General features: G+C 64.1%; 50 protein-coding genes and 1 other RNA gene (2 of these 51 cut by a window edge). 33 read left to right on the forward strand and 18 right to left on the reverse strand.

The genetic code is table 11. From position 1 onward, the window contains the following. From mraY to ligA, 14 genes are all read left to right on the forward strand, one after another. Positions 1-873 carry the 3' portion of a phospho-N-acetylmuramoyl-pentapeptide-transferase gene (gene mraY / locus EO094_RS07125; RefSeq protein ID WP_128291529.1) on the forward strand. Its footprint begins 210 nt before the window's first position, so only the last 873 of its 1083 coding nucleotides appear in the window; its start codon lies beyond the left edge, outside the window; the stop codon is at positions 871-873. Positions 874-880: 7 nt separating this feature from the next. Beyond that, entirely contained in the window at positions 881-2326 is a 1446-nt protein-coding gene (gene murD / locus EO094_RS07130) for a UDP-N-acetylmuramoyl-L-alanine--D-glutamate ligase (protein ID WP_128291530.1), read from the forward strand. After that, on the forward strand, positions 2323-3471 hold the full coding sequence (ftsW, locus tag EO094_RS07135; RefSeq protein ID WP_128291531.1) for a putative lipid II flippase FtsW: 1149 nt from the start codon (positions 2323-2325) through the stop codon (positions 3469-3471). Before murD ends, ftsW begins: the two co-directional genes overlap by 4 nt. Further along, positions 3468-4586, forward strand: coding sequence for an undecaprenyldiphospho-muramoylpentapeptide beta-N-acetylglucosaminyltransferase (gene murG, locus EO094_RS07140; protein ID WP_128291532.1), 1119 nt, complete (start codon positions 3468-3470; stop codon positions 4584-4586). The genes ftsW and murG overlap by 4 nt, the downstream gene beginning before the upstream one ends. Further along, positions 4583-5995: a UDP-N-acetylmuramate--L-alanine ligase gene (gene murC, locus EO094_RS07145; RefSeq protein WP_128291533.1), complete on the forward strand. Its 1413-nt coding sequence runs from the start codon at positions 4583-4585 to the stop codon at positions 5993-5995. Before murG ends, murC begins: the two co-directional genes overlap by 4 nt. A 28-nt stretch (positions 5996-6023) precedes the next feature. After that, on the forward strand, positions 6024-6965 hold the full coding sequence (gene murB / locus EO094_RS07150) for a UDP-N-acetylmuramate dehydrogenase (RefSeq protein WP_128291534.1): 942 nt from the start codon (positions 6024-6026) through the stop codon (positions 6963-6965). Positions 6966-7099: 134 nt separating this feature from the next. Beyond that, entirely contained in the window at positions 7100-8032 is a 933-nt protein-coding gene (locus EO094_RS07155; RefSeq protein WP_281275235.1) for a D-alanine--D-alanine ligase, read from the forward strand. After that, positions 8020-8934: a cell division protein FtsQ/DivIB gene (locus tag EO094_RS07160; protein ID WP_128291535.1), complete on the forward strand. Its 915-nt coding sequence runs from the start codon at positions 8020-8022 to the stop codon at positions 8932-8934. The genes EO094_RS07155 and EO094_RS07160 overlap by 13 nt, the downstream gene beginning before the upstream one ends. Further along, positions 8931-10256 (forward strand): cell division protein FtsA, encoded by a 1326-nt coding sequence (gene ftsA, locus EO094_RS07165; RefSeq protein ID WP_425455848.1) that lies wholly within the window; start codon positions 8931-8933, stop codon positions 10254-10256. Before EO094_RS07160 ends, ftsA begins: the two co-directional genes overlap by 4 nt. 86 nt (positions 10257-10342) lie before the next feature. Next, complete coding sequence (gene ftsZ / locus EO094_RS07170) at positions 10343-12106, forward strand: cell division protein FtsZ (RefSeq protein ID WP_128291536.1); 1764 nt, start codon at positions 10343-10345, stop codon at positions 12104-12106. Positions 12107-12350: 244 nt separating this feature from the next. Continuing rightward, complete coding sequence (gene lpxC / locus EO094_RS07175; protein WP_128291537.1) at positions 12351-13307, forward strand: UDP-3-O-acyl-N-acetylglucosamine deacetylase; 957 nt, start codon at positions 12351-12353, stop codon at positions 13305-13307. 160 nt (positions 13308-13467) lie between these two features. Next, complete coding sequence (locus tag EO094_RS07180; protein ID WP_128291538.1) at positions 13468-14316, forward strand: outer membrane protein assembly factor BamD; 849 nt, start codon at positions 13468-13470, stop codon at positions 14314-14316. A 15-nt stretch (positions 14317-14331) separates the two neighbouring features. Further along, on the forward strand, positions 14332-16011 hold the full coding sequence (gene recN, locus EO094_RS07185) for a DNA repair protein RecN (RefSeq protein WP_128291539.1): 1680 nt from the start codon (positions 14332-14334) through the stop codon (positions 16009-16011). A 30-nt stretch (positions 16012-16041) separates the two neighbouring features. After that, a complete protein-coding gene (gene ligA, locus EO094_RS07190) occupies positions 16042-18216 on the forward strand; it encodes an NAD-dependent DNA ligase LigA (RefSeq protein ID WP_128291540.1) in 2175 nt (724 codons plus the stop codon). A gap of 93 nt (positions 18217-18309) precedes the next feature. Here the strand turns inward: ligA and EO094_RS07195 are convergent, their stop codons facing one another. Then, complete coding sequence (locus tag EO094_RS07195) at positions 18310-18567, reverse strand: DUF1127 domain-containing protein (RefSeq protein WP_128291541.1); 258 nt, start codon at positions 18565-18567, stop codon at positions 18310-18312. Between the two features lie 135 nt (positions 18568-18702). Between EO094_RS07195 and EO094_RS07200 the strand changes: the two genes are divergently transcribed. After that, positions 18703-19629, forward strand: coding sequence for a LysR substrate-binding domain-containing protein (locus EO094_RS07200; protein ID WP_128291542.1), 927 nt, complete (start codon positions 18703-18705; stop codon positions 19627-19629). Here EO094_RS07200 and EO094_RS07205 read toward each other — a convergent pair. Beyond that, positions 19626-21473, reverse strand: coding sequence for an aminopeptidase P family protein (locus EO094_RS07205; protein ID WP_128291543.1), 1848 nt, complete (start codon positions 21471-21473; stop codon positions 19626-19628). The two genes, EO094_RS07200 and EO094_RS07205, sit on opposite strands and share 4 nt — an antisense overlap. A gap of 144 nt (positions 21474-21617) precedes the next feature. Between EO094_RS07205 and EO094_RS07210 the strand changes: the two genes are divergently transcribed. Then, a complete protein-coding gene (locus EO094_RS07210; protein ID WP_128291544.1) occupies positions 21618-21833 on the forward strand; it encodes a hypothetical protein in 216 nt (71 codons plus the stop codon). Positions 21834-21864: 31 nt separating this feature from the next. Here EO094_RS07210 and EO094_RS07215 read toward each other — a convergent pair whose 3' ends face one another. The 3 genes from EO094_RS07215 to EO094_RS07225 all read right to left on the reverse strand — a co-directional run bounded on the left by EO094_RS07215 (position 21865) and on the right by EO094_RS07225 (position 27123). Continuing rightward, positions 21865-22728, reverse strand: a complete 864-nt coding sequence (locus EO094_RS07215) for a 50S ribosomal protein L11 methyltransferase (protein ID WP_128291545.1) — start codon at positions 22726-22728, stop codon at positions 21865-21867. Then, the gene (locus tag EO094_RS07220; protein ID WP_128291546.1) at positions 22725-24590 is read right to left on the reverse strand and encodes a cation:proton antiporter; all 1866 of its coding nucleotides are present in this window, start codon (positions 24588-24590) and stop codon (positions 22725-22727) included. The genes EO094_RS07215 and EO094_RS07220 overlap by 4 nt, the downstream gene beginning before the upstream one ends. A gap of 124 nt (positions 24591-24714) precedes the next feature. Beyond that, a complete protein-coding gene (locus EO094_RS07225) occupies positions 24715-27123 on the reverse strand; it encodes an ATP-dependent helicase (protein WP_128291547.1) in 2409 nt (802 codons plus the stop codon). 259 nt (positions 27124-27382) lie between these two features. Between EO094_RS07225 and EO094_RS07230 the strand changes: the two genes are divergently transcribed. Together EO094_RS07230 and EO094_RS07235 are read left to right on the forward strand one after the other, a co-directional pair. Next, positions 27383-27856 (forward strand): GFA family protein, encoded by a 474-nt coding sequence (locus tag EO094_RS07230; protein WP_128291548.1) that lies wholly within the window; start codon positions 27383-27385, stop codon positions 27854-27856. A 58-nt stretch (positions 27857-27914) separates the two neighbouring features. Beyond that, on the forward strand, positions 27915-28574 hold the full coding sequence (locus tag EO094_RS07235) for a cupin domain-containing protein (RefSeq protein WP_128291549.1): 660 nt from the start codon (positions 27915-27917) through the stop codon (positions 28572-28574). A gap of 119 nt (positions 28575-28693) precedes the next feature. On the opposite strand, the gene EO094_RS07240 is transcribed toward EO094_RS07235, so the two are convergent. Then, positions 28694-29326, reverse strand: a complete 633-nt coding sequence (locus tag EO094_RS07240) for a PRC-barrel domain-containing protein (protein WP_128291550.1) — start codon at positions 29324-29326, stop codon at positions 28694-28696. Positions 29327-29747: 421 nt separating this feature from the next. Here EO094_RS07240 and EO094_RS07245 point away from each other — a divergent pair, with 421 nt between their 5' ends. Further along, positions 29748-31583 (forward strand): chloride channel protein, encoded by a 1836-nt coding sequence (locus EO094_RS07245; RefSeq protein ID WP_246008382.1) that lies wholly within the window; start codon positions 29748-29750, stop codon positions 31581-31583. Between the two features lie 118 nt (positions 31584-31701). Continuing rightward, a complete protein-coding gene (locus EO094_RS07250) occupies positions 31702-32115 on the forward strand; it encodes a VOC family protein (RefSeq protein WP_128291552.1) in 414 nt (137 codons plus the stop codon). Here the strand turns inward: EO094_RS07250 and EO094_RS07255 are convergent. Then, a complete protein-coding gene (locus EO094_RS07255; RefSeq protein ID WP_128291553.1) occupies positions 32096-32584 on the reverse strand; it encodes a thioesterase family protein in 489 nt (162 codons plus the stop codon). The two genes, EO094_RS07250 and EO094_RS07255, sit on opposite strands and share 20 nt — an antisense overlap. Before the next feature lie 112 nt (positions 32585-32696). Here EO094_RS07255 and EO094_RS07260 point away from each other — a divergent pair, with 112 nt between their 5' ends. Then, positions 32697-34100, forward strand: coding sequence for an FAD-binding oxidoreductase (locus EO094_RS07260; protein WP_128291554.1), 1404 nt, complete (start codon positions 32697-32699; stop codon positions 34098-34100). Positions 34101-34167: 67 nt separating this feature from the next. Further along, positions 34168-37932, forward strand: a complete 3765-nt coding sequence (locus EO094_RS07265; RefSeq protein WP_281275242.1) for an AsmA family protein — start codon at positions 34168-34170, stop codon at positions 37930-37932. 3 nt (positions 37933-37935) lie between these two features. On the opposite strand, the gene EO094_RS07270 is transcribed toward EO094_RS07265, so the two are convergent. The 8 genes from EO094_RS07270 to EO094_RS07305 all read right to left on the reverse strand — a co-directional run bounded on the left by EO094_RS07270 (position 37936) and on the right by EO094_RS07305 (position 44581). Continuing rightward, a complete protein-coding gene (locus EO094_RS07270) occupies positions 37936-38154 on the reverse strand; it encodes a ribbon-helix-helix domain-containing protein (RefSeq protein ID WP_128291556.1) in 219 nt (72 codons plus the stop codon). A 30-nt stretch (positions 38155-38184) separates the two neighbouring features. Further along, positions 38185-38967 carry a hypothetical protein gene (locus EO094_RS07275; protein ID WP_128291557.1) on the reverse strand — a complete coding sequence of 261 codons (783 nt, stop codon included), beginning with the start codon at positions 38965-38967 and terminating at the stop codon, positions 38185-38187. 7 nt (positions 38968-38974) lie between these two features. Then, entirely contained in the window at positions 38975-39175 is a 201-nt protein-coding gene (locus EO094_RS07280) for a DUF4169 family protein (RefSeq protein WP_128291558.1), read from the reverse strand. A gap of 10 nt (positions 39176-39185) precedes the next feature. Beyond that, positions 39186-40580 carry a class II fumarate hydratase gene (gene fumC / locus EO094_RS07285; protein WP_128291559.1) on the reverse strand — a complete coding sequence of 465 codons (1395 nt, stop codon included), beginning with the start codon at positions 40578-40580 and terminating at the stop codon, positions 39186-39188. Between the two features lie 111 nt (positions 40581-40691). Beyond that, positions 40692-41270, reverse strand: coding sequence for an SspB family protein (locus EO094_RS07290; protein WP_128291560.1), 579 nt, complete (start codon positions 41268-41270; stop codon positions 40692-40694). 92 nt (positions 41271-41362) lie between these two features. Continuing rightward, positions 41363-41754, reverse strand: a transfer-messenger RNA (tmRNA) gene (ssrA, locus tag EO094_RS07295). 68 nt (positions 41755-41822) lie between these two features. Continuing rightward, positions 41823-42464, reverse strand: coding sequence for a rhombosortase (rrtA, locus tag EO094_RS07300; RefSeq protein ID WP_128291561.1), 642 nt, complete (start codon positions 42462-42464; stop codon positions 41823-41825). Further along, positions 42464-44581 (reverse strand): VIT and vWA domain-containing protein, encoded by a 2118-nt coding sequence (locus tag EO094_RS07305; protein ID WP_128291562.1) that lies wholly within the window; start codon positions 44579-44581, stop codon positions 42464-42466. The genes rrtA and EO094_RS07305 overlap by 1 nt, the downstream gene beginning before the upstream one ends. Before the next feature lie 177 nt (positions 44582-44758). On the opposite strand from EO094_RS07305, the gene EO094_RS07310 reads away from it, so the two are divergent. The 7 genes from EO094_RS07310 to EO094_RS07340 all read left to right on the forward strand — a co-directional run bounded on the left by EO094_RS07310 (position 44759) and on the right by EO094_RS07340 (position 51053). Next, positions 44759-45352, forward strand: coding sequence for a TetR/AcrR family transcriptional regulator (locus EO094_RS07310; protein ID WP_164879578.1), 594 nt, complete (start codon positions 44759-44761; stop codon positions 45350-45352). Between the two features lie 88 nt (positions 45353-45440). Then, positions 45441-46235 (forward strand): thymidylate synthase, encoded by a 795-nt coding sequence (locus tag EO094_RS07315; protein ID WP_128291564.1) that lies wholly within the window; start codon positions 45441-45443, stop codon positions 46233-46235. After that, the gene (locus EO094_RS07320; RefSeq protein ID WP_128291565.1) at positions 46232-46744 is read left to right on the forward strand and encodes a dihydrofolate reductase; all 513 of its coding nucleotides are present in this window, start codon (positions 46232-46234) and stop codon (positions 46742-46744) included. Before EO094_RS07315 ends, EO094_RS07320 begins: the two co-directional genes overlap by 4 nt. Before the next feature lie 223 nt (positions 46745-46967). Then, the gene (hflK, locus tag EO094_RS07325; protein WP_128291566.1) at positions 46968-48110 is read left to right on the forward strand and encodes an FtsH protease activity modulator HflK; all 1143 of its coding nucleotides are present in this window, start codon (positions 46968-46970) and stop codon (positions 48108-48110) included. Next, positions 48107-49306, forward strand: a complete 1200-nt coding sequence (hflC, locus tag EO094_RS07330; RefSeq protein WP_128291567.1) for a protease modulator HflC — start codon at positions 48107-48109, stop codon at positions 49304-49306. Before hflK ends, hflC begins: the two co-directional genes overlap by 4 nt. Further along, positions 49303-49488 (forward strand): DUF2065 domain-containing protein, encoded by a 186-nt coding sequence (locus EO094_RS07335; RefSeq protein ID WP_092811084.1) that lies wholly within the window; start codon positions 49303-49305, stop codon positions 49486-49488. The genes hflC and EO094_RS07335 overlap by 4 nt, the downstream gene beginning before the upstream one ends. A gap of 44 nt (positions 49489-49532) precedes the next feature. Next, the gene (locus tag EO094_RS07340) at positions 49533-51053 is read left to right on the forward strand and encodes a DegQ family serine endoprotease (protein WP_128291568.1); all 1521 of its coding nucleotides are present in this window, start codon (positions 49533-49535) and stop codon (positions 51051-51053) included. A gap of 2 nt (positions 51054-51055) precedes the next feature. Here EO094_RS07340 and EO094_RS07345 read toward each other — a convergent pair whose 3' ends face one another. Together EO094_RS07345 and serB are read right to left on the reverse strand one after the other, a co-directional pair. Continuing rightward, entirely contained in the window at positions 51056-51622 is a 567-nt protein-coding gene (locus EO094_RS07345) for a GNAT family N-acetyltransferase (protein ID WP_128291569.1), read from the reverse strand. After that, positions 51619-52533, reverse strand: coding sequence for a phosphoserine phosphatase SerB (gene serB / locus EO094_RS07350; protein WP_128291570.1), 915 nt, complete (start codon positions 52531-52533; stop codon positions 51619-51621). Before serB ends, EO094_RS07345 begins: the two co-directional genes overlap by 4 nt. Between serB and miaA the strand changes: the two genes are divergently transcribed. Next, entirely contained in the window at positions 52532-53446 is a 915-nt protein-coding gene (gene miaA / locus EO094_RS07355; protein WP_128291571.1) for a tRNA (adenosine(37)-N6)-dimethylallyltransferase MiaA, read from the forward strand. The genes serB and miaA overlap by 2 nt on opposite strands. A 27-nt stretch (positions 53447-53473) precedes the next feature. Here the strand turns inward: miaA and EO094_RS07360 are convergent, their stop codons facing one another. Continuing rightward, positions 53474-54874: a sensor histidine kinase gene (locus EO094_RS07360; RefSeq protein WP_164879579.1), complete on the reverse strand. Its 1401-nt coding sequence runs from the start codon at positions 54872-54874 to the stop codon at positions 53474-53476. A gap of 161 nt (positions 54875-55035) precedes the next feature. Here EO094_RS07360 and EO094_RS07365 point away from each other — a divergent pair, with 161 nt between their 5' ends. The 3 genes from EO094_RS07365 to ilvN all read left to right on the forward strand — a co-directional run. Beyond that, complete coding sequence (locus EO094_RS07365) at positions 55036-55437, forward strand: response regulator (protein ID WP_128291573.1); 402 nt, start codon at positions 55036-55038, stop codon at positions 55435-55437. Positions 55438-55644: 207 nt separating this feature from the next. Further along, entirely contained in the window at positions 55645-57402 is a 1758-nt protein-coding gene (locus EO094_RS07370; RefSeq protein WP_128291574.1) for an acetolactate synthase 3 large subunit, read from the forward strand. Positions 57403-57580: 178 nt separating this feature from the next. Then, a protein-coding gene (gene ilvN / locus EO094_RS07375; protein WP_092811391.1) for an acetolactate synthase small subunit crosses the window boundary here: on the forward strand, positions 57581-57671 show its beginning. The gene runs 470 nt beyond the window's last position; 91 of the gene's 561 nt are visible here — the first part of the coding sequence; it begins with the start codon at positions 57581-57583; its stop codon lies beyond the right edge, outside the window.

Genomic DNA, 57671 nt, shown 5'->3' on the forward strand with positions numbered 1-57671 from the left:
ACCCCCACGATGGGCGGGCTGATGATCCTGACGGGCGTCGTCGTCTCGGCGCTCCTGTGGTCGGATCTTTCCTCGCCGTATGTCTGGTGCGTGCTTCTGGTGACGCTCGGTTTCGGTTCGATCGGCTTCTACGACGATTATCTCAAGGTGAAGGGCGCGTCTTCGAAAGGCTTTTCGGGACGGGCGCGGCTCGGCTTCGAGGCATTGATCGCCGGCGCCGCTGTCTACGTGATGATGCGGGCGGGCGAGGGCGCAAGCGCGACGGCGCTGACGTTGCCGTTCTTGAAGGAGACCTTCATCCAGCTCGGGATCTTCTTCGTCGTCTTCGGCGCCTTCGTGATCGTGGGGGCGGGCAATGCCGTGAACCTGACCGACGGTCTCGACGGGCTCGCCATCGTCCCGGTGATGATCGCTGCCGCCTCCTTCGGGCTGATCGCCTATCTCGCCGGCAATATCCGCTTCGCCGATTATCTCCAGATCCATTACGTCGCCGGAACCGGCGAGCTTGCCGTTCTCTGCGGCGCGATGATCGGCGCCGGTCTCGGTTTTCTCTGGTTCAACGCCCCGCCTGCCGCAATCTTCATGGGCGACACTGGCTCGCTGGCGCTCGGCGGCATGATCGGCGCGGTCGCGGTCGCCACCAAGCACGAGGTCGTGCTCGCCATCATCGGCGGCATCTTCGTCATGGAAGCACTGTCGGTGATCATCCAGGTCACCTCTTACAAGCTCACGGGCAAGCGCGTCTTCAAGATGGCGCCCATTCATCATCATTTCGAGCAGATCGGCTGGACCGAACCGCAAGTCGTGATCCGGTTTTGGATCGTCGCCGTGGTTCTTGCCCTGATCGGCCTCTCCACGCTGAAACTCCGCTAGGCCGGCGATGTCGATCCCTCTGTCCCATCTCAAAGGAAAAAGTCTCGGGGTTTTCGGGCTCGCCCGCAGCGGGCTTGCGACGGTCAAGGCCGCTGTCAGCGGTGGGGCGCGCGTCTATGCCTGGGACAACCGGGAAGATGCGCGGGCAAAAGCGGCGGGCGAGGGCGTCACGCTGCAAGAGCCGGGGGAATGGCCGTGGGAAGAGCTTGCCGCTCTGGCGCTCGCCCCGGGCGTGCCCCTCACGCATCCCGAGCCGCATCCGATCGTCGGCATGGCCCAGGGGGCAGGCGTCGAAATCCTGTGCGATGCGGAGCTTCTTTTCCGCGAGCTCGAAGGCAAGGCCCGGTTCGTCGCCATCACCGGCACGAACGGCAAGTCTACGACGACGGCGCTCATCGGCCATCTCCTCGGCGAGGCCGGAATTGCGGTCGAGGTGGGGGGCAATATCGGGCGTTCCGCGCTTGATCTCGCAGCGCCTTCAGCGAGCGAGCCTGTCTCAGGGAGTTTCCCCGAGCAAATCTATGTGCTCGAGCTCTCGTCCTATCAGCTCGATCTCTGCCACCGTCTTCGGCCCAACGTTGCGGTCTGGCTCAATCTGACGCCGGATCACCTTGACCGCCATGGCGATATGGCCGGCTATCGTCTCGCCAAGGAGCGGATCTTTGCGAAGATGGGCGGCGACGATCTTGCGGTTCTCGGTATCGACGAGACCGATATGGAAGAGGTTGCCGGCGCGCTTTCCGAACGAGCCCAGGCGCCCCGGCTTGCCCGCGTCACCGTGCGCGAGCGGGACGCGGCCGACATTCGCGTCGACGAAGCCGGGCAGATGACGGATGCGCGCAACGGCGAGGGGCTCGATCTTTCGGCGTTCCCATCGCTGCGCGGACGTCACAATTGGCAGAACGCTGCCTGCGCCTATGCGGCCGTGCGAGAGCTTGGCGTGCCGGTCTCTCAGATCACCGCTGGGATGGCGAGTTTTCCGGGGCTCGAACACCGCATGCAGATCGTCGGACGACACGGCAAGGTGCTTTTCGTCGACGATTCCAAAGCGACCAACGCCGATGCGGCCGCGCCCGCTCTGGCAACCTTTCAGCCCGTCTACTGGATCGTCGGCGGACGCCCGAAGGCGGGCGGCATTCACGGCTTGTCCGGTTTCTTCCCGCGCGTTGCGAAAGCCTATCTGATCGGCGAGGCGGCGGATGAATTCTCCGCCACGCTTGCCGCGCGAGTCCCGCATGTCATCGCCGGAGAGCTCGCACGCGCCGTCAGGATGGCGGCGGAGGATGCGGCGCTCGATCCGGAGGACGAGCCTGTCGTCCTCCTGTCGCCGGCGGCGGCTTCCTTCGATCAGTTTCCCGATTTCGAGGCGCGCGGACGAGCCTTCGTCGCCGCCGTCAACGCCCTGGACGATGCATCCGCGCAGCAGGCTGCGCTCTCGGAGACCGCGTCATGATCAGTCGTCGCGACCGTTCCCTGATTGCCGAATGGTGGTGGACCGTCGATCGCACGACGCTCTTCCTGGTGCTTCTTCTGCTCGCCGCCGGCGTCGTCCTGTCCTTTGCGGCGAGCCCGCCGGTTGCCGAACGTATTGGCCTCTCGACCTATCATTTCGCGATCAGGCAGGCGATGTACGCGCCGACCGCGACGGCGATCATTCTCAGCATCTCGCTGCTCACGCCCCGCCAGGTGCGTCGGCTCGCGCTTCTCATCCTCCTCGTGTCTCTGTCGATGATGGTCGCAGTGCTCTTCATCGGCGACGAAGTGAAGGGCTCGCGGCGCTGGGTCTATATCGCTGGCATGTCGTTGCAGCCGTCGGAGTTCCTGAAGCCCGCCTTCATCGTCATCGTGTCGTGGCTGTTCGCGGAAGGCTCCAAACATCCGGAAGTGCCGGGCAAGCTTCTCGCCGTCATTCTGCTCATCATCACCGCGGCGCTGCTCGTGGCCGAGCCTGATCTCGGCCAGACCATCCTGATCTTCTCCGTTTGGGGTGCCGTCTTCTTCCTGGCTGGCGTGTCGCTGCCTCTGGTCGGCGGGCTCGCGGGCACGGCCGTGGCCGGGCTCTTTGCGGCCTATTTCATGTTTCCGCACTTCACCTCGCGCATCGACCGGTTCCTCGATCCGGAAGGCGGCGACACCTATCAGGTCGATATTGCCATGCGTTCCTTCGAGCGCGGCGGTTGGTCTGGATCGGGACCGGGCGAGGGCGTGATGAAGCGGATCCTGCCGGATTCGCATACCGACTTCGTCTTCGCGGTGATTGCCGAGGAATTCGGAATCGTCCTGTGCCTCGCTCTCATCTGCATCTTCGGCTTCATCGTCATGCGCGGGCTCATGCATGCGCTGCGGCGCAAGCAGCCGTTCGAGCGCATGGCGATCGCCGGCCTCTCTACCCAGATCGGCCTGCAGGCCTTCATCAATATGGGCGTGAACCTGCAGCTTCTGCCCGCCAAGGGCATGACCTTGCCGTTCATTTCGTATGGCGGCTCGGCGTTGCTTTCGAGCGCCGTCGTCATGGGCTTCATCCTCGCCCTGTCGCGCGAGCGTGCGGAGCGGAAGGTGACCGTCATGCCGCATTCGAGCTTTGCTGAGCAATTATGAGCGAAAAGACCAGGCCGTTGGCCTTGCTGGCCGCCGGGGGAACCGGCGGGCATCTCTTCCCGGCAATCTCTTTGCGGGCCGAGCTGAAAAAGCGCGGCTATGACGTCGCGATCGTCACCGACAAAAGGGCGGGGCAATACGCGGGCAATCTGCCCGCCGACGAACTCCACGCCATCGATGCGGCGACGCTTTCCGCCGGCAATCCGGTGCGGGCGGTTTCCTCGATGTGGAAACTCTCGCGCGGCGTCCTGCAATCGCGAAAACTGCTGCGGCAGCTCGGCGCGGATATCTGCGTCGGTTTCGGCGGCTACCCGACCGTGCCGCCGCTCCTTGCCGCGCGTATGGCGCGTGTGCCCGCCCTCGTGCATGAGCAGAACGCGGTTCTTGGCCGTGCCAACAGGCTGCTGGTGAAGGCCGGCGCGGCACTTGCCACCGGGTTTCCCGATCCGAAAGGTGCGGCTTCTGCGAAGCGCCTTGCTTTCACGGGAAATCCCGTCCGCGAAAGCGTCATCGACGCCGGCAAGACCGCTTATGAGCCTGCCGGCGAGGAGGACAGCTTTCGCCTTCTTGTCTTCGGCGGCAGTCAAGGTGCGCGCGCGCTGTCGTCACTGGTGCCGGAGGCGGTCGCGCTTCTGCCACGTGCGCTGCGCGCAAGGCTTCAGATCGTGCAGCAATGCCGGCCGGAGGATCTCGACACGGTGCGGCTTCTCTACGGCCGTCTCGATGTCTCGGCGGAACTTGCCTCCTTCTTTCAGGATCTGCCGGCGAAGATCGGCGCAAGCCATCTCGTCATCAGCCGCGCAGGGGCGTCGACGGTGTCTGAACTCGCCGTTATCGGCCGTCCGGCCATCCTCATCCCTTTCCCGCACGCGATCGACCAAGATCAGGCGGAGAATGCCCGCCTTCTCGCCGATGTCGGCGGCGGCTGGATGATGGAAGAAGGCTCTTTGACCGCGGAAGGCCTTGCCTCGCGGTTGAAGGAGCTGATAGCGCATCCCGACGAACTGGCCGCAGCGGCCGCCGCCGCGAAAAAGGCCGGCCGGCCGGACGCGGCCGAAAGGCTCGCCGATCAGGTCGACGAGCTCGTCAGCCTGACGCGAGGACATCGCCAATGAAAATGCCTTACAACATCGGCCCGATCCATTTCGTGGGGATCGGCGGCATCGGCATGAGCGGCATCGCTGAGGTGCTGATCAATCAGGGTTGCCAGGTCCAGGGGTCCGATGTCTCCGACAGCCCGAATGTCGCCCGCCTGCGCGCCAAGGGAGCTGAGGTGATGATCGGGCACGCGGCGGAAAATCTTCGCAACGCGGCGGTGGTCGTTGTCTCTTCGGCCATCAAGCGCGACAACCCGGAACTCCAAGCAGCGCGGACGCAAGGTCTGCCCGTGGTCCGGCGGGCGGAGATGCTGGCGGAGCTCATGCGACTCAAATCCGCGGTTGCGATCGGCGGCACGCACGGCAAGACCACGACCACGTCCATGGTGGCGGCTCTGCTCGACGCTGGAGGGCTCGACCCGACCGTCATCAATGGCGGCATCATCAACGCCTACGGCACCAATGCCCGCATGGGCGACGGCGAATGGATGGTGGTGGAGGCGGACGAGAGCGACGGCACCTTCGTCAAGCTGCCGGCCGACGTCGCCGTCGTGACGAATATCGATCCGGAACATCTCGACCATTACGGCTCCTTCGAAAAGGTGCGCGAAGCCTTCATGGCCTTCGTGGAGAACGTGCCCTTCTACGGCTTTGCCGTGATGTGCCTCGATCATCCCGAGGTGCAGGCGCTGGTGAAGCGCATCGAAGACCGGCGCATCATCACCTACGGCTCCAATCTCCAGGCTGAGGTTCGGTTTCACTCGGTGAGCTTCGTGCCGGGTGAATCGCATTTCTCGATCGAGCGGCGCGACCGGCTGACTGGCGAAACGGAGACGCTTTCCGACCTCGTTCTGCCGATGCCGGGCATCCACAACGTCTCGAACGCGACGGCTGCGATCGCAGTCGCCCGGGCGCTCGGCGTATCGGAAGCGGATGTGCGCAAGGGGCTCGCCTCGTTCGGCGGTGTCAAACGCCGCTTCACGCTGACGGGCACCTGGAACGGCGTCGCCATCTATGACGATTACGGCCACCATCCGGTGGAGATTTCGGCCGTCTTGAAGGCCGCCCGCGCGAGCTGCCGCGGCCGCGTCATCGCTGTCGTGCAGCCGCACCGCTACAGCCGCCTCCACAATCTCTTCGATCAGTTCTGCGCCTGCTTCAACGATGCCGATACCGTCATCGTGGCGGACGTTTATTCGGCGGGCGAAGACCCGATCGAAGGGGCCGATCGCGACAGTCTCGTCGATGGGTTGCGCGCCGGCGGACATCGCGACGTGCGACCGCTTCCGAGCGAAGCCGAGCTTGCCCGCATGATCGCCGATGTCGCGAAGCCGGACGACATGGTCTTGTGCCTCGGCGCGGGCTCTATCTCGAAATGGGCCAATGCTCTGCCGGGTGAGCTCGATGCGCGAGACGAGGCCGCGTGAGCCTCAAGCTCGATCGGCAGGGATTGTGATGCGCGCTCAGGAACTCGAGGGCCTGCTCGACGGCTTCCGCGGCAGGCTGAAGGCGAACGAGCCGCTCGCGCCGATCGTCTGGCTGCGGGCCGGCGGGCCGGCGGATCTTCTCGCCATGCCGGCCGATGTCGATGATCTCGCCTTTCTTCTGAAAGCTCTGCCCGAAGAGGTGCCGGTGACCGTAATCGGTCTCGGCTCCAATCTCCTCATCCGTGATGGCGGGATCGAAGGCGTGGTTATACGCCTCTCAGGCAAAGGACTGGGTAAGATCGAGGTCGATGGTGATCTCATTCGCGTCGGCACCGCGCTTCCCGACAAGCTTTTTGCGAAGGCGGCGCTCGATGCGGGCCTCGGCGGCTTCGCGTTTTATCATGGGATACCGGGCGGGCTCGGCGGGGCGCTCAGGATGAATGCGGGCGCCAATGGCGGTGAAACCTGTGATCGGCTGATCGAGGTCGTGGCGCTCGACCGTCAGGGCAACCGCCATGTGCTGACGCAGGCGGAGATGGGCTATTCCTACCGCCACAGCGACGCGCCCAAGGATCTCATCTTCGTCGAAGCGCTCTTTAGGGGCGAGAAACGGCCCGAGGACGAAATCCGAGCCGAGATGGATGCGGTGCAAAAACACCGGGAAGAGGCGCAACCGATCAAGACCCGCACCGGCGGTTCGACCTTCAAGAATCCCCTCGGCCAGCGTGCCTGGGAGCTGATCGATGCCGCCGGCTGCCGGGGGCTCAGGATTGGCGGGGCGCGCGTTTCCGAGATGCATTGCAACTTCCTCATCAACGAGGATGACGCCAGCGCCTACGACCTTGAATTGTTGGGCGAGACGGTGAGGGCGCGGGTTCTCGCCCATTCCGGCGTGCGGCTCGACTGGGAGGTCCGGCGCCTCGGCCGGTTCGGCGAGACGGGCGAGGTCGAGCCGTTCCTGGGTGCGTGAGTGGGCGCTTTTCAAAGAATCGCCGATCCACCTCTTAGTTAACGATTTCTAACCCTTTCGGGTCGAGATTGCGGCTTCGTTCGAATGCGGACCGAGCGCCAGGCGCGTCGGTTGGAGCAGAGGGAGGCGCTGCCGTGACCCGCAACACCCATATTGCCGTCTTGATGGGAGGCTGGTCGTCGGAGCGATCGGTGAGCCTTTCCTCCGGCAAATCCTGTGCCGATGCCCTCGAAGAGCGGGGGTATCGGGTGACGCGCGTCGATGTCGGGCGCGATATCGCAAACGTTCTCAGCGATCTGCGTCCGGACGTTGCCTTCAACGCTCTGCACGGGCCTTTCGGCGAAGACGGCAAGATCCAGGGCCTCCTGGAAATCCTCGAGATTCCCTACACGCATTCCGGCGTGCTCGCCTCCGCGCTCGCCATGCACAAGGTCAAGGCGAAGGCCGTCGTGGCGAATGTCGGCGTGCCGGTCGCGGAACAGCGTGTCGTGACTCGGGAGGAAACGGCGCGCGAACACGTCATGGCGCCACCCTATGTCGTGAAGCCGATCAACGAAGGCTCGTCCTTCGGCGTGACGATCGTACCTGAGGATCAGGCGCATCCGCCGCAATCGCTTCTGGGCGATGCCTGGACCTATGGCGAGGAGGTGCTGGTCGAGCACTATGTCGCCGGCAAGGAGCTCACCTGTGCCGTTATGGGACGGCCGGGCGAGGAGGAGGCCTTCGACGTCATCGACATCGTTCCCGTGGGCCACGGCTTCTATGACTTTGATGCAAAATATCTTCAGGGGGGCTCTAAGCACATTCTCCCGGCCAATCTTAAACCATTTGTTTACCAAAATATCCGCAGGTTCGCTTTGGAGGCGCATCGTGCCATCGGGTGTCGCGGAGTGTCTCGCAGCGACTTCAGGTACTGCGAGGAAAGCGATGAGCTCATCTGGCTGGAAGTGAACACACAGCCAGGCATGACGCCGACCTCCCTGGTCCCGGACATGGCGGCCCATGCAGGCCGCAGTTTCGGGGATCTGGTGACTTGGCTTGTGGAGGATGCATCGTGCCGACGATAGGGACGTGGCTGGCAGATCAGGGGGCTCGGGTCGACGCGTTGAGCGACGGTCTCGGCCATACCCTGAATCGCGCCGTGCCGCCGCGCCTGCGTCGCATCGTGGAAAAGATGCAGACCGGCCGGCAGCACCATTACGGCCAGGTCGCCGCGATCGGTTTCCTGGGCGCCACCATTCTTTACGGTCTGATCGCCGGCGGTCACATGCTGACGCTGCTCGACCGCACCGTTGCCGCCGCCTTTTTCGGCATTCAGGAGATCCGCATCGGCGGCGAGATCGAAACGCCCGAATCTGCGGTCGTCGATCAGCTCGACATTCGTGGCGGCTCGCTGCTCGGATTTGACGCGAGCGACGCGCGCGAGCGCCTCATCGCGCTGCCCTGGGTCAAAGACGCCGACATCCGCAAATTCTATCCGAACCGGCTCGACATCACGCTCACCGAGCGCACGCCCTTCGCGCTCTGGCAGAACGACGAGGTGATCTCGATCATCGACCGCACCGGTGTGGTCATCGGGCGGTACAAGGATGTGCGCTTCGCCGGACTTCCCTTCGTGGTCGGCAAGGGCGCGGACAGCCGCGCCGACGGATTCATGACCATGGTGCAGCGGCACCCGTTCCTGGCGGAGCGCATGCGCACGGCCGTGCTCGTCTCGGAGCGCCGCTGGGATCTCGTGACGAAGAACGGCATCACCGTTCAGCTGCCCGAGAACGGGGTCGACGAGGCGATCGATCGCCTGAAGGCCCTGCAGGACAAGGACGACGTCCTGTCGCGCGAGATCGTCACCATCGATCTGCGCCTCAAGGACCGCATCCGCATCGGCCTTGCGGACAATATGGCCGAAACCGTCATCAAGGAGAATGAATCGGTGATCCGTCGCCTCGCCAAAGCTGGAGGCGAGATTTGAACGCCATCACTGAAAATGCCGGCTCCCGCATCAAGCCGCTGTCGCCGCGCCGCACCGCCGTGGTGAGCGTGCTCGACGTCGGCTCGTCGAAGACCACCTGCCTCATTGCGCGCCTGAAGCCGCTCGAGGGCGATCATCATGCGGGCCGCACGCACCATGCTGAGGTGATTGGTTTTGGGCTGACGCGCTCGCGCGGTATCAAATCGGGTGCCGTCGTCGATCTGGAAGAGGCGGAAAAGTCGATCCGGATCGCTGTCGATCAGGCCGAGCGGATGGCCGACATGACGATCGGCTCCGTCATCGTCAACGTGTCGAGCGGACGTCTGAAGAGCGATACGTTTTCTGCCACGGTCGAATTGTCCAGTTCGGGCGTGTCGGAGGTCGATATTCAGCGCGTCCTCGGCGCGGGCTGCGCCAACTCCATCGCCGACGGGCGCGTCGTCGTCCATTCCCTGCCGATCGGCTATGCGCTCGATGGACACAGGGGAATTGCCGATCCACGCGGCATGCTCGGCAGCGAGCTCGGGGTGGACATGCATGTCGTCACCGCCGACGAAGCGCCGCTGACGAACCTCGAACTCGCCGTGAACCGCTGCCACCTCGAAGTGGAGACCGTGGTTGCGACGCCTTATGCGTCGGCGCTTTCGGTCCTCGTCGAGGACGAGGTGCAGCTCGGCGTCGCCTGCCTCGATTTCGGTGGCGGCACCACCAGCCTGTCGATCTTCTACGAAGGCCAGTTCATTCACGCGGCCAGCGTGCCGGTCGGCGGCAACCACGTCACCATGGATATCGCACGCGGCCTCTCGACCCGGCTTGCCGATGCGGAGCGCCTGAAGGCGCGCCACGGTTCGGCGCTGCCTTCGATCTCCGACGAGAAAGACATTTTGACGATCCCGCCTGTCGGCGAGGACGAGCGAGATGCGCCGAATGCGGTGCCGCGCTCGACGCTGACGCGCATCATCCGGCCGCGCATCGAGGAAACCCTCGAAATGGCGCGCACGATGATCGACGAATCGGGATTTGCCGAGATTGTCGGCAAACGCGTCGTTCTGACCGGCGGGGCGAGCCAGCTCACCGGACTGACGGAAACGGCGCGGCGGATGCTTGGACGCAATGTGCGTCTCGGCCGCCCGCAGCAGGGTGCGAATGCTTTGCCCGAGGCGGTCAAGGGACCGGCCTTCTCGGCGGCGCTCGGCCTTATCACCTATCCCCAGGTCGCCCGCATCGAGCAGTTCCGGACGAGACGTCCGAGCCAGTTTGCGATGACCGGGACGGATGGATACTTCGCCCGCATGGGGCGATGGATCAGGGAGAGTTTCTGACGCGCGGCGCGGGGCCGAGCGGCAATTGAGAATAGGCGCGGGCAAGGCAGATGCCCGACGCGAGGACAGCGGCGAAAGGACAACAGATGGCCATCAACTTGCATATGCCGGACCTTACCGAATTGAAGCCCCGGATCACCGTCTTCGGTGTCGGCGGGGCGGGCTGCAACGCGGTCAACAACATGATCGAAGCAGGCCTGCAGGGCGTCGACTTCGTCGTCGCCAACACCGACGCCCAGGCGCTGACGATGTCACGCGCCGACCGCGTGGTGCAGATGGGTGTGGCGGTGACGGAAGGCCTCGGCGCCGGATCGCAGCCGGAGATCGGGCGGGCCGCTGCCGAAGAAACGATCGATGAGATCAACGACCATCTGACCGGCGCGCACATGGTCTTCATCACCGCCGGCATGGGCGGTGGCACCGGCACCGGCGCCGCACCGGTGGTGGCGCGCGCTGCACGCGATGCCGGTATACTGACCGTCGGTGTTGTCACGAAGCCGTTCCAGTTCGAGGGCCAGCGCCGCATGCGCCTCGCCGAGGCCGGCATCAACGAGCTGACGCAGCATGTCGATACGCTGATCGTCATCCCGAACCAGAATCTGTTCCGCATCGCCAACGAGAAGACGACCTTCGCGGACGCCTTCGCCATGGCCGACGAAGTCCTTTATTCCGGTGTCGCCTGCATCACCGACCTGATGGTCAAGGACGGGCTCATCAACCTCGACTTCGCCGACGTCCGCTCCGTCATGCGCGAGATGGGCAAGGCGATGATGGGCACCGGCGAGGCCTCCGGCGACAAGCGCGCTGTGGAAGCCGCCGAGAAGGCGATTTCCAACCCGCTCCTCGACGAGGTCTCCATGCGCGGTGCGCAGGGCCTGCTGATCTCGATCACCGGCGGCAAGGACATGACGCTGTTTGAGGTCGACGAGGCGGCGAGCCGCGTTCGCGAAGAGGTCGACGGTGATGCCAACATCATCTTCGGCGCGACCTTCGACGAAAGCCTGGAAGGCGTCATACGCGTTTCGGTCGTCGCCACCGGCATCGACCAGGAACAGCGCCAGTCGGAGAACACCGAGCAGCGCATGCAGGAGTTAAAGCAGCGCCTGAAGAGCGTCGGCGGTCCGGCAGGTCATGCCCGTCAGGCTCCTGAGCAGGTGGCGGCGAAGGCCCCTTCTTTCGAGGAGGCGATGGCTGAGGATCTGGAGCGTGAGCTCGCTGCTCCGCGCCAGCAGCAGGTCGAGCGCCAGGTCGCGGCCGCAGCCGCCGCCGTGCCGCACACGAACCAGCAGCCGCGTGCCGAAGTTCGCCAGGAGAAAGGCATCAAAATCGGCCCGTTTCGCCCCGAACCGTCCCTGATCGCGCCGCGTGATGCGCATGACGAGATGGAGACGCGCGAAGCCCCGGTGCGCCGTCAGGAGGCTTTCGTTCCTCAGGCTGCGGAGCGGCCGGAGAGCGTGCAGCCGCGTATGCCGAAGGTGGAGGATTTTCCGGCCATCGCACAGCGGCAGATTCACGCCAGCCGGGGTGCCGCCAATGAGGAAGAAGAGCGCCGTCCGCGGTCCCTCCTGCAGCGTCTGACGCATGGTCTTGCCAAGCACGGCGAGGGCGAGGAAGGCCAGGCTCCGCGTCAGGCTCGCGACATGGAAATCGAGCCGCGGATCGCTGCCGCCCCCGAGCGGGCGCCGGCCCGTCCGTCGGCCGCCGAGACCTTCGGCCGGCCGCAGCAGCGGCGTGCTGTTGATCAGGCGGCACGCGGCGGTCTCGATCCGCATGGCCGTCCGGCAGCGGCTGGGCACAGCGAGGACGACCAGCTCGAGATTCCGGCATTCCTGCGGCGCCAGACCAGCTGATGGGCGCTCACAGCCTGTAACGCTCTTGCGGCCCCGGCGTTTTTCGCTGGGGCCGCGTCATTTTTAAGCTACTGTTTTCATGGGGAAAAATCGGGTCCAGGCCAGATCTCAAGTCGGTAACAAAAGGTAAGAAAGCTTGATTGGCGAAACTGTGACCGCTGCTGCTAGCTTCCGGCGCGTCGGGTGAGAGCCGGTCCGCTCCGATTCGCGATGCCACCGGCACGACAACATGAAAGATGGCTTGATGACACAGACCGCTCAGAGCGCCCAAAAGACGCTCCGCAGGGATGCGACACTTACGGGCATCGGCACGCATAGCGGCAAGCCGGTGACGTTGCGGCTGTCTCCTGCCGACCCGGATACGGGTATCGTCTTCGTTCGCCGCAACGAGGCCGGCGAAGACGTTTTCATTCCCGCGCGCTCTTCCTCCGTCGTCGGCACGCAGATGTGCACGATCCTGGGTGATGGCGCCGGACTTTCGGTCGCCACCGTCGAGCATCTTCTGGCTGCGACTTCCGCTCTTTCCATCGACAATCTTGTGATCGAGGTCGATGGCGCCGAAATCCCGATGATGGACGGAAGTGCCTCGGCCTTCGTGGAGGCGATCGACGAGGCCGGTATCGTGGCGCAGCCTGCACGGGCGCGCGCGATCAAGGTTTTGAAGCCGGTACGCCTCGAGGTCGGATCGTCCTGGGCCGAATTTCTGCCCTATAACGGGCGTCGCTTCACCGTCGAGATCGATTTCGACTGCCCGGTCATCGGCCGGCAGAAGCATGCGGCCAACATCACCGCGAACAGCTTCCGCCGCGACATCTCGCGGGCGCGGACCTTTGGTTACATGAAGGACGTCGAGGCCTTGTGGGCCAAGGGGCTTGCTCTCGGCTCTTCCCTCGACAACGCCGTGGTGATTGCCGACGACAAGGTCGTCAATCCGGAAGGCCTGCGCTACCCGGACGAATTCGTTCGCCATAAGCTGCTCGACGCGGTCGGCGATCTCGCTCTCGCCGGGGCGCCGATCATCGGCCATTATCGTTCCTATCGCGGCGGCCACAAGGTCAATGCCATGGCGCTTGCGGCGCTTCTGGAAGATCGCTCCGCGTGGAGCTGGCTCGTTTCCTCCGATCCCGCGCCGCGTCGCAGCGAGCAGGCGGAAGGCCTGCCCGGCTATTTCGCCCCCGCCTTCGCTCCCGACCGTTCGTAGCCATCACAGATGATGGCGCCATCACCATATGGCAGCCATTTTTGCGTGCTGTGCCCATCGCAGCCGGCCGACATTTGCGATTGCGGTGTGCATGCGGCTTTGCAGTCGGCCTGATCTTCGATAAGGAGGCAGCCCGTGCCCTTTTGCTCCGTGTGGATGCATGACTTTCTCTGACGCTACCAAGCCCGGGCTGCGCATCGTCGCCGCCAGTCTCCTCGTTGCCTCGATCGGCGCCTGCTCGAATTTCGGCAATCGTACGAAAATCATCGAGGAGGAACCGACCGTTCCTGCCGACGTCCTCTACAACGAGGGCCTCGCAGCGATGAAGGAAGGGGAGACGACCAAGGCGAAGGAGAAGTTCGCCGAGATCGACAAGCAGCATCCCTATTCGGATTATGCGCGCCGTTCGATGATCCTGTCGGCCTACCTCAACTACAAGCGCGGCAATTACACGGATGCGGTGACCGAGGCGAAACGCTTCGTGACATTGTTCCCGGCCAGCGATGATGCGGCCTATGCCCAGTACATCATCGCCGAATCATATTACCGGCAGATCCCCGACGTGACGCGCGATCAGGAAATGACGCAGCGCGCGATCCTCGCTTACGGGCAGATCCTCAGCAAATATCCCGATTCGGAATATGCCGATGACGCGCGCCGGAAGATCGATGTCGGCCGCGATCAGCTCGCCGGCAAGGAGATGCAGACCGGGCGCTACTATCAGGAGCGCGGGGAGTATCTGGCTGCGGTGAACCGATTCAAATCGGTCGTGGAAGCCTATCAGACCACCCGTCATGTCGAAGAGGCGCTGCATCGTCTGGTCGAGTGCTATCTCGCTCTCGGTCTCGTCGATCAGGCGCAGACGGCGGCCGCGGTGCTTGGGCATAACTTCCCAGACAGCCCCTGGTACAAGGATTCCTACCGGCTTCTGGCGGATAAGGGTGTCGAACCGTCGGAAAGCAAGGGATCTTGGATCTCGCGGGCCTTCCGCTCGGGGCAGGCCACCTGATAGCTTCCGGCGGCCATGCTGGCCAACCTGACCATCCGCGACATCGTTCTCATTGAACGCCTGTCGATCGACTTTGCCGCCGGTCTCAGCGTCCTGACGGGCGAGACCGGTGCGGGCAAATCGATCCTGCTCGATTCGCTGGCGCTCGCTCTCGGCGCGCGCGGCGACGCGGCGCTGGTGCGCTCCGGCGCGAACCAGGGGCAGGTGACGGCCGTTTTCGATCTCGTTCCGACGCATGCCGTCATCCGGACGTGCGAGGAGAACGGCATCGACGTCGACGGTCCCCTCGTTCTTCGCCGCCTGCAGTCGGGCGACGGGCGCAGCCGCGCTTTCATCAACGATCAGCCGGTGTCGGTTTCGCTCTTGCGCGAGATCGGCCATCAGCTCGTGGAAATTCACGGCCAGCACGACGAACGCGCGCTGGTCGCGCCCGAAGAGCACCGCAGGCTCCTCGATGCTTTCGGCGGGCTGGAACGGGAGCGGGCGGAAGTTGCCGGCCACGCCCAGGTGCTGAGAGAGGCGGAGCGGCAGGCCGAAGAGCTGCAAGCCTCCATCGAGGCGGCCGAGCGCGAAGCCGATTTTCTGCGCGCTGCCGTTGAAGAGCTCGAAGCGCTTTCGGCCGAACCCGGCGAAGAGGAACGGCTTGCCGATCGCCGACGGCTTCTCATGCAGGCGGAGAAGGTTGCGGGCGACCTCAACGAGGCGCTGGATATCCTGGGCGGCAACGTCTCGCCCGTGCCGGATCTGGCCGCTCTCATGCGCCGGCTGGAACGCAAGAGCGCGGAGATGCCGGAGGTGATGGACGCGATCGTGGAAGCGATCGGTCAGGCGCTCGACCGGCTTGAGGATGCCCGTTCGGGCCTTGCTGCGGCGGTCACCGAGCTCGGCCATGATGCGGGCGAGCTCGAGCGCGTCGAGGAGCGGCTTTTCGCCATTCGCGCGGCGGCACGCAAATATCGCTGCGAGGCCGACGCGCTTCCGGGCGTGGCGGCGGATTTTGCGGCGAAGCTCGACGATTTCGAAAGCGGTCACGACCGGCTGGCGCGGCTGCAGAACGCGGTGCGCGAGGCCGAGGAAAGTTATATCGCGGCGGCGCGCATTCTGTCGGAGCGACGGGAAGAGGCCGCGCGAGGTCTCGAAGAGGCGGTGACTGCCGAACTGCCCGCTCTGAAGCTCGAAGCCGCGTCCTTCCACGTGCATCTGCAGCGTGACGATGCGCGGCGGAGTGCGGATGGCTTCGACACGGTGTCCTTCGAGGTTCAAACGAATCCGGGCACGGCGCGCGGGCCCTTGATGAAGGTCGCGTCCGGCGGCGAGCTGGCCCGTTTTCTTCTGGCGCTCAAGGTGGCGCTCGCCGACCGCGGGTCTGCTCCGACGCTCGTCTTCGATGAGATCGATTCGGGCGTCGGCGGTGCGGTGGCGGAAGCCATCGGACGGCGGCTCGCACGGCTTTCAGAGCGCGTCCAGGTGATGTCGGTCACGCATGCGCCGCAGGTTGCGGCCCGCGCCAACGGCCATTTCGTCATCTCCAAGCGCGTGACCGACGAAGGGCGCAAGACGGCGACGGCCGTGACCCGCGTCGAGGCTGAAGATCGGCGCGAGGAGATTGCGCGCATGCTCGCGGGCGCCACGATCACCGACGAGGCGCGGGCGGCGGCCGAACGGCTCATCGTGGGTGAGACGCAAGCCTCTTGAGCTTGGCGCGGCTTTGCGCGACAGGACGGCATGGCACCACGCTCCAAAAAGTCGTCTGAAGGCGAAGAGGCGCTTGCCGCCGAGCCTGTCGACAAGCTCACCCTCGACGAGGCGCAGGCGAAACTCGCCCGGCTGGCGGCGGAGATCGCCGAGCATGACCGGCGCTATTACGAAGACGATGCGCCTTCGGTTTCCGATGCGGCCTATGATGCCCTCCGGCAGCGCAATGCGGCGCTCGAGGCTCGCTTTCCGGAGCTGAAGCGCAGCGATTCTCCTTCAGAGAAGGTCGGCGCAAAACCTTCCGGCCGCTTCGCCAAGGTACGCCACAGCGTGCCGATGCTGTCGCTCGACAACGCCTTTTACGATGAGGACGTGCACGATTTCGCGGCGCGGATCCGGCGGTTTCTCGGGATGAAGCCGGAAGAGGCGATCGAGGTTCTGGCAGAGCCGAAGATCGACGGGCTGTCGGCCTCTCTGCGTTACGAAAACGGCGTTCTGGTGCGCGGGGCAACGCGTGGCGACGGTACCGAAGGCGAGGACGTCACCGCCAATCTCCGCACCATCGAGGATATTCCCGAACGGCTGCCGAAGGGCGCGCCGGAGGTGATGGAAGTGCGCGGCGAGGTCTATATGAGCCACGCCGATTTCGAAGCCCTCAACCAGCGCATGGAGGCGGCGGGGGACCGCGTCTTCGCCAATCCCAGAAACGGCGCGGCAGGCTCCCTGCGCCAGCTCGATGCCAGGGTGACGGCAAGCCGGCCCTTGCGCTTCTTTGCTTATAGCTGGGGCGAGGTGACGGCGCTGCCGGCGGACACGCAATGGGGCGTGATGGAGGTGTTTCGCGACTGGGGGCTGCCGACCAACCCGTTCATGAAGCTCTGCGCCAATGTCGAAGAGGCGCTTGCGCATTGCCGTCATATCGAAGCGGAGCGGGCGCTTCTCGGCTACGACATCGACGGCGTCGTCTACAAGGTGAACCGGCTCGATCTGCAGGAGCGTCTCGGTTTCGTGTCGCGCTCGCCACGCTGGGCGATCGCGCACAAATTCCCGGCCGAGAAGGCGACGACGGTTCTGGAGGGCATCGAGATCCAGGTCGGGCGCACCGGGGCGCTGACGCCCGTCGCGAAGCTGAAGCCGGTGACCGTCGGCGGGGTCGTCGTTCAGAACGCGACGCTGCACAACGAAGATTACATCAAGGGGATCGGTCGCGACGGCGAGACGATCCGTGATGGCAAGGATATCCGTGTCGGCGATACGGTGACCATCCAGCGGGCCGGCGACGTCATTCCGCAGGTGCTCGACGTCGACCTTTCGAGGCGACCGGAAGACGCTAAGCCTTTCGAGTTTCCGACCCAATGTCCGGAATGCGGTTCCGACGCGGTGCGCGAGCACGATCCCAAGACGGGGCGCACCGATGCCGTGCGCCGCTGTACGGGTGGGCTCATCTGCCCGGCGCAGGCGGTGGAGCGGCTCAAACATTTCGTCTCGCGCGAGGCCTTCGACATCGAGGGACTCGGCTCGAAACAGGTCGAGGCGTTCTGGCGGGACGGCCTCATCATGCATCCCTCCGACATCTTCACGCTTTCCGCGCGCGACGAGCGCTCACTCAAAAAGCTCAAGGATCGCGAGGGGTGGGGCGAAACGAGCGTGCGCAATCTCTTTGCGGCGATCGACGAGCGGCGGCAGATTTCGTTCAACCGCTTCATCTATGCGCTCGGCATTCGCCATGTTGGCGAAACCAACGCCAAACGCCTGGCGCGCCATTACGGGACCGTCGAGGCTTTCCTGGAGGGAGCCCGCGCCGCAACGGATCAGGAAGGTCAGGCCTGGCAGGAGCTCAACGACATCGACGGCATCGGGCCGGTGGTGGCAGAGGCCATCGCCCAGTTCTTCGGCGAAGAGCACAATCTTGAGGAGATCGAGCGGCTCCTGCGCGAGGTGACGCCGGAAGAGGCGGAGAAGGTCGCCTCGGCTTCGCCGGTCGCCGGCAAGACGGTCGTCTTTACGGGCTCACTCGAAAAGATGACCCGCGACGAGGCAAAAGCGATGGCGGAGCGCCTTGGCGCGAAGGTGTCGGGATCCGTCTCCGGCAAGACCGATCTCTTAGTCGCCGGCCCGGGCGCCGGCTCGAAGCTCAAAAAGGCCGCCGATCTCGGCGTCGAAGTCATCGACGAGGATGGCTGGTTCAAGCTCATCGGCGAGTGAGAGCGCCAGCGGATAAAAGCGTCAGCGGGCGGGCGCGGCCCGGATTTTCGTCCGGAGAGTTGCTGCGCCGCCCGCAAAACGTGTTTTGTCGTGTCAGGCTGGCCTGCATGTCGGCTGCCTCGCCGGCACCTGACCCGGCCAGTCGATGGGCAGGAACAGGGCCGTCTTGAAGAGAAGCGCGTGAGGCTGCGATGGCGCCGGCTGGTCGCTCGACAGCATTTTCGCGGCCACCTTGTCGACGTCGGCCGGATTGATGCCGATATCGTTGAGAAGATCGGGCGAGAGGCCCCGAAGCTCGTGCGCGGCATTCCGCTTGCGGCGGGCGCGGAGAAGGTGCTGGATGAATCTCATTCATTGCCTCCATGAATATTGATCAGCCTTGCCTGCTGGCTGTGCCGATCGACTGGGGCTAAGGTAGTCGGACTGGCGCGGTTATTCGAACGCGCAGAATGCATGACAGCCTGAATGAGATTCATGTGAGGCGCTATGGATGAGACGAGGCTCACGGCATTGCCGCCCTTGCACGCTTTGAGAAGCTTCCATGCGGCGGCCCAGTGCGGACGCTTTCGTGACGCCGCGAGCGCTCTCGGGCTGACGGAATCGGCGATCAGCCACCAGGTGCGCAAGCTCGAGGATTATCTCGGGGTGCGGCTGTTCGAGAGGCGGGGCAATGCGGTTCAGCTCACTGCTGCCGGCGCAAGTTACTTTGAGGATATCGATCCGGCCTTTGCCGCTATCCGTCGGGCGACCGAGAGGCTTGCAGGGCCCGGTGGGCGCGTGACGCTCACCTTGCCAACCTCGCTCGTCACGATGTGGCTGATCCCACGGCTGATGGAGCTCGAGGCGGCGCTGCCGGAGATCAAGCTGCAGCTTGCGCCCTCCAACCGCATCATCGATCTGAAGCGGGAACAGATCGATCTCGCCCTGCGGCACGGGAAGGGGAGCTGGCCCGGCATCGCCTCGGTGCATCTGTTCAACGAGCAGACTTTTCCGGTCTGCAAGACCGGCCTTTTGCCGAAGAATGCCGATCCGCAGGAGGCGCTGCGATCGGTCCGCCTCATCGTCAACGCCTTCCACAAGGAAGAATGGGTGGAATGGGCGCAGGCGCGTCAGATCGAGCCGCCCTCACTCGACAATGCGATGGTTTTCGACGGCACCGAACAAATCATCGAGGCGGTGGCGGGCGGCGTCGGGCTCGGCATCGGACGCCGGCCGATGATCGATCGCTGGATCGATGACGGCCGAGTGGAGGCGCCTTTCGGCACGGCCGATGAAAGCGGCTATGCCTATTATCTCGCCTGGCGCGACGATACCGAGCTCAGCGTCCCAGCGCGCCAGGTGGCACGCTGGTTCGTTGCTGCCTGCAAGGGCAAAAAGGCCGCTGAGGCGATGTTCACGCCGACCGCCGCTTAGCGGACGATCGGCCGGCAGGAATTCTCCAGGAACTTGCGTTCCGCGTCGGTGTAGTGCGGCCAGAAGGAGAGGCTTGCCCGCACTCGCGCGTGATAGAGATCGAGCCAGGCGATCTCGGCGGCCGTCAGAAGTGCCGGCGAGATCAGGCGGCGGTCGATCGGCGCGAACGAAATCGTCTCAAAAGAGAGCATCGGCCTGTCGCCGCCGACCGGAACTGTCGGTTCGCGCACCACGATCAGGTTTTCGATGCGGATGCCGAAATCGCCCGGACGATAATAGCCCGGCTCGTTGGAGACGATCATGCCCGGTTCCAGCGCCACATGGCCGCTCTTGGCGATGCGCTGCGGGCCCTCATGGACGGCGAGGAAGGAGCCGATGCCGTGGCCGGTGCCGTGATCGAAGTCGAGACCGGCCTGCCAGAGAGGCGTGCGTGCCAGGACGTCGAGCTGGGCGCCTGAGGTGTCCTTCGGAAAGTTCGCCATGGCAAGCGCGATATGGCCCTTGAGGACGCGCGTGAAGCGGTCGCGATAGAGTGTCAGGCGATCGGATGACGCCTCGCCCACGAGCACGGTGCGGGTGATGTCGGTGGTGCCGTCGCGATACTGGGCGCCGGAATCGATGAGATAGAGCTCTCCGGCTTCAAGCGTGCGGTTGCTCTTTTCGGTCACGCGGTAATGGTTCATCGCCGCGTTCGGTCCGGTCGAGGAGATAGAATCGAAGGAGACGTCTTCGAGCTTGGAGCCGTCGAGCTCCGCCGTTTCGGTGCGGATCTCTTCGAGCTTCTTCGCCGCGTCGATCTCGCTCACGCTGCCGGCCGGCTGAAGATCGAGCCAGGCGAGGAAGCGGGTGACGGCGACGCCGTCGCGGATATGCGCGGCGCGGCTGCCGGCGATTTCGGCGGCGTTCTTGCGGGCCTTGGGAAGCGCGATCGGGTCGGAGGCTTCGACGATCTCGGCGCCGCCTTCCTCGACGAGCAGCGCGACGGCTTCGGCCGAGCCCGCCGCGTCGTAAAGGACCTTCGTGCCCTTGCCGAGGGCGCGCAGGGCGTCGGCGAATTCGCCCGGCTCGTGCAGGCCGGCGAGATCTGCCAGCGCGTCACGCGCGGCATTGGAAAGTTTGCGCCCGTCGATGAAGAGATCCGGCGCCTTGTCCTGGTGGACGATCGCGAAGGAAAGCGCGAGCGGCGTGTGCGGAACGTCGCTGCCGCGAATGTTGAACAGCCAGGCGATCGAGGAGGGATCGGTCAGGACGACCGCCTGGGCTCGGCGCTTGGCAAGCGCTTCCTTCTGCTCGGCGATCTTCTCAGCCGCGCTGCGTCCGGCGAGGTCATCGGGGTGCAGACGGACGGCGCCCGTCGGCGTGTCGGGACGATCGCTCCAGGCGAGATCGATCGGGTTTTCTGAGAGGGCGACGAGTTCGGCGCCGGCGTTTTCGAGCTTCGCCGTCATCGAGCGGCGCTGGCTTCGCGTCGTGAGCCAGGGATCGAAGCCGATGCGGTCGCCTTCCTTGATCTTTTCGACGAGCCAGTCGGTCGGGCTCTTGTCGCCGATGAAGACGACCTCGAAGGCTGCCTTGTCGACCTGTGCGGCCGCCTGCACGGTGTAGCGGCCGTCGACGAAGAGCGCCGCTTCGTCGGCCAGCACGATGGCGGTACCGGCCGATCCGGTGAAGCCGGTCAGCCAGGACAGCCGCTCGGCCGAGGGCGGCACGTATTCGCTCTGGTGCTCGTCGGCCCGCGGAACGATGAAACCCGCGAGATTCTGCTCTTTGAGAGCGGTGCGCAGCGCTGCCAACCGTTCAGCCGAATGGGTGGCGTCGCTCTTGTCGTCATAGGTTTGAAACATGGCTTTCTTTACCAGCGGGCGCAGTCACGCGCCACTCTCCGCAGAGCTGCGACAGGCGTGGGGCTGACATGCGGCTGTCGGCATTTTCGATTGCCGCGTCGAGGCGTATTTCGCACCCGAAATCGCAACCGGGACTTGTGCATCATGTCTCTCACCTTCGACCAGAGCGGTCATCTCGAATATCGGGCCAAACCAGCGCTGTGGCGGCGTCTTCTGGATCGTCTGATGGTGGCGCGGCTTGCCGAAGCGCAGCACGCGGTCAACGTCTGCCTGTCGAAGCTCGATGATGACGAGCTTGCACGTCTTGGTTATCGCCGAAGCGACCTTGCGGCGACGCGCGACGGGCCGTCGCGGTTCTGATTTTCGTTCCGAGCCTCTTCTTGGGGCTCGATCAGATGCGGTGAGACAGGACGAGTACGCTCCACTCGCCGAAGCGTCGATGTGTTTCCAGAGCAAAGCCCTGATTGCGGTAGGCCGCCGTCACGCGTGAGGCCTGTGTGTTGAGAATGCCGGAGAGCACGATGACGCCGTCGGCTTCGCTGGCGCGCGCCATTGCCGGCGCGAGCGCAATCAGAGGTCCGGCCAGAATATTGGCGACGATCAGATCGTAAGGCGCGCAGGCGGCGATCCTCGGATGGCCGAGCCCTGTGGCGGTCATCGTCTCGACGAGATGGCCGACGCCGTTGAGACGGGCGTTTTCGGCTGCGATCTCGACGGCGATCGGATCGATGTCGGAGGCGAGGACGGGCTCACGCAAGAGCTTCGCGAGCGCGATCGCCAGAAGCCCCGTGCCGGTGCCGACGTCGAGCGGACGGTCGAAGCGGCGGACTTTCACCAGTTCGTCCAGCGTCTCCAGGCAGCCGAGCGTCGTTGCATGATGACCGGTGCCGAAGGCCTGGCCGGCATCGATCTCGATGCCGATCCGTCCGGCCGGCACAGCGCCGCGATCATGGGCCCCATGAACGATGAAACGCCCCGCGGGCACGGGCGCCAGACCCTTCAAGGATTGGGCGACCCAGTCGGTCTCAGGCAGGATTTCGATGTCGAATTTCGAAGCGTCCGTGCCGAGCGCGTCGCTCAACCTCGTTTGAAGGGGGCCGAGCTCGTCTCCTTCCAGATAGAGTTCGACCTGCCAGTTCGGACCGGCCTCGCTCAAGGCGACGACGCCGCCTTCCTCTTCAAATGCCGCGTCGAGCCGATCCGAGAGAAGCTCCGCTTCCTCCCGGCTGCCGGTGAAACTGATACGTGCCGTCATGTCTTGGCTTTGTCTGTCTCTCGCTGGACCTTGCGACGCACGGATTTTTCCGTCGTGCGGTCCTGGTTTTCTTTCTCTGGCGGCACCATCGCAAGGATGCGCCCGGAATTGGAGGCGGCACGCTCCTGCGCCTGCTCGGCGAAGAAGAGGCTGCCGTCGGCTGCGACATACAACAGAATTTCCAGATCGTCGCCGCGCTCGTTGCGATAATCCTCGAAGGTGTATTCCTTCGTGAGGGGGGTCGATTGGATGGTCCAGCCGCTCGACAGGCGTCGCTCGAGCTCCCAGTAGGACGCTCCGGACGCAAGCAGGGGACGGCCGCCGACGGTGACGGCCATGTTCTTCTTGCTGCCGGAATCCTCGTCGCGCTGACGGTCGATCTGAAAGACGTCGGTGCGGCCGAAATGCGGGCCAAAGTCCGTGCAGACGAGGGCGTTGTAGGCATCGTTGTCGGTCGCCGCGATGAGATAGTCGTAGCGGTTGAACTCAACGGAGAATTCCGCAGGCTCTGAGAGGATCTCGCCGTAATAAGTCGGGATTCCCGTCTGGCGCAAAAGGCGCAGGCGCGACCAGTTGCGATCGGCCACCATCGTCGGGATCTTCATCTCCTTGAGGCGGGCCGTCAGCGCCTTGGTGAAGTTCGATGCGCCGACGACGAGGATTCCCGAGCGCCTGTCTGCTGCAAGACCCAGGTGGCGCGCTACCCAGGGGAGTGTGAAGCCGTGGACGACGACGGTGACGAAGACGAGCGCGAAGGTGATCGGCACCATTAGCGGGCCGTCGTCGATGCCGATCGCCGCAAGCTCCGTTCCGAACAAGCCTGCGACCGCCACCGCCACGATACCGCGCGGGGCGATCCAGCCGACGAGCAGCCGCTCGGAGAGTTTGAGGCCGCTGCCGATCGTTGCCACGAGCACGGAGAGCGGCCGTACGACGAGAAGGAGAACGACAATGAAGGCGGCGAGGCGCCAGTTGAGCGCGGTGAGATCCGCCCAGGTGAGCGTTGCCGTCAGCAGCACGAAGACGCCCGAGACGAGGAGGACCGTCATCGTCTCCTTGAAGCGCTTCAGTTCGTCGAGGCTCGCAATGCGGGAATTGCCGAGCGTGATGCCGAGCACCGTCACGGCGACGAGGCCGGCTTCGGCCACCAGAAGATCGGTCGCGGCATAGGCGACGAGAACGGCCGCCAGGATGAGCGGGACTTTCAGGTATTCCGGCACCCAGCCGCGGGAAAAGACGGTGACGAGAACGCGGCCGAGAAGATAAGCGCCGGCGAGCGCCACGACGGCCGCCGCGACGATCGACATGGCGAAGTCGGAAAAAGCCTGCTCGTGATGGTTGATGAGAATGACTTCGAAGGCCAGAACCGCAAACAGGGCGCCGATCGGGTCGTTGATGATGGCTTCCCAGCGCAGAAGGGATGCCGGCCGCTGGGCAAGCCGGGCCTGACGCAGCAGCGGCATGATGACGGTCGGACCCGTGACCACGAAGAGGCCGGACAGAACCGTTGCCGTCGGCCAGCTGAGATCTCCTACGAAATGGGCGGCGAGTGTGCCCAGCAGGAACGCCAGCGGGCCGCCGACCAGCACGAGCCGCCGCACCCCCATCGAGGTTTCGCGGATTTCGTGGAAATGCAGCGTCAGGCCGCCTTCGAAAAGAATGATGGCGACGGCGACCGCGATGATCGGGCGCAAGAAGTCGCCGAAATCGGATTCCGGATCGATGAGGCCTAGCCCCGGTCCGATCAAAAGACCGGCGAGCGACAGGACGACGATCGCAGGCAGGCTGAAACGCCAGGACAGCCATTGGGCGGCAATGCCGGTGGCGCCGATCAGCGCAATCTCGGTGATGATGTCGTGCATGGACCCGCTCTGCGCTGGAAGAGCGGGATTAAAGAGCAGCTGCGGCTGCTTTCAAGCGCCGTTTGCGCAACTTTCGTCGAAAGTCACTCGCGCAGAGGGTGTCCGGCAGCGTGAGCCAGCCTCCTCAGGTCGCCTCGACAAAACTGTCGACCACGCGCTTGCGGCCGGATTTTTCGAAGTCGATCGTGAGCTTGTTGCCGTCGATCGTGTGGATGGTGCCGTAGCCGAATTTCTGGTGGAAGACGCGCTCGCCGACCGAATAGCGGCTTTTGCCGCCGATCACCGACTTTGCAACGAGCTCTCCTTCGAGGGTCGTCGGCCCGCGGCCGGTGCGGTTTCTCGGATCGGCGCGATCGCGGTTCGACTTGGCGCGCTGCCATCCCGGCGTCCGATAGGCGGAATCGAACGGCTCCATCCGCTCGAAGCGTGAGCCGCCATAGCCGCCCGACCCATAATGACCGGCGCCGCCATAACCGCCGTAGCTTGCGGGTTCGGCCACTTCGACGTGGTCTTCCGGCAGATCGTCGATGAAGCGCGAGGGCAGGGTGGACTGCCACAGGCCATGCACGCGGCGATTGCCGACGAACCATATGGTGGCGTGGCGGCGGGCGCGCGTGAGGCCGACATAAGCGAGGCGGCGTTCCTCTTCGAGGCCGGCCTTGCCGCTCTCGTCGAGGGCGCGTTGGTGCGGGAAGAGGCCTTCCTCCCAGCCGGGCAGATAGACGACGTCGAATTCGAGCCCTTTGGCCGAATGCAGCGTCATGATGGAGACGGCTTCTTCCGTCTCGCCACCCTCGGTGTCCATGACCAGCGAGACATGCTCCAGGAAGCCGCCGAGGGAATCGTATTCACCGAGATTGTTGACGAGTTCCTTGAGGTTTTCGAGCCGGCCCGGAGCTTCCGGCGAGCGGTCGCGCTGCCACATCTCGATGTAGCCGGATTCCTCCAGGATGATTTCGGCGAGTTCCGGATGCGGCGTGTGTTCCAGCATCTCCGACCAGCGCGCAAAGTTACGAACCAGATCGCCGAGTGCCTGGCGCTGGCGCGGCTTGATCTCCTCGGTCGCCGCGAGCTCTCCGGCCGCCGCCAGAAGCGGGATGTCACGACTGCGCGCATGAGAGTGGATGAGCTGGATGGTGGCCGCGCCGAGGCCGCGCTTCGGCGTGTTGACGATGCGCTCGAAGGCGAGCCCGTCGGCCGGATTCTGCGTGACGCGCAGATAGGCGAGCGCATCGCGGATTTCCATGCGCTCGAAGAAGCGCGGGCCGCCGATGACACGATAGGGCAGGCCGAGCGTGACGAAGCGGTCTTCGAATTCGCGCATCTGGAAGGACGCCCGCACCAGGATGGCGATCTCATTGAGAGAGATGCCCTGGCGCTGCTTTCGTTCAATGTCTTCGCCGATCGAGCGGGCCTCTTCGGAGGAATCCCAGCCGGAGGCGACGAGAACCGGCACGCCCATATCGTCGGTCGCTGGAAACAGTGTCTTACCGAGACGGCTCTCGTTCTGGGCGATGAGGCATGACGCGGCCGCGAGGATATGGCCTGTCGAACGGTAATTGCGCTCCAGGCGGATTACCTTGGCGCCGGGAAAATCGTGATCGAAGCGCAGGATGTTGGCGACTTCGGCGCCGCGCCAGCCATAGATCGACTGATCGTCGTCACCCACGCAGCAGATATTGGCGCGCTCGCCTTCCGGACGCTGGGCGAGGAGGCGCAGCCAGAGATATTGTGCGACGTTGGTATCCTGATACTCGTCGACGAGAATGTAGCGAAAACGCTGCTGGAAGCTCTCGAGCACATCGGGATGCTCTCGGAAGAGCCGCACGCACTCCGTCAGAAGATCGCCGAAATCGACCGCATTCAGCGTCTTCAGACGCTCCTGATAGGCGGTGTAGAGCTCGCGCCCGCGCCCGTTGGCAAAAGCGTAAGCGTCGGAATCCGGAATCTTGTCAGGCGACAAGCCGCGGTTCTTCCAGCCATCGATGAGATTGGCGAGCTGGCGGGCGGGCCAGCGCTTGTCGTCGAGACCGGCGGCCTGGATCACCTGCTTCATCAGCCGGATCTGGTCATCGGTGTCGAGGATGGTGAAATCGGAGTGCAGGCCGACGAGTTCGCCGTGGCGGCGCAGGATCTTGACGCCGATCGAGTGAAAGGTGCCGAGCCACGGCATGCCTTCCGTCTGCTCACCGCCGATCAAGGCGCCGATCCGCACCTTCATCTCGCGTGCGGCCTTGTTGGTGAAGGTGACCGCGAGGATCTGCGAGGGAAAGGCGCGGCGCGAGGCGAGGATGTGGGCAATGCGTGTCGTCAGAACCCGCGTCTTACCGGTGCCAGCGCCGGCGAGCACCAGAAGCGGGCCTTCGGTCGTCTCCACCGCATCGCGCTGCTCGGGATTGAGGCCTTGCAGGTAGCGCGCGGGAGCGGAGACCTGCCCCGCCTGGGCGCGAGCAGCGATGCCACCCGGCCGCGGTGCGGGTGTTTGCGGGTCGAACAAGGGATCGTCGTGTCGGTCGGCGTTTGAATGGGTCATCAGGTTTCGATTCGCTTAAGCCCAAGATAGGGCAACGATCCCTGTCTTGCGAGGCGATGGCCTGGCTGCGGGATTGTACTATTGTTCTTGTCTCGTTCTCTGCGTCTGCCGACCAAGTCGCAAGGGGGCTGTGCAAAAAAATGCGTGTTGCTTGCCGCAGCTCATGCTCATGATCGAACCGTGAGGATAGAGCCGACGAAACTTCCGAGCTTCTTCGTCGGCCCACCTCCTGCGAGGTTGAGGGCTTGGGGGGAAAGACATGCCTGTGGAACTCGAAGGGGGATGCTCCTGCAAGGAGGTGCGTTACCGGCTGACATCGCGGCCGATGTTCGTGCATTGCTGTCATTGCCGGGACTGCCAGCGGGAGACGGGCAGCGCTTTCGTCCTCAACGCGCTCATCGAGCGCGACCGGATCGAGCTTTTCAAGGCAGAGCCGGTCGTCGTGACGCTGCCGACGGCGAGCGGGCTTCCTCATGACGTCTATCGCTGCCCGAACTGCCAGATTGCGCTCTGGAGCGATTACGGACGCCGCGGACTCTTGAGCTTCCTGCGGGTCGGAACGCTCGATAATCCGCATGTGCTCGCGCCGGACGTTCATATCTATACGCGCTCGAAGGTCCCGTGGCTCGAATTGCCGGCGGATGTCCCGGCTTTTGAGGAATATTACGATCTCGAGGAGGTGTGGCCGACCGCCAGCCTGGCGCGCCGAGATGCGCTTCTCACGACAGCCTAGCGAACTGATCTGCCTTCCTCTGCATTGGGATTGAGAAACCCAAGAGCGGAGACATCGCATGGCAACGCACGATCTCGATCTCAGCGTCGCAGTCGAATCCTATGATTTTGAACCTTCGAGCGGCATTCCCAACAGCAAGCTGCCGACGCTCGTCTATCGCGGAGGTCTCGACGAGCCGGTCCGTATGGCCGGGGCGGCCGACACGATCCTGAAGCGGAATATGTGGCAGGGCGTGTGGGTCTGGTCGATCTATCCGTTCTGGCATTTCCACACCAAGGGGCATGAAGTGCTCGCCTGCGTGTGCGGCTCGGCCCGCGTCGGGCTCGGCGGCGATGACGGCATCGAAACCGATATCAACGCTGGCGACGTGATCGTCATTCCCGCCGGCGTCGGCCACAAAAAGCTGTCGGCAACGGAGGATTTTTCGGTCGTCGGCGCTTATCCGCCGGGGCAGGAGGGCGACATCACCAAGCCCGAAGAGATCGATTTCGAGGAGGCCAGGAAGAAGGCCGCAAGCGTGCCGCTTCCCGACACCGATCCGATCTATGGGCGGGAAGGTCCGCTCTTTCAGTATTGGAAAGGCGGTGCAGCGGAGATGGGCGCGGACGCCCCTGCGGAGCATGAAGAGCCCGCCGAAGGCGAGGAGGCGAGTCAGGCCTCCGAAACCGATGAAAAGACGCGCGACACCGACAAGTCCGGCGCGACCAGCGAGAAATAGAACGAAGCTTGAGCGTCAGCCGTTTGGCGGGGCAACGCTCCGAAAAAAGCCGTGCTCAAAGAAGATGCCGCCCGCAGAGTGCGGACGGCATCTTTCAAACCCGAAGAGGGTTTTTTGGCTTAGTTCGACTGGGCCGGTTCGCCGGTCGCCGGGGCACCGCCCGTGCTGGTGCCCATGCCGCCGCTCTCAGTCTGCGACTGCTGGGCCGCGGCATCAGCCTGCGCCTTCTGGTCGTCGAGGTCGACGAAGTCAGGAGCGGCTTCAAGCGCCTCCTTCGAGCCGTCGATCACGAGGTGCAGGTCGCCATCTTCATCGGTCTGCACGTCGATTTCACTGAACTTGATCGCGACATCTTTCTCACCGATGCCGAGGAAGCCGCCAACGCCGATGATCGCGCCGTCAACTCCGCCGTCCTTCGTGAAGAGGAGGTCGTTGATGTCGCCCACCGCCTCGTCGCTCTGATTGTAGACCGTTTGGCCGATATAGCTGCTCGCCTGGATCTGGTCTTCGCTCTGCTCGGTGAGGAAGACGGACGAGTCCATCGGCTTTGCGGGAGCTTCAGCGGTCTCGCCGGCCGGCGCGCTCATGCTGTCGTTCGGCTGCGCTTCCATCTCGCCAGCAGGCGCCTTGTCCTGGCTTGCCGGCTGTTCCGCCATCGGCTGGTTGGTGGTGTCAGTGTCATTCGACTGCGCCATCGCGCCGGTCACCATCATCGCCGAGATGGCCGTCGTTGCCAGAAGCTTCTTCAACATTCTCACTCTCCCTTTTGGGGGCTTGCCTGGGTGGCGGCTTGCCCCGTGTGTGTAGTGGGATGGGAATGCCGTGACGGCTAAAGGGTTCGTTCAAATAACGTTGCGAAAGCCGCACAAAATGTGATCGCTATTTCAGGAACCATTTTGGCACCGCCTCTCACTGTCCGGCCGCTTGACCTCCGCTCCGCTGAGGCGGGACATGCCGGAAGATATAGGTCTGCGCTCTGGTCCGCGGACTGATCGCTGTGGCAACGTGCAAACGATGGCGCATGGGAGAAGGCCGGTTCGCAGCCTTGACCTTGCAGCTTGCTTGGGTGCAGGAGACGGGGGCTTCCCGGTGCCCGCGACAGATTAACCTCTTGTTCTTCTCAGTGTGACGCTCCGTTCGGAAGCGGCACCCGAGATGGAAAGAAGCGAGATCGTGACCGACACTTCGGCCGAGGCGAAGCCGACAAATTCAGCGCCAGTTTCCGCGTCCGGTGCGGAAGAAGAGAGCCAGGAGCGTGTCTTGAGCGCTCCCGCATTGTGTGTGGTCGCGTTCACAATCGGTGTGGTGGCTGCCGTCGGCGCCGTGCTTTTTCGCTACATGATCGCCTTCGTCCACAATCTGGCTTTCAACGGGCGTATCAGCTTCTTTTATGACGCCAACCATTTCGAGGCGGCGAGCGTCTGGGGCCCGTTCGTTATTCTCGCGCCGATCATCGGCGGCCTCATCGTCGTCTTTTTGGTGAAGACGTTTGCGCCGGAGGCCAAGGGTCACGGCGTTCCGGAAGTGATGTACGCCGTCTACCACAACAACGGGAATGTGCGCGGCGTCGTGGCGATCGTGAAATCGATCGCTTCCGCCATCTCCATCGGCAGCGGCGCTTCGGTCGGCCGCGAAGGGCCGATCATTCAGATTGGCGCGTCCTTCGGCTCGACGATTGCGCGGACGTTGAAGCTGCCGCGCTGGCAGAAGATCACGATGCTCGCCGCCGGCGCCGGGGCCGGCATCGCGGCCACGTTCAACACGCCCCTTGGCGGCGTGCTCTTTGCCGTCGAACTCCTGCTGCCGGAGGTGAGCGGGCGCACCTTTCTGCCGGTCGTCGTGGCGACTGCGACGGCAACCTATATCGGCCGGATCGCGCTCGGTCTCGATCCGGCATTCTTCGTGCCGCTTTCGGCCGTCGATCCCCAGCATGCGATCAATCTCGCCGAGCTCGTCGGTTTTGCGGTTCTCGGTCTCCTTGCGGGCGTCGCCTCCTGGGCGTTCATCCGCTTCCTCGCCTTCTGCGAGGATTTCTTTCCGAAGCTGCCGGGCAACGATTACACGCGCAACATCATCGGCATGACGCTGATCGGGCTGCTCGCCTACGGCTTTTTTGTCACCACGGGGCAGTACCACACGGCCGGCGTCGGCTATGCCACGATCCAGTCGATCGTGAGCGAGAGCAATTACAGCTACACACTCTTCCTTCTCGTCGCCCTGTTGATCGGCAAGCTGGTGGCGACGAGCGTCAGCCTCGGCGCGGGCGCCTCCGGCGGCGTCTTTTCTCCGTCTCTCTTCATCGGGGCGACGCTCGGCGGCGCCGTCGGCGCGCTCGGTGCGTGGCTCTTCCCGGGCGAGGGCTTCAACATGGCGGAATTCGCCGTCGTCGGCATGGGCGCACTCGTGGGCGGTGCGACCGGCGCCTCGATGACGGCGATCGTCATGATCTTCGAAATGACGCGCGACTATAATGTGATCGTCCCGCTGGTCCTGGCGGTGGCGCTGTCGGTCGGCGTGCGGCGCTGGTTCATTGCGGCCGACATTTACACGATCAAGCTGCGCAATCGCGGCCGTCCGATTCCGTCGGTGCGGCACACCAATATGTATCTGGTGCAGCAGGCGCGCGATCTGATGAACCGCAATTTCGTCGTCCTGCCTGCGGCGACAAGCGTGCGGGATGCGATCAAGCTCGTCGGCGAGGAGGGACAGCGCAGGCATGTGGTCGTCAGCGAGGATGGCCGTATCGTCGGGTATGCTCGCTTCGGCTCGGTGCTCTATGCACCGTCGATCCGAGCCGATCAGACGCTCGCCGACATCATCTCCGACGATTTCGTCGTCGCGCCGGAAAACAACATTCTCAATTCCATCATCACGCGCATGAACCGGCGTGCGCGCTCCTTCGCGATCGTGGTGCGGGCCGGCGTGGTGGTGCCGCGTCCGGAGGATGTCGTGGGCATCATCGATTCCCCGGAGATCGCCGGGGCGGTCATCCGCAACCACTATTCCTGACGATGGAGCGATCCGGTCATCTGACCGTGATCTGAGAGTGTGTTCGTCGGCGTGATCCGGCGAACCCCTTACGCCAGATGGAAGATATCGCGTAACGTTCCAGGCGGAGGATCGCGCGATGACCCATGCTTTTGGCCGCCTAGTCGACCACATCCATTTGCGGGTTTCAAATGTCGAGCGGAGCAAGCGGTTCTATCGCGCCGTCTTCGAGAGCCTCGGAAACCTCGATCTATTTCATGATGCCGGCGACCATTTTTACGCTGATGAGCTCTATTTCGATGCGGCGACCGATTACGTGTCGCGGGTTCACCTGGCCTTTCAGGCGCGGTCTCAGGACGCGGTCGACCGCTTCTATCGCGACGCGATCGCGGCCGGCGGCACCGGCAATGGCGCTCCCGGCTGGCGCGATTATCACGATCGGTATTACTCGGCCTTCGTTCTCGACCCGGACGGCAACAACATCGAGGCGCTTTGTGAGGAGCCGACGGAACGCTCCGCCGCGGCCGTTTTCGTCAGCGACGGTCGAGGGTGATCGCCGCGCCCGCGCTCTCCGGCCAGGGGAGTTTCTGATGGGCCTCAAACGTGGCTTCGATGTTGTCGCGAATGTGCGGCGGGAAGGCGGCGGCTCGGCGTGCGGCCATGTCCACATGCAGATGCAGCTGTTCGCAGGTCGCGGCAAGGAACCCGTCCTCGGCGTGGCGGAGCTCCATGTAACTGCGCAACCTTTTGTCGTCGGCCGACAAGAGTTGCCAGGTGGCCGCCACCTTTGCGCCGGCTTTCAGTTCGCGCAGATAGCGTACATGCATTTCGACCGCGAAGAAGGAAGCGTCATGAGCCTGCCGGTAATCGGGGCCGAGGCCGAGAGCTTCGAAGGCTTCGTCGATGCCGCGGTCGAAAAGCAGGACGTAATACGCGACATTCATATGGCCGTTGTAATCGATCCAGGCGTCCTCGACGGTCTGTGTCGTCGCCTGGAACGGAGCCTCAATTGTCCTGGACATAAGCCACCTTTTTTCGCATTGCAGGGGATAGTCGCGCCGCCCGAGAGCCAGCGCGGCGACTTGTTATGCTTTCAACAAGCTTGAGGATTTGCTCCGGCATCGGGAGCCGAATATGGCCATCGCAGACGCGCTTTCTCGCAACGAAGACGGTATTGCTACCGCGCTCGGTATTCTCGCACAGCGTTTCGGGGAGCGCTTTTCCACCTCCGCCGCGGTTCGTGAGCAGCACGGCCACACCACGACGTGGATCACCAATCAGCCCCCCGACGGCGTGGTCTTCGTGCATTCCACCGAAGAAGTCGCCGAAGTGGTGCGCGTCTGCGCCGAGCACCATGTGCCGATCATCCCGTTCGGCACCGGATCGTCTCTCGAAGGCCATCTCAACGCCCCGGCGGGCGGCGTCTCGATCGACCTCTCCGCGATGAACCGGATCCTTGCCGTGCATCCCGAAGATCTCGACTGCGTCGTCGAGCCAGGCGTCACGCGCAAGCAGTTGAACGAGCATCTGCGCGATACTGGGCTTTTCTTCCCGATCGATCCGGGGGCGGATGCAAGCCTCGGCGGCATGGCCTCGACGCGCGCCTCCGGCACCAATGCGGTCCGTTACGGTACCATGAAGGACAATGTCCTCAACCTCACGGCGGTCATGCCGGATGGTGCAATCGTGCGCACGGCGCAGCGGGCCAAGAAGACCTCGGCCGGTTATGATCTCACCCGGCTTCTGGTGGGGGCGGAGGGCACGCTCGGCGTCATCACGGAATTGACGTTGCGGCTGCAGGGAATCCCCGAGGCGATCTCGGCCGGCGTGTGCAGCTTTCCGGATGTGGAATCTGCCTGCAACACCGTCATCGCCACCATCCAAAGCGGCATCCCGATGGCGCGGATCGAGCTCCTTGATACGCTGCAGATGCGGGCGTGCAATGCCTATTCCAAGCTCGATTACCCCGAGGCGCCGACGCTCTTCCTGGAATTCCACGGAACCACGGCCGGTGTGAAGGAGCAGGCGGAGCTCTTTGGCGACATCGCGGAGGAATTCGGCGGTGGAAATTTCTCCTGGACGACGCGCCAGGAGGACAGAGCCAAGCTCTGGCAGGCACGTCACGACGCCTATTGGGCGGCGATCTCGCTGCGTCCGGGGACAAAGGCCTTTGCAACGGACGCCTGCGTTCCGCTTTCGAGGCTGGCCGATTGCGTGCGCGGCACGATGGACGACATCGCCGAACTCGGACTCATCGCGCCCATCGTCGGCCATGTCGGCGACGGCAATTTCCATGTTTCGGCGCTGATCGACATGGACGATCCGGCGGAACTCGAAAAGGCGCAGCAGCTTTCGGCGCGCATCAGTGCCCGAGCGATCGGGATGGATGGAACATGCACCGGTGAACACGGGATCGGTCAGGGCAAGCGCGCTTATCTGGAGCAGGAGCTCGGCCCCGCTCTCGATGTCATGCGTGCCGTCAAACGCGCGATCGATCCGCAGAACATCATGAATCCGGGTAAGATCATCCGTCTGTAGGTCGGATCGAGACCGTCGCGGAGACGGGCGGAGAGGGAGAGTTGTTCTGGGAAGGCTTTATGTCGCGATAGGCCTCGCCATCATTGCGGTGCTCTTCACCGCACTGATCGGGCCGTATCTCGTTGATTGGAGCGCCTACCGGCAGGATTTCGAGGAAAAGGCCTCGGCGAGCCTGGGCGTGCCGGTCAAGGTGCGTGGCGATGCCGACCTTTCAATCCTGCCGACGCCGAGTTTGCGCCTCGCGGACGTGCGCATCGGACCTTCCGATGCGCCGATACTGACGTTGGGGCGCCTGCGCGCCAAGGTGGAGCTCACCGGTCTCCTCAAGGGCGAGATCAACATCATTTCGGTTCAGCTCGATCGGCCGCGATTGATGCTGGACGTTGCCGATCTCGCTCAGACGGGGGGGCGGATGCGGATCGGGCGCTTCGGGCCCGAGCAGATCTCGCTCGACGAGATGGACATCCGCAATGGGGAGATCGACCTCAAAGACAGCCGGCGCGGCGCCTCCTGGCGCATCGGCGAGATCAATGCGCTCATGCAGGCGCGCTCGCTCGAAGGGCCCGGGCATTTGCAGGGCGGCTTCCGGCTCGGCGGCGACGCCTACAGCATCGATGTCGGGGTCGGACGGCTGGCCGATGGCCGTATGCCTTTGAAAGCGAGCCTGATACCGGCAGCAAAACCTTTGGTGCTGACAGTCGCCGGCGATCTCGTCACGGATGGCGAGGATGGGCTCGCCTTGAAGGGCAGCTTCGATCTTTCCGGCCTCAAGCCGGACACGGAAACTGCGCCCGAGCAACCGCAATCGCCTCTCGCGCTTTTGCGGACGAAGGGCGAGTTCGAGCTCACAAGCGAAAAGCTCGCCTCGGAAGACTTCACCTTTGCCTACGGGCAGGAAGCGAACGCGGTGCAGGCGACCGGCCATGGCGAACTCGCATTCGTGCCGGAACCGCGCTTCGCCATTGCACTCGATGCGCGGCAGATCGATCTCGATAGGGCGCTCGGGGGCGGTGCAGGCAAACCGATCGCTATCGAGAAAGCAGCCGAGAGGCTTGTCGCCGGACTCACGGATCTGCCGAGGCCCGCGGTTCCCGGCACATTGACCCTCGACGCGCAAGGCGTCGTCGTCGGCGGCAGCGTCATTCAGGCGGTCGGGACCGATGTGAAGCCGACAAAGAGCGGCTGGAGAGTGGACATCCTGTCCGCGGTGCTGCCTGGGGCGACCCGTATCGATGTGAGCGGCGACATCGATACGGCGACGCCGACTTTCCACGGCCACGGCCGGATCGCCTCGGAGCGTCCCGCGGCCTTTGCCGCCTGGTGGCGCGGCGATGCCGGAGACGCGCTGCGCCTCGACCATTTCAAGGTGGAAGCCGATGTCGACCTGTCGCAGCGTCGGCAGACGGCGCAGAATCTGGTCGCGGAGATCAACGACGGGACGATCGACGGGGCAATTTCCATGCGCCGTTTCGCGCGCACGGGCGAAACCTTTGCGGACGTGACGCTGAGCGCCGAGAATGTGGCGCTGGAGGAGGCGGAGGCGGTTATGGGCCTTCTCGCCGGAGACGATCTGCGCAACGGCAATTTTGCACGTGTGGCGATGTCGCTTGCGGCGCAGAACCTTTCTGTCGGCGGGGCGGAGGCGGCCTCCGTCAACCTGGAAGGGGTCTTGACCGGCGACAGCCTGGACATTGCCACCTTGTCGATCGCCGATCTCGCCGGTGCCGATATCAATGCCTCGGGGCGGATCGAGAACTTCTTCGCAGCGCCGCGCGGCCGGCTCTCCGCCGATATCGTGGCTGAGAACCTTTCAGGCGCGGCGGCTTTCCTGCAGGGGCTTCTGCCGCAGAACCAGCTTGCGGAGCGTCTGGTCGCGCGCGCGGACGCGCTGTCGCCCGTCGACGCCAGCCTGGTCGCGACCGCGGAGACCGATGGCGCGCAGACGTTGGAGCTTTCCGGCAACTTTGCCGGAACGCGCCTGACGCTGACGGCCGATGGGCGTGGTGGCTTCAACAATCCGGATGAGCTTTCCGGGCAGGCCGATCTCCTCGTGCAATCGCAGGATTCGGCATCTCTGCTTGCACAGCTCGGCCTCGACGTCGTGCCGTTGCCCGGCAGTGGCCCGGCTCGGTTGAGCCTGAAAATGAATGGATCGGCCGGCGAGGGTGCCGATTTCGAGGCGAGGGGACGTGTCGCCGGTATCGATTTCGGCTTCGACGGGCGCGGCGAGTTCGGTGGCGATACGCCCTCTCTTGCCGGTCCGCTGACGCTTTCGGCGGACGATGTCGATCCCGCACTGCTTCTTGCGGGTGTGGCACTGCCCGGGATCGGCGAAGGCCACGCTCTGGCGGCGCGAGGACCGTTCAAGCTCTCGGGCGGTACGGCCGAGCTCGATCTCGAGAGCGCATCTTTCGATGGGCAGTCGATTGGCGGTGTCCTGACCGCTCAAGCGGATGGCGGCCTGGCGATCGGCGGCGATCTTCGTCTGCAGAACGTCTCTTTGCCATTTCTCCTGGCTGCGCCATTCGGGATCACGCCCACCTATGTGGAGGGGACATGGCCGACCCAGGCTTTCGCCCCGGCTCTGCCCAGTGGGATTTCTCTCGATCTCGCCGTCAAGGCGCAGGAGGGGGCGACGGGGCTCGCAATGCCTCTGCGCAATCCGGCCTTCAAGCTTCGTTACGAGGGGGGACGTCTGCGTCTCGATCAACTCACCGGCGGGTTTGCCGGCGGCGAGCTCAGCGGCGCTCTGTCGGCAGGCGGCGGCGAGGGTGCCCAGCCCCTGACGTTGCAGCTGTCTCTCAAGGATGCGGTTCTCGCCGAACTCGTCTGGCGCGAAGACGGCCGTCCGGTTGCCTCGGGGCGGCTTTCCACGTCGCTCGAACTGATGGGACGCGGCCGGTCTTTCTCGGGCATGGTCTCCGCCTTGAACGGGAGCGGTTCCTTCACACTGCGCGACGGCCTCCTGCGGTATTTGAATCCGCAGGCTTTCGGCTCCGTCATTCGCGCCGCCGATGCCGGACTGAAGCTTGAACGTGAACCGGTTGCGGCCGCGTTTTCTGGCCATCTCGATGCCGGCACGCTTTCCTTCGATGAGGCGACGGGCTCGTTCTCGGTCACCTCCGGGACGGCACGTCTGTCGACGCTGCAGGTGGAGGGGAGCGAAAGCGCGACCGTTCTCGGCAACGCTTCGATCGACTTGAACCGGATGCAGCTCGCCTCCGACTGGTCCTTGAAGGTCGATCCCGGCCAGGATGCGGTGACGGGCGCGCAGCCCGAAGTCGGGATCGTCTTTTCCGGGCCTCTTGCCGATCCGGGCCGTCATATCGACATCACGCCCTTCCTCGGCTTTCTGACGGTGCGCGCCTTCGAACAGGAGGTGGAGCGGGTCGAGAAGCTTCAGAACGAAATCCTGGAAGGCGAGAGGTTGCGTCGCGAGCTAAAGCGCCAGCGCGAAGAGGAACAGCGCCAGGAGCGCGAGAAGGCGGCCCAGGCTGCTGCAGAAAGGGCGGCGGAGGAGGCGGCTCAGCGAGCCGAAGAGGCGGCCGAGAAGACGGCTCCCGGCGTGCAGCAAGGCGAGGCGGACGCGGCCCGGCCCGACGCTCCATCAGGGGATGGAACGCAAGGGGATGGAACCCAAGGCCGCCCGGAAAAGCCCGACGCGCGGAGTTCGGCGCCGCAGCCGCAGGGCTCAGAAACAGATCAGGAGACGTTCGGGCGTCGGCTCGGCCGCATTCTGGATGAGCCTGTTCCGGAGGCCCCCACCGTGATCACACCGGAACGTGGCGGCAGCGGCGCGCCGCTCGACCTCCTGCCGTCGCTGTCGGAATAAGCTTCAGCCGTTCTCTTCCAGCCGGTGCTGGAGATCCTCAAGAACGGCAATGCGCAGCGCGGAGGAGAGGTTGTCGGTCTCCCGCCGCGCATCGATTTCCTCGATCAAAGCGGCAAGCGGCATGTCGCGCGTTGCGGCCATCGCCTTGAGCTCAGCCCAGAAGGGATCTTCCAGGCTGACGCTCGTGCGATGTCCGGCGATGACGACGGAGCGCTTTTTCACATCGTCACGACGGGCAGGGCCGCGCTCCGTTCAGTTCCCGGAGCCCGGCAGCGGCAGAAGCGCCTCAGGCGGGGGCGGCGGGGTGATGCGGATCGTCGGATCGGGCTCCACCGAACTGTCGGGTTGCAGGGGCGCCGGGTCTTCCGAGGACGGCGGCACAGGCGTGGATGCCGGCTTCGTGCAGGCGGAGCGCATCGTACGCAATGCCGCTGCCGATCCCTTTAAGGTGAGATCGAGGCGCTGTTGACCGACCGCGACGTTGAGGCTGTCGCCGACGGACAGCGCGTAGAGGAGAGGGTCGCTCTCCTTGATCGTCACTTCCGGGACGAAGCCGCCATAGAGCTCGCTCTGGTGCAGGCGCCCGTCGCGGCGGAAGATATCCCGATCGACCTCGAACGCGACTTCGACGAGATCGCCTTCCAGCGCGCTCTCGATGGCAATGGTCGGGCGAACGGTAATGTCGCCGCCCGCAAGCGTGCAGCTGATGTCGAGCGGCACGTCATCGCACTGATCGCAACCCGCGATGAAGGCGGCGGCCCCACTGTCGGTGAGAGAGGAGCGCCAGGAATAGGAACCGCCACTCGGCTCAGTGGAGTCTGATGCCGTCGGCGCCTGTGTGCCGCTCTGATCCGGGGTTCCGGTCTGAGGCTGCGCTTGCGGCTGCTGCTCTGTCTGCTGGCTGGGTGAAGGCTGTGTCTGAGGCGGCACCTGCATGGGGATTTGCCGGATGGTGCCGGGCGCCTGATCCTGCGCGAGCGCCATCGACGGCGTGGCGAGAAGCGACAAAGCGAGAAGGCGAGACATCATCTGCATGGCAACCTCATGGTTTTTTGTCGCCCTCAGGCGGTCTGCCGCGGAAATGGCCGTCCAGACGATGCGCCTCCTGGGCGAGCTCGTCACGCTCTCTTTGCCGTTCGGCCGTGCTTAGCCCGTGCCGCCGGCGGTTTTCCGCAGCGTCTTTTTCCTTGGCCTGACGCGCCGCCCGTTTGCGGGCGGTGCGCAGATTGACGATCTCGGCCATGGGCTCCTGCTCAGCGCGGCCCGATCATGTTTTCCGGGCGGACGATCTGGTCGAATTCCTCCGGTGTGACGAAGCCAAGGCCGACGGCCTCTTCCTTCAAGGTCGTGCCGTTCTTGTGCGCCGTCTTGGCGACCTTGGTGGCGTTGTCGTAGCCGATCTTCGGCGCGAGTGCCGTCACCAGCATCAAGGAGCGCTGCATCAATTCCAAAATGCGCTCTTCATTCGCCTGAATGCCCACCACGCATTTGTCGGCGAAGGACCGGCAGGCGCCGGCGAGGAGATCGATCGACTGCAGCATGTTGTAGGCGAGGACCGGCTTGTAGACGTTGAGCTCGAAATGCCCCTGGCTGCCGGCAATGCCGATCGTGGTGTTGTTGCCCATCACCTGAGCGCAGACCATGGTCATCGCTTCACACTGGGTCGGATTGACCTTGCCCGGCATGATCGAGGAGCCCGGCTCATTTTCCGGCAGGATCAGTTCGCCAAGACCGGAGCGCGGGCCCGAACCCAGAAAGCGAATGTCGTTGGCGATCTTGAAGAGCGACACGGCGAGGGTGTTGATCGCGCCATGGGCCGAGACATAGGCGTCGTGGGTCGCAAGCGCCTCGAATTTGTTGGGCGCCGTGCGGAAGGGCAGGCCCGTCGATTCGGCGACGGCGGCTGCGAATTTCTCGGCGAATTCCGGCTTGGTGTTGAGCCCGGTGCCGACCGCCGTCCCGCCCTGGGCGAGTTCGAAGAGATAGTCGACGCCTTCGCGCACGCGGCGCAGACCGTAATCGAGCTGGGCGACGTAACCGGAGAATTCCTGGCCAAGCGTGACGGGCGTCGCGTCCTGCGTATGGGTGCGGCCGATCTTGATGATGTCGGCGAAGGCGCGCTTGCGGTCGCGCAGAGCCTCGCGCAGATGTTCGACCGCCGGAATGAGGTGGTGCACGATCTCTTCCGCCGCCGCAATATGCATCGCCGTCGGGAAGGTGTCGTTGGAGGACTGGCTGCGGTTGACGTGGTCGTTCGGGTGGACCGGGTCTTTCGAGCCGAGCGTGCCGCCGAGCATCTCGATCGCGCGGTTGGCGATGACCTCGTTGGCGTTCATGTTGCTCTGGGTGCCCGAGCCCGTCTGCCAGACGACGAGCGGGAAATTGTCGTCGAAGTTGCCAGAGGCGACTTCCTGGCCGGCCGCGGAAATCGCGTCGGCGAGGCGGGGCTCGAGGTTGCCGAGGTCCTTGTTGACCTGCGCGGCCGCGCTCTTGATCAGGCCAAGGGCGCGGATGAGCGGCTTTGGCATCCGCTCATGGCCGATTTCGAAATTCTTGAGCGAGCGCGCGGTCTGTGCGCCCCAATATTTGTCGGAAGGAACTTCCAAGGGGCCGAAGGAATCGGTCTCGGTACGCGTGCTCTCTGTCATGGTCGTGTCCGCCAGTTTTTCGGCCTTTTCCCATTGGCGGGCGCCGCAGGCAAGAGCCGGCGGCGGGAAAGAGGCTTTCAACCGACGAGGAGCAGAAGAAGACGCGGACGCTCAGACGTTTTTCTTGCGGAATGCGTCGAGAGAGACGACTTCGGCGCCTTCCTTGCCGTCCTCGCCTTCGGCAGATGCCTCTGCAGTCTCCGCACTTCCTTCCTTGCGTTCCAGGACTGCGGGCGGAAGAGGGCTCGGTGCGAGGCCCGGCTGTTCCTCCTCGCCTGGGAGAAGCCCCGGCATCGCCTCGACTTCCGCGGCGGAGAGATTCTCGCCCTCCGTCTCCGGCACATCGAACTTCAGACCGAAGCTCGCATGCGGATCGACGAAAGCCTTGATCGCGCGGAAGGGGACGAGAAGACGTTCCGGGACGCCGTTGAAGGAGAGGCCGACCTCGAAGGTCGTCTCCGTGACGTTGAGGTCCCAGAACTGATGCTGGAGGACGATGGTCATCTCTTCGGGATACTGCGCCCTGAGACGCGAGGAGATGCGCACGCCGGGATGACGGGTCTCGAAGGTGACGAAGAAATGGTGCTCGCCGGGCAATCCGGTTTGCGCCACCTCGCCGATCACTTTGCGGATGACCTGCCTCAGCGCGTCCTGAGTGAGAATGTCGTAACGAATGAGGTCGCTTGCCATTGAGCAAAACTAGGTTGGCCGTGCGCAACGGGCAATATGCGCCAGGACGTTTCGGCCCGTCTGACACCGATTTGCAACGGCATGGAAAACGAAATGAAGGCTTCTGTTGCCAGGTGCCTCCGGACCCCGCCTGACGGGGCTAACCGCCAGGGCTTGAATCGAAGCAGTCAGGCTGCATTACGCAGCGAGACGAGCCTCAGCATAGTTGTCATTCGCAACTACAAGTTTTGGTCCGATAACGGTGGTACCATACCGAGCGAAAGTTCTACCTTTACACCCTCGTCGATCCTATTTCGCCCCCATCAACAGCGGCCCCTTGCAGGGAAACCGGCTTTGCCAGGCACTCTGCCCTGGGCCGTTGATGGTGGAGGCGCCGGGTACCGCCCCCGGGTCCGATAGGCTTATTCCGTAGACCATTTATCGCCATAGTCGGCTTGCGCCGACGCCAGCCAATATAAGCGGTCCCTGCCGAATTTCAAAGGCTTGCCTGCACCGACTTTTGAGAGACGACAGGATTTGTCCGGGGCCCGGCCTCGCGATCGCCGAGTCTTCTCAGGCGTTTGCGCTTACCGGCTGCGAAAGAGATTCAGGATCTTCATCCGAAATCTGTGACGGTCTGGAAAGAGCGACGAGACAGCCCGCGAGAAGTCCCGCCACATGCGCGCCGAGATGCGGGGGCCAGGCGAGACCTGCCGAGAAGATCGGGCCGAAGGCCGCCTCCCACGCGATCTTGGCGATGCTCGCGGCCAGTGCGACAAGCCAGATTTTCTCGCGCGTTTCTCTCCACAGGCCGAGGGTGAGCGCTGCATAGAGCGTGTTGAGGACGGCCGAGAGGCCGCAATAGCGCAGCGTGTCGGGGAAGACGGCGAGAAGGGTGGCCGTGACCGCCAGACCGCCGAAGCCGAAAATGTGGAGGGCGAGCCGGCGCGGCCCGCCGAAAGGTGCAAGCTCGTAGGCGGTGCCGAGCGCCAGGAGGGCACCCAGATTGTAGCCGAGATGGTGCAGGTCGAGATGAACGAGATGGCCGGTGACGAGCCGCCAGACCTCGCCAGCTTCGATCGCAGCCCGATCATAGACGAGGCTGGATGGCGTGCCGCCGGCGAGGGCGTAGAGAGCAGCGGTCAGGGCTGCGAGGCCGGGGGTGAACCACGGCAGGCGGGGCCTGCCGTGGAACGCGTTTGCGGGCGCATGCATCAGGCGGTCTCCCGCCGGCGCAGGCGGAGCGTGCCGCAGAGAACGAGGATTGCGAGGACGAGGCCCGGCAGGCCAATGGCGCCGGAGCCGCCCGAGCCTCCGCCCGAATGGGAGGGGCGCGGAGCGTCGAACATCGGGGCCTGGGTATCGACCCGGGTCGACGGTGCCGGCGCGCTCATGCGCTTCTCGCGTGCGGTCTCCTCGACAGCGAGCCGGTCGCGGTTGCTGCGATCGATCGCCAGCTCCTCGAACCGCTCGTCGCGCACCACCAGCATGGAGGTGAAGGGGGAGAGGATGCCGTATTCCTTGGAGGTGTCGATGACCGATTGCTTGACGTCGGCGTCGCTGCCCAAGAGGTCGAGCTTGCGAAGTTCCCGCTCGATTTCGGCAAAGGCCCAAAGCCGCTCCAGCTCGGGGTTGAGGTTCGCCGTCTCCGGAAAGGCGAAGCGGGCTTCATAAGAAACCGGCTTGCCGGAAATCTCGCCGGAAAGCGTCAGCTCCGCGTCGCCGGCGCCGCGGTAATGGCCGAAGAGGACCATCTGTTCGCCGCGATAGAGGGTGCGGATGCCCTTGCGGCGGAGATCGTCGATGGTGAGGCCGCTGCCTGACGGGTCGAGATCGAGCTTCACGCCATGAAGCGCCTCGTGGGTCACTTTTGCCGTCGCCTGCAAGAGGACGCCGATGATGTCGTCGGAATTGGAGACGGCACTGGCGAAGCCGCCCGATTCCAATGTCATCGGCTCAAGCAGCGGGCGGTTGGCGCTGTTGCCCATGATGGCGGTGAAGAGACGCACATCCTGCTCTTTCACCAGAGCGAGAAAATCCTTCACCTCCGTGCGGCCGACATTGGCGACGCCGTCGGTGACGAGGACGAGGGCGCTCGTGCGGTCGGCATCCGCCGCGTCGAGGCCGAGCTTGAGGCCGTCGTAGAGATTGGTGCCACCCTCAGCGTCGACGTTCCGCACCCATTCGAGAGCCTGCGAAATGCTCTCCTCATTGGCATTCATGAAGCCGTGGGTGAGTTCGCGGGCGCTGTCATTGAAATAGACGATGCGGAAGCGGTCGTCGGGATTGAGCTGACCGAGGGCGCGCGAGACGCCTTCCGTGAGGCTCGACATCTTGCCGCCCATGGAGCCGGAGCGATCGAGCACGAAGATGAAGTCGCGGCCTTCGGTGATCGGCTTCAGGTCCATGCCGGGCGTCAGCGTCAGCATGAAGGTGCCGCGGCCATCGCTCTCCGGCTTGTAGGCGAGCATGTCGACGCGGGCCGGCTCGTTCTCGGCCTGGCGCCAATAGACGACGATGTCGGTGTCGAGTTCGAAGCTTTTTCCGGATTGTGCCGGCGCGTGGCCCTGCGCGTTCTCATCGGCTGAGGCGTCGTCGTCGACGGGTTCGGAACCGGCTTTGGGGGCGGCGGCCGCGTTGTCGATATGGACGCGCCAGCTGCCATCCGGATCCTTTGAGATGGCGGCGTCCGGATGGGCCGGGAGGCGCAGGGCCTCGACCGTATAGTCGGTGCGCAGGTGGAGATCGAAGCTGAAGCGGCCCGTGACGGTTTCGTTCGCGGTCCAGAAGGCGAGCTTATCGTCGTCAACGCCGCCTTCTTCCAGCGGATAGACGAAGCGGCCGATGCCGGTGTCGAGCTTCGCCGGCTGGATGTAGGCGAGGCGGATCTTGACGTCATTTCCCGCCCGCACGGGCCAGACGGTCATGTCGAAGGTTTTGTAGGCGTCCTGCTCGGCAATTGCCGTTTCACGACCGGCCGCCTTCTCGCCCTCGTAAATCTTTCGGGCCTCCTCCTTCTCCAGGACTTCGGCCGTCACCGGCTTGCCGTCGATCCAGTAGGTGAATTCCGACACGGCCGCGCGTTCCGGAACCGGGAAGGAGTAGATCGCCTCCATGTCTTCGGCGTTCGGATTGGCAAAGGTCTGTTCGACCGTGACGACGGCATAGCCGCCTTCCACCACCACATCGACCGCCTGGTCGCGCAGATCGAGGGCGGGCGTCCCGTCCTTCGGCGTCATCAGACCGGCCGCATCGACGGCCGGGGCTGTGGCGACGACGCTGAGTGCCAGGCCGGCCGCGAGCGTGAGCCGTTTCAGGGTTTGCGTGATCATCCTCGTCTCCATCCTTGAACAACGTTCATGAACATTGTTCATCTCTAGCCGATATGTGAACATTGTTCAAGCCCGAGTGGCGGCATCGTGCGAACTGCGCTAAGCGGAAGGGCAGGAGGGTCGGATTTGGCCGAGGTTTCTGGGACAAGGCGGCGAAGCGCCGACATCAGGTCCGCCATGATCGACGCGGCGGAGCGCATCGTCAGCGAGGAAGGCGTGTCGGCCGTCACGGCCCGGCGCGTCGCCTCCGAAGTCGGTGTGGCCGTCGGCACCACCTACAATGTCTTCGACAATCTCGGCGCGCTGATTGCGGCCGTGAATACCCGCACCTTTGCGGCACTTGCCGAGACGATGTCGGAGGTGACAGTCGAAGGCCGCGCGACTCGCGAGGTGCTGCTCGATTTTGCCGATCGCTACGCCGACTTCGTCCATCGAAACGAGCGCCGCTGGCTCGCCGTCTTTGAGACGGAAATGCCTGCCGACGGTGCCGAGCCGCCGAATCAGCCAACGGTCGACCGTCTCTTCGCCACGCTGGAGCGGGCGATTCGTGCGCATGACCGGCGCATCGACGACAAGCTTGCCGGGCAATCCGCCCGGGGCCTGTGGGCTGCCGTCCACGGGCTTCTCATTCTTTCCGCCGCCGGCCGTCTCGGAGCCATCCGCCTCGACAGCGTGCGGCCGACCATCGAGCATCTCGTCCAATGCCACCTTGCCGGGCTCGAAGAGCTGGTGAAGCGGCGCAAGGACGGCGACCAGCTGCCGATGTTCTGATCCGCTTTTGGAAACTGCCCTTGTGAAGGCCGGGGAAGATCGGTGCTCGGACGGTGCCGGCACCTCAGAATCGCGCTAGGTAATCTCGATGCAGCAATATCTCGATCTCCTCCGGCGCGTGCTCGATGAGGGCAGCGTCAAGGGCGACCGCACCGGAACCGGCACGCGCTCCGTCTTCGGCCACCAAATGCGCTTCGACCTCGCGGACGGCTTTCCGTTGCTCACGACGAAGAAGCTGCATCTGAAATCGATCATCCACGAACTTCTGTGGTTCCTCGCCGGCGACACCAACATCCGCTATCTGAATGACAACGGCGTGCGGATCTGGAACGAATGGGCCGACGAGAACGGCGATCTCGGACCGGTCTATGGCCGGCAATGGCGCTCCTGGGCGACCCCCGACGGGCGGCAGATCGACCAGATTTCTCAAGTGGTTGAGACGATTCGTTCGAATCCTGATTCACGCCGGATGATCGTCACCGCCTGGAACCCCGCCGATGTCGATCAGATGGCGTTGCCGCCCTGTCATTGCCTGTTCCAGTTCTACGTCGCCGACGGGAAACTTTCCTGTCAGCTCTATCAGCGCTCGGCCGACGTGTTTCTGGGCGTGCCCTTCAACATCGCCTCCTATGCGCTTCTCACCTTGATGATGGCGCAGGTGACGGGGCTCGAGCCTGGCGACTTCATCCACACCTTTGGCGACGCGCATCTCTACGCCAACCATGTGGAGCAGGCGACGCTGCAGCTGTCGCGCACGCCGCGGTCGCTGCCGCGCATGGACCTCAATCCCGCCGTCGGCTCGATCTTCGATTTCACCTACGACGATTTTCACCTGGAGGGATACGATCCTCATCCGCATATCGCGGCGAAGGTGGCAGTGTGACGGCGCCCAAAATCTCTCTCGTCGTTGCGGTGGCGCGCAACGGCATCATCGGACGAGATGGCGGGCTGCCCTGGCGCGTGCGTGGCGACATGAAGCGTTTTCGCGCCGTCACCGTGGGCAAGCCCATCATCATGGGGCGGCGGACCTGGGAGAGCCTGAAGGGGCCGCTGCCGGGCCGCAGCAACCTCGTCGTCACCCGCCAGGAAGGTTATGAGGCGCCGGGCGCGACGACGGCGCGCTCCTTCGAGGACGCGCTTGCGCTCGCCCGAGATGCGGCGGAACGGCTCAACGCCGATGAAATCTGCGTGATCGGCGGGGCCGGGATCTTTGCCGCGGCGCTTCCGCACGCTTCTCTGCTCCACTGGACGGAAATTGCGGCAGAACCCGAGGGAGACGTTGCGTTTCCGCCTTTTGAGCGCACCGAGTGGCAGGAGATTTCCTGCGATCGGCTGCCCACGCATGAGGGCGACACGGCCGAAGCCGTCTACCGGCTGTTGGAACGCAGATGATGCAATCGCCTCGGCGACGCTTGCGTTGGCTTTCCCGCTATCCCATGTGGCCCGCGGCACCCGCATCTCTTTATGGCAAATCGGTTTCGGCGATCGCCCTAGCAGCATGACGGTGGCCAGCGGACTGGCGGTTCGCATCCGCAGACGGGCGGGCGTTGATGGGCGGGCAGGGCTCGCCTATAACCGCGCGCAAGGCGCGGATGGGGTCAAACGAGGAGGCTAAATGCCCTGGAGTAACAACAATAACGGTGGTGGCCCGTGGGGTAATCCCGGCGGTGGCAACCGTGGCGGACCTTGGGGGTCCGGGCCGCAGCCGTCCGGCCCACAGCAGCCGGATCTTGAAGATCTCATTCGACGCGGCCAGGACAAGCTGCGCGGCATGTTTCCGAATGGCGGCCGCGGCAATCTTGCGATCGCAGCGGTCGTTGCGATCATACTGGTCGCCATCTGGCTGACCAACGCGATCTACACGGTACAGCCGGACGAGCTTGGTCAGGAATTGGTGTTCGGCAAGCCGAAGCCGCAGGTCGAGGAACCGGGCCTGCATTTCCATCTGTGGCCGTTCGAGACCGTGGAAATCGTCACCATCCGGCAGCGCCGCGAGACGATCGGCACGAGTTCTGCGCGCAACAACGACCCCAACAGCCTCATGCTGTCGGGCGATCAGAACATCGTCGACGTGGTTTTCACCGTGATCTGGCGGGTGAGCAGCCCCAAGGATTTCCTCTTCAACGTCGCCGATCCCGAGGGCTTCGTACGCCGCGTCGCCGAGAGCGCCATGCGCGAATATGTCGGCCGCTCGCGCGCCGAAGAGGTGCGCACGGAACGTCGCGCGGAAGTCGAGGATCAGGTCCGCGCCCTTTTGCAGGGCACGCTCGACAATTACGGCGCCGGCATCACCATTGTGGGTGTTCAGCTCGAACGCGCCGATCCTCCGTCTGAGGTCGCGGATGCCTTCGAAGAAGTGCAGCGTGCCCAGCAGGATCTCGATCGCTACCAGCGCGAGGCCGAGCAATACGCGAACAAGCGGCTCGGTGAAGCGCGGGGTGAGGCGTCGAAAACCCGCGAGGCCGGCCGCGCCTTCAAGGAATCGACGATCGCCGAAGCTCAGGGTGAGGCTCAACGCTTCATCTCCGTCTTCAACGAATACCGGCTCGCGCCGGAGGTGACGCGCAAGCGCATCTATCTGGAAACGCTGGAGGGCGTGCTGCGGGACTCCAACAAGGTCATCATGGAAACGGACGGAAACGGCTCGGGTGTCGTGCCTTATCTGCCGCTGAACGATCTGCCGGCCAGCAATGCGCGTAGATCCTCATCGTCCAATTCAAGCAGCTCGCGCACGAGCCAGCAGGGGAGCAATCAATGAGGCGTTTGTGGATTCTCCTCGTCGCAGCGATCTTGATCCTGATTCTGGTCTATTCCTCCATCTTCGTCGTCAACGAGCGGCAGCAGGCCCTGGTCCTGCGTTTCGGTGAGATCAACCGGGTGATCAAGGAGCCCGGGCTCTACTTCAAGATCCCGACCAATTTCGTGGAGACGGTGCAGATCATCGAGGATCGGCTCCTGTCGTTCGATCTCGAAAACATCCGCGTGCAGGTGCGCGATGGCCGGCGCTATCTCGTCGATGCGTTCCTCGCCTACAAGATCGTCGATCCGCGCAAATTCCGGGAAAACGTTTCGGGTTCGCTCGAAGTCGCCCAGCAGAACCTGCAGACAAGGCTCGATGCCTCTCTGCGGCGGGTCTACGGTCAGCGCTCCTTCGAGGCTGCCCTGTCGGCAGAACGCGTCGCGATGATGGTGGAAGTACGTGATCAGCTCCGCCCGCTTGCCGTCGATCTCGGTATCGAAATCGTCGACGTGCGCATCAAGCGGACCGATCTTCTTCCCGAGGTGTCGCAGCAGACCTTCGATCGGATGAAGGCGGAACGTCTCGCAGAGGCGGCGGAGCTTCGCGCTCGCGGTACGGAGCAGGCGGCCCGCATCAGGGCCGAGGCCGATCGCGAGGCGCAGGTGACGGTCGCCGAGGCGAGCCGCGATGCCGATATCCTCCGCGGTGAGGGCGAAGCGCAGCGCAACTCAATCTTCGCGAACGCCTATGGTCAGGACGAAAACTTCTTCGAGTTCTATCGCTCGATGAGGGCCTACCAGAACGCGATCCAGGGCACCGGCACGACGATGCTCTTGAAGCCGGATTCGGAGTTCTTCCGCTATTTCCAGGATGCGGTGCCGAGCGGTTCATTGCCCGCACCCCAGCCTGGACCGGCGCAACCCGCCGCCACCCCGAATGGGGCCGGCGGGGCGGATGCGACCGGAACGGACGGGCCTCAGGATTCGGGGGCTGCCTCGGCTGATGACGAGAGCGGTGCCCAGAGCGAAGGCGAGGGGAGCAACACCTCGCCTTCGGGCGCGTCTGCGGGTGCCGCGGATGGGGCGTCTTCGTCTCCGTCCGACGGTACGTCCGGCACCGACGGGACGAGCCCCGCCAGCCCTGATTCCAATGGCGACGCCGGCGAGCCGGGTGTGCCGACGGGCGAACCGACGCCGACCGCCATCCCGCAATGAGCGACCTGTTCGCCGCCTTCGGCCTCGTTCTTGCCCTGGAAGGTGCGTTATACGCGCTATTTCCTGACTTCATGAAGCGAGTGGCCGAACAGGCGGTGGCTAGTCCGAGCGACATGCTCAGAACCGTCGGCCTGGTTTCGGCGGGTTTCGGAGTTGCCCTCGTCTGGTTGGCTCGAGGTTGAGCAAGCGAGGCGGGGGCATAACGTCGGCTTGAGGAGGTTGTTTGATGGGTGAGCGCAATTCGGTCAGCATGGTCGCGCGGACCGGCATCGGCCTTGTCCTTGCGGCGATGGTGACGCTGACAGCCAGCCTCGCCGCCGCCCGACCCGTGCCGGAGAGTTTTGCCGATCTGGCGGAAAGCCTCCTCGATTCCGTCGTCAACATATCGACTTCGCAACGGGTGCGCGCCTCACGCGGCATTCCGGTTCCGGAGGTCCCCGAAGGCTCACCCTTCCAGGAGTTCTTCGAAGATTTCTTCAATCGCAATCAGAGCGAGGGCGAGCAGCCCTCGCGACGGGTGCAGTCTTTGGGCTCCGGCTTCGTGCTGGATTCCTCGGGGCTCATCGTCACCAACAACCACGTCATCGCCGACGCCGACGAGATCGTCGCGAACTTCGCCGACGGCACGAAGCTCGAAGCCGAGGTCGTCGGACGTGACACCAAGACCGATCTCGCGCTTCTCAAGGTGAACCCGCCGCATCCGCTCAAGGCGGTCGAATTCGGCGATTCGGAGCATCTGCGCATCGGTGATTGGGTGATGGCGATCGGCAATCCGTTTGGATTCGGCGGCACCGTCACGGTGGGTATCGTCTCGGCGCTCGAACGCGACATCAATTCAGGGCCATACGACAAATTCATTCAGACCGATGCCTCGATCAACCGCGGCAATTCGGGCGGTCCCCTGTTCAACCTCGACGGCAAGGTCGTCGGCATCAACACGGCGATCATTTCGCCGACCGGCGGATCGATCGGCATCGGATTTGCCGTTCCGGCCGAAATCGCCATGCCGGTCATCGAGCAGCTTCGCGAATTCGGCGAAACGCGCCGCGGCTGGCTCGGCGTGCGGATCCAGGAAGTCACGGACGAAATCGCCGAAAGCCTCGGCATGGACAAGGCCGAAGGTGCGCTGATCGCCGGCGTGACCGATGGCGGGCCGGCGGCGGAAGCGGGCATTCAGCCCGGCGACGTCATCATCAATTTCGACGGACGTCAGGTTGCGTCGATGCGCGAATTGCCGGGCATCGTGGCCGATACGCCGGTCGGCAAGGACGTTGAGGTCACGCTTCTGCGCAAGGGCGAGAAACTGACGGTCACCGCGCGCCTGGGCCGGCTCGAGGAAGAGCAGACGGTTTCGACGCTTTCCGGTGACGACACGCCCGGCTCCGATATGGACACCGACGAAGCGGTCCAGACGCTCGGCCTGACGCTCGAGGTTTTGAGCGACGACGCGCGGAGCGAATACGGGATTGCCGACGATATCGAAGGGGTTCTCATCTCTGCGGTGGAGCCCGGGAGTGTCGCGGAGGAAAACCAGATCGCAGCCGGAGACGTCATCGTCGAAGTGAGCCAGGAGGCCGTCACCGAGCCCGAAGACGTTACGGCGCGCATCGAGCGGCTGCGGGCTCAGGACCGGCAGTCGGCTCTCTTTCTGATCGCCAGTCCAGACGGCGACCTGCGTTTCGTGGCGATCCGGCTCGACGATCAGCCGTCAGAAGATACCCCGGCCGAGGAGAGCCCTGAGCAATAATCTCAGGCTCTCTGGCGCTGCCGAGCCTCCCACGCGTCGCGCGTGATCGAATAGGCCACGTGCGGCCGCAGAGCGGAGTTCTCGCGCAAAAGCGGGTGGTCGAAATCCTTGGCGCGGTCGCGCAACATGCCGATCCGCTCCATGACGCGGCGCGATTTGACATTGGCCGGGACGGTGAAAGAGATCACCTCGTTGAGGGCAAGCGGACCGAAGGCATAGGCGAGGCTTTCGGTCGCCGCTTCCGTGGCATAGCCCTTGCCCCATTCGGCGCGTTTCAGCCGCCAGCCCACTTCCACGGCGGGCGTGAAAGGCGCCTCGAAATCCGTGTGCTGCAGCCCCGCGAAGCCGACCGGCTCTCCGTCCGTCTTCCGCTCCAGCACCCAGAAGCCGAAGGTATGGACCAAAAAATGGCCCTTCAGGTTCTCGAAGATGGCGTCCGATTCCGCCCGGCTGCGGGTCGTCTCGAAGAAGCGCATCACCTCCGGGTCGGCGTTGAGATCGGCCCAGAAATCGCGGTCGCTCTCTTGCCAGGGGCGCAGGATCAGGCGTTCTGTTTCAAGTCTGGTCATGCCTCACCCGCCTCTGCCTCATGGAATTCCTCACGCGTATAGCCCTGGAGATAAAGAAGGGCGGTGAGGTCGCCATGGCGAATGTCGGCATCCGCTTCGCGCACCAGGGCCGGCTTGCCGTGGAGGGCGACGCCCAGACCTGCGAGCGCGATCATTCCGACATCATTGGCTCCGTCACCGACGGCGATGACATCCCCTGCCGCGAGGTCGTGACGGGCGAGGGTCGCCTTCAGCGTTTCGACCTTGGCGTTGCGGCCGAGGATCGGTTCGGCGACCTTGCCGGTGAAACGGCCGTCTTCGTGGAGGAGGCGGTTGGCGTGGAATTCTTGGATGCCGAGCATTTTGGCGATTTTCTCGGCAAAAATGGTGAAGCCGCCGGAGACCAGAACGGTGTGAGCGCCCGCGGCGCGCATGGTGGCGACCAGCGTCCGCCCGCCTGTCTTCAAAGTGATGCGTTCCGCCAGAACGCGGTCTGCCACGTCGACCGGAAGATTTTTGAGAAGGCCGACCCGCTCTTTGAGTGCCGGCTCGAAAGCGAGTTCGCCGGCCATCGCGCGGGCCGTGATCTCGGCCACATGTTCTCCAATGCCCGCCTCGGCCGCCAACTCGTCGATGCATTCCTGGTCGATGAGCGTGGAATCCATGTCGGCGATCAAAAGCCGCTTGCACCGGTTCGCCGCCGGCATGGCGGCCACATCGATGGCGCCCGGGCCGATCACCTGCCGTGCCGCGGCGAGGGCCGATGCGCTCATGCCGGCAAACGGCAGGTCGCAGGCTTCGCCTTCACACAGCCATTTCGGGTTGCCCGCCGCAAGGCCGGCCCGGCCGAGCTCGGCCGTCACTGCGACGATCAGCTCCTCGGTGACAGGCGCTTTCCGTTTCGAGCCGATCAGCGTTAGGACGGACTGCATGAGAATTGATCCTGAACATGTGGCGGAAGGCGAGGTCGTGCTGATAGCGGGGCCTACGGCGAGCGGCAAGACACAGCTTGCGCTCGATTTGGCCGAGGGGCTTCACGCGCGGGGCCGCCGAGCCGTGGTCGTCAACGCCGATGCCATGCAGGTTTACCGAGATCTCCGGGTGCTGACGGCGCGTCCGCAGGCGTCCGAGATGGGCGATCTGGAGCATCGACTTTTCGGACATGTCGATGCGGCGGACCGCTATTCTGTCGGTCGCTGGCTGTCGGATGTCGGTGACGTCCTCTCTGCCGTGCAGGAGGAGGGAGCGACCGCCATATTCGTGGGCGGGACCGGCCTTTATCTAAAGGCTCTGACGGAAGGCCTTTCTCCGGTTCCGGAGATTGCGCCCGAAATTCGCGACGAGGTGCGGGCGCGCGCCGAGCGGGAAGGCAGCGATGCCATGCTCCGGTGGCTAGAGACGCTCGACCCGCGGGCGGCTGGGACCGTCAGGCCCGGCGACACCCAAAGGGCCGTGCGGGCGGTCGAAGTGAAGCTATCGACAGGACGCTCGCTCATCGATTGGCAGAACGAGACGCGCGAGCCGGCGCTCGTGAGCGAGGCGAAACGCTTCATCCTGCTGCCGCAGCGCGAGGCGGTCTACCGGGCGATCGACAGGCGCTTCGGCGTGATGATCGACGAAGGTGCGCTTGAAGAAGTCCAGGCGTTGATGGCGCGCGACCTTGCGGCCGATCTGCCGGCGATGAAGGCGATCGGCGTGCGGCCGCTTTCCGCCTATCTGCGGGGCGAAATCGCTTTCACGGCTGCGGTCGAGCGGGGAAAAACGGAAAGCCGTCGCTATGCCAAACGGCAGCTGACCTGGCTGCGCCACCAATGCGGCGAGGGCTGGTGCGAAATCCACGCCTGATGGCGCTCCTCTGGTGGCAGCCGGTGCTCAGGCTGTCGCCGGCGGTGTGGCTTTCCGCGGAACGAACAGCCGATGTTTTGCGCCTGGGCGCGCTTCTCCTGGCGCTGCCGGCGTCGCCTCCGTTTCGGCGCCGAGGCTGCGTGACATCGAGGAAACGATTACACGACCGAGGCCCGGCCCCTCGGTCTCGTCGAGCGCATAGCCGATGCCGTTGTCGACGATTTCGATCACGCAGCCCTTCGCCGGATCTTCGACCGCATAGGAGCGAATGAGGATTTCGCCGCGCTCGCCATCGGGAAACGCGTATTTGATGGCATTGGTGACGAGTTCGTTGACGATGATGCCGATCGACACGGCATCCTTGCTCGGCAATTGGAACGGTTCAGCCTCGAGTTTCAGCGTGATCGGCTTGCCCGCCGACAATTCCTGGAGGTCTTCCACGAGCGGCTCCAGATAGCCGTCGAGGCGAACCCAGTCGCGGCCGGCGAGAAGGTGCAGGCGGCGCTGTGCCGAGGCGATGGCACCGATATGCTCGCGTGCGCCGTCGAGCACCGCTTTGGCTTCCTCGTTGTCGCTTTGACGGGCCTGCAAGGCGAGGATGGAGGACACCATCGACAGGTTGTTGCCGACGCGGTGATTGACGTCGCTCAACAAAGCTTCGGCGCGCTGGCGCTCGATTTCGAGCTCTGCCGTTCGTTCACGCACACGCGTTTCGAGCGACGCGTTGGTCTGGTTCAATTCGGCGATGTGCAAGCGCTCGACGCGCTGGATGGCGGTGGCAAGCCCCGCGGTCGCAAGCAGCGAGGCGGTGATGGCGAGCAGGAGCAGATTGCGGTTACGCCGCTGCAGAGCCTGTCGCTGAGCGAGATGGCGGACTTCCTCCGCATCGAGCTCCCGCAGCTGCTGCGCGATGCCGTTGGAGATGGTGCGCCCCTGCTGTTCCACCTGGGCGCGGGCAGCATCCCGCTGACCAGCCGCAAAAAGCTCGATCGTCTCATCCATCTGGTCGAGCCGCTGCCGGATAAGAGTGTTCGCGGCGTCGAGACGGGCCGTCTGGGGCGGATTGTCGGAGAGAAGATCGTGCAGTTTCTGGACCTGATCCGGCAATAACGCCACGGCCGGCCGATAAGGGTTCAGATATGTCTGGTCGCCGGTGAGGAGATAGCCGCGTTGGGCGCCTTCCGCCTCCCGCAACGAGCCGAGAAGGGATTCGATCTCGCTGCGCACCCGCAAGGTATGTTCGACCCAGTCATCGGTGCGGTCGGCCCGTACGGTCAAAAAGAGAATCGCACCCACCGACAAGAGCAGCAGGCCGAAAAGCGCCATACGCGCGAGCATGATGCGGTTGCGGGCTCGGCCGAGTGCTGCGCGCCATTTGGAGTGGCGCTCGGGCGTCATGGTTACGTCCATCGTTCCGTCGATGCTCATCCGAGCCTGCCATCCCTCATCCTTGTCTGAGGCGGAACTCATCACGCATCGCGCCATTGGCAATAATGACAAGGAAAGATGACAGGGAAGGGGCGAGACAAATTGCGTTGTTTCCTAATGCTTAACCGCAGCAGGGAGGCAAAGGCAATCTCGCCGGTGTTATGATGGTGCAACAGGCTCGTATTCTTCTCGCCGAGAACCAGCCGCTGGTGGCACTCGATTTCGAATTCGCTCTTTGCGACGCGGGCTACGAGGTTCTCGGACCCGTCGGGGAGCTGACGGAAGGGCTGCGGCTCGCCGAGGAAACGAGGCCCGATGCCGCGGTTCTCGACGTGCAGCTTGCGGATGGGCACGTCTTCCCGCTGGCACGAGCGCTGATGGCCGCGGGCGTGCCGATTATGTTCGTCACGGCACATGTCGCTGAAGAACGCATCTGGCCGGCTACCTTCCGGAATTGCCCGCGCCTTGGAAAGCCGGTCGATCCTGAGGTTTTCCGACGCACGGCGGCGGGGCTTCTCGCGGCCCGGGAGGACGAGGCGCCGGCGGGCGTGGCTGTGGCATAAGATTCTTCCGCTTGACCTTGCGGTCGCATCACCCTAGAAGCCGCTTCATGTATATCTCGTCGCTTATCGTAATGTTGCGCGCCACCGGGGCGACCTCCTAGGTCGCCGCGATTACGGTGGTGCGTGCCAAGGCTCCTTCGGGGGCCTTTTTTATTGCCTCAAGACACGAGATAACGGTGAGCCCGAGCGGCCAGGCGGAGAGGATTGATGGGCAAGGAAATGACCGGCGCGGAGATGGTCCTGCAGGCGATGAAGGACCACGGGGTCAAGCATATCTTCGGCTACCCCGGCGGCGCTGCGCTACCGATCTACGACGAGATCTTCCAGCAGGAGGACATCCAGCACATCCTCGTTCGCCATGAGCAGGGCGCAGGCCATGCGGCGGAAGGCTATGCGCGTTCCTCCGGCAAGCCCGGCGTCGTTCTGGTGACCTCCGGGCCGGGGGCGACCAATATGGTGACGGCGCTGACCGATGCGATGATGGATTCCATCCCGCTCGTGTGCATCACCGCGCAGGTCCCCACCCATCTCATCGGCTCCGACGGGTTTCAGGAATGCGATACTGTCGGCATCACGCGGCCTTGCACCAAGTACAATTGGCTGGTGCGCGATGTGAACGATCTCTCGCGTGTCCTGCATGATGCCTTTCATGTCGCGACGACGGGCCGTCCGGGCCCGGTGGTCGTCGACATCCCGAAGGACGTGCAGTTTGCGACCGGCACTTATCACACGCCCGATCCGGCCGGACGGTCGAGCTATCAGGGCTACGAGCCGTGCATGAAGGGCGACGAGAACGCGATCGCGCATGCCGTCGAACTGATGGCGCATGCCAAGCGCCCGATCCTCTATACGGGCGGTGGCGTCATCAATTCCGGTCCGGAGGCGAGCCAGCTCTTGCGTGAGCTGGTGGCGGCGACGGGCTTTCCCATCACCTCAACCCTGATGGGGCTCGGCGCCTATCCGGCATCGGGGCGAAACTGGCTCGGCATGCTCGGCATGCACGGCACCTACGAAGCTAATATGGCGATGCACGATTGCGACGTGATGGTGTGCATCGGCGCGCGCTTCGACGACCGGATCACCGGGCGCACAGACGCCTTCTCGCCCGGCTCGAAGAAGATCCATGTCGATATCGACCCGTCCTCGGTCAACAAGAACATCCGCGTGGACGTGCCGATCATCGGCGATGTCACCCATGTTCTGAAAGACATGCTCGCCATGTGGACGGCGCGTGCGCCCGAGCCCGATCTCAAGGCCTGGTGGACGCAGATCGAAACCTGGAAGGGGCGGCGTTCGCTGGCCTATCGGACGAACCGTGACGTGATCATGCCGCAATATGCGATCGAGCGGCTCTATCAGGCGACGAAGGACCGCGACACCTACATCACGACGGAGGTCGGCCAGCACCAGATGTGGGCGGCGCAGTTCTATCACTTCGACGCGCCCAATCGCTGGATGACCTCCGGCGGGCTCGGCACGATGGGCTACGGTCTGCCGGCCGCCCTCGGCGTGCAGGTCGCGCATCCCGACAGTCTCGTCGTCGATATCGCCGGCGATGCGTCCGTGCTGATGACCATGCAGGAGATGTCGACGGCGGTGCAGCACGACCTGCCGATCAAGATCTTCATCTTGAACAATTGCTATATGGGCATGGTGAGACAGTGGCAGCAGCTTCTGCACGGCAATCGCCTGTCGAACTCGTACAATGAATCGCTGCCCGATTTCGTGAAGCTCGCCGAGGCCTATGGCTGCGTCGGGCTGCGCGCGGACAAGCCTGACGAGCTCGACGACGCGATCGAAGAGATGATTTCCGTGCGCCGGCCCGTCCTGTTCGACTGTCGCGTGGCCAATCTCGAAAATTGCTTCCCGATGATTCCATCCGGCAAGGCGCACAACGAGATGATCCTGCCAGCTGAATCTGAGGGGGCCGAAGAGGCTTTCGCCGGCGGCAAAGCGCTGGTTTGATGGTGTTGGTTGGAGGGGCCCAGCTTCAAAGGCCCCTGGTTTGAGGTGACGGCGGCCCGTCCGCGGACCGCCAGGCGGATACCATTCGGCAGGTGCTTTCGCGAGAAGTGCCTTCGCCGTTCGATGAAGGATACGAAGGACAATGAACGATTCCTCGACCATGACCGGCAAGGCCGCCATGACGCCGCCGGCCTCGACCTATTTCATCGAGGATCGCCAGGACCCGGAGGAGGCGCATACCCTTTCCGTTCTCGTCGACAACGAGCCGG

The sequence above is a fragment of the Afifella aestuarii genome (assembly GCF_004023665.1).
In the GTDB taxonomy this organism is placed as follows: Bacteria; Pseudomonadota; Alphaproteobacteria; order Rhizobiales; family Afifellaceae; genus Afifella; species Afifella aestuarii.

What these genes read in the sequence shown, in the direction of transcription:
- EO094_RS07370 (WP_128291574.1), top strand. Translation starts at nt 55,645, where the DNA reads ATGGGCAAGGAAATGACCGGCGCGGAGATGGTCCTGCAGGCGATGAAG.
- murC (WP_128291533.1), top strand. Translation starts at nt 4,583, where the DNA reads ATGAAAATGCCTTACAACATCGGCCCGATCCATTTCGTGGGGATCGGC.
- EO094_RS07235 (WP_128291549.1), top strand. Translation starts at nt 27,915, where the DNA reads ATGGCAACGCACGATCTCGATCTCAGCGTCGCAGTCGAATCCTATGAT.
- EO094_RS07340 (WP_128291568.1), top strand. Translation starts at nt 49,533, where the DNA reads ATGGGTGAGCGCAATTCGGTCAGCATGGTCGCGCGGACCGGCATCGGC.
- EO094_RS07360 (WP_164879579.1), bottom strand. Translation starts at nt 54,874, where the DNA reads ATGAGCATCGACGGAACGATGGACGTAACCATGACGCCCGAGCGCCAC.
- murG (WP_128291532.1), top strand. Translation starts at nt 3,468, where the DNA reads ATGAGCGAAAAGACCAGGCCGTTGGCCTTGCTGGCCGCCGGGGGAACC.
- hflK (WP_128291566.1), top strand. Translation starts at nt 46,968, where the DNA reads ATGCCCTGGAGTAACAACAATAACGGTGGTGGCCCGTGGGGTAATCCC.
- EO094_RS07215 (WP_128291545.1), bottom strand. Translation starts at nt 22,728, where the DNA reads ATGACGGCACGTATCAGTTTCACCGGCAGCCGGGAGGAAGCGGAGCTT.
- EO094_RS07195 (WP_128291541.1), bottom strand. Translation starts at nt 18,567, where the DNA reads ATGAGATTCATCCAGCACCTTCTCCGCGCCCGCCGCAAGCGGAATGCC.
- EO094_RS07280 (WP_128291558.1), bottom strand. Translation starts at nt 39,175, where the DNA reads ATGGCCGAGATCGTCAATCTGCGCACCGCCCGCAAACGGGCGGCGCGT.
- murB (WP_128291534.1), top strand. Translation starts at nt 6,024, where the DNA reads ATGCGCGCTCAGGAACTCGAGGGCCTGCTCGACGGCTTCCGCGGCAGG.
- EO094_RS07335 (WP_092811084.1), top strand. Translation starts at nt 49,303, where the DNA reads ATGAGCGACCTGTTCGCCGCCTTCGGCCTCGTTCTTGCCCTGGAAGGT.
- EO094_RS07200 (WP_128291542.1), top strand. Translation starts at nt 18,703, where the DNA reads ATGGATGAGACGAGGCTCACGGCATTGCCGCCCTTGCACGCTTTGAGA.
- EO094_RS07210 (WP_128291544.1), top strand. Translation starts at nt 21,618, where the DNA reads ATGTCTCTCACCTTCGACCAGAGCGGTCATCTCGAATATCGGGCCAAA.
- EO094_RS07225 (WP_128291547.1), bottom strand. Translation starts at nt 27,123, where the DNA reads ATGACCCATTCAAACGCCGACCGACACGACGATCCCTTGTTCGACCCG.
- murD (WP_128291530.1), top strand. Translation starts at nt 881, where the DNA reads ATGTCGATCCCTCTGTCCCATCTCAAAGGAAAAAGTCTCGGGGTTTTC.
- hflC (WP_128291567.1), top strand. Translation starts at nt 48,107, where the DNA reads ATGAGGCGTTTGTGGATTCTCCTCGTCGCAGCGATCTTGATCCTGATT.
- EO094_RS07230 (WP_128291548.1), top strand. Translation starts at nt 27,383, where the DNA reads ATGCCTGTGGAACTCGAAGGGGGATGCTCCTGCAAGGAGGTGCGTTAC.
- EO094_RS07250 (WP_128291552.1), top strand. Translation starts at nt 31,702, where the DNA reads ATGACCCATGCTTTTGGCCGCCTAGTCGACCACATCCATTTGCGGGTT.
- ftsW (WP_128291531.1), top strand. Translation starts at nt 2,323, where the DNA reads ATGATCAGTCGTCGCGACCGTTCCCTGATTGCCGAATGGTGGTGGACC.
- EO094_RS07275 (WP_128291557.1), bottom strand. Translation starts at nt 38,967, where the DNA reads ATGCAGATGATGTCTCGCCTTCTCGCTTTGTCGCTTCTCGCCACGCCG.
- EO094_RS07255 (WP_128291553.1), bottom strand. Translation starts at nt 32,584, where the DNA reads ATGTCCAGGACAATTGAGGCTCCGTTCCAGGCGACGACACAGACCGTC.
- EO094_RS07345 (WP_128291569.1), bottom strand. Translation starts at nt 51,622, where the DNA reads ATGACCAGACTTGAAACAGAACGCCTGATCCTGCGCCCCTGGCAAGAG.
- fumC (WP_128291559.1), bottom strand. Translation starts at nt 40,580, where the DNA reads ATGACAGAGAGCACGCGTACCGAGACCGATTCCTTCGGCCCCTTGGAA.
- EO094_RS07305 (WP_128291562.1), bottom strand. Translation starts at nt 44,581, where the DNA reads ATGATCACGCAAACCCTGAAACGGCTCACGCTCGCGGCCGGCCTGGCA.
- EO094_RS07310 (WP_164879578.1), top strand. Translation starts at nt 44,759, where the DNA reads ATGATCGACGCGGCGGAGCGCATCGTCAGCGAGGAAGGCGTGTCGGCC.
- EO094_RS07315 (WP_128291564.1), top strand. Translation starts at nt 45,441, where the DNA reads ATGCAGCAATATCTCGATCTCCTCCGGCGCGTGCTCGATGAGGGCAGC.
- ftsZ (WP_128291536.1), top strand. Translation starts at nt 10,343, where the DNA reads ATGGCCATCAACTTGCATATGCCGGACCTTACCGAATTGAAGCCCCGG.
- EO094_RS07205 (WP_128291543.1), bottom strand. Translation starts at nt 21,473, where the DNA reads ATGTTTCAAACCTATGACGACAAGAGCGACGCCACCCATTCGGCTGAA.
- ligA (WP_128291540.1), top strand. Translation starts at nt 16,042, where the DNA reads ATGGCACCACGCTCCAAAAAGTCGTCTGAAGGCGAAGAGGCGCTTGCC.
- miaA (WP_128291571.1), top strand. Translation starts at nt 52,532, where the DNA reads ATGAGAATTGATCCTGAACATGTGGCGGAAGGCGAGGTCGTGCTGATA.
- EO094_RS07220 (WP_128291546.1), bottom strand. Translation starts at nt 24,590, where the DNA reads ATGCACGACATCATCACCGAGATTGCGCTGATCGGCGCCACCGGCATT.
- EO094_RS07290 (WP_128291560.1), bottom strand. Translation starts at nt 41,270, where the DNA reads ATGGCAAGCGACCTCATTCGTTACGACATTCTCACTCAGGACGCGCTG.
- lpxC (WP_128291537.1), top strand. Translation starts at nt 12,351, where the DNA reads ATGACACAGACCGCTCAGAGCGCCCAAAAGACGCTCCGCAGGGATGCG.
- EO094_RS07260 (WP_128291554.1), top strand. Translation starts at nt 32,697, where the DNA reads ATGGCCATCGCAGACGCGCTTTCTCGCAACGAAGACGGTATTGCTACC.
- recN (WP_128291539.1), top strand. Translation starts at nt 14,332, where the DNA reads ATGCTGGCCAACCTGACCATCCGCGACATCGTTCTCATTGAACGCCTG.
- EO094_RS07180 (WP_128291538.1), top strand. Translation starts at nt 13,468, where the DNA reads ATGACTTTCTCTGACGCTACCAAGCCCGGGCTGCGCATCGTCGCCGCC.
- serB (WP_128291570.1), bottom strand. Translation starts at nt 52,533, where the DNA reads ATGCAGTCCGTCCTAACGCTGATCGGCTCGAAACGGAAAGCGCCTGTC.
- EO094_RS07240 (WP_128291550.1), bottom strand. Translation starts at nt 29,326, where the DNA reads ATGTTGAAGAAGCTTCTGGCAACGACGGCCATCTCGGCGATGATGGTG.
- EO094_RS07365 (WP_128291573.1), top strand. Translation starts at nt 55,036, where the DNA reads ATGATGGTGCAACAGGCTCGTATTCTTCTCGCCGAGAACCAGCCGCTG.
- rrtA (WP_128291561.1), bottom strand. Translation starts at nt 42,464, where the DNA reads ATGCATGCGCCCGCAAACGCGTTCCACGGCAGGCCCCGCCTGCCGTGG.